Source organism: Aliagarivorans taiwanensis DSM 22990, from assembly GCF_000429505.1.
Taxonomy (GTDB): Bacteria; Pseudomonadota; Gammaproteobacteria; order Enterobacterales; family Celerinatantimonadaceae; genus Aliagarivorans; species Aliagarivorans taiwanensis.
Map to the genome: position 1 here is coordinate 57,672 of NZ_AUBZ01000013.1, position 53,962 is coordinate 111,633.

Below are 53,962 nucleotides of genomic sequence, written 5' to 3' on the forward strand. Positions count from 1 at the left end.
GCTGGGTGGCTACCAAGGCCAGGCGTCGGACATCGAGATCCACGCCAACGAAATTATCAAAACTCGTCAACGCATGAACGAGCTTCTGGCGTCACATACCGGGCAAAAACTGGATACCATCGCCAAAGATACCGACCGTGACAACTACATGACCGCCGAAGAAGCCAAGGCCTATGGTATAGTTGACGAAGTATTTCTGCGTCGCGAATAGGATTTAGTGTTGCGACGGTCTGCTGTGTTGAAATCTCGCGTAGCAATATTGAGCGCTTGGCGTAAACTTGAAAGTAAACACGGCACATAAAGCATATTGAGGTTAGCGAATGACAGATAAGCGCAAGGGTGATGGGGAGAGCAGTAAACTGCTCTATTGCTCATTCTGCGGTAAAAGCCAGCATGAAGTGAGAAAGCTGATTGCAGGTCCTTCCGTTTATATTTGCGATGAGTGTGTCGAACTGTGTAACGACATTATTCGTGAAGAAGTAAAGGAAATTTCTCCTAAGAAAGACGGCAACGCGCTACCAACACCGAAAGAGATCCGTGCCCACCTCGATGACTACGTCATCGGACAAGAGCACGCCAAGAAGGTGTTGGCAGTGGTTGTGTACAACCACTACAAGCGTCTGCGCAACGGCGATAAGGCCGATGGAATCGAGCTTGGCAAGAGTAACATCCTGCTGATTGGTCCAACTGGTAGCGGTAAAACCCTGCTGGCTGAAACCATGGCTCGTCTGTTGGACGTACCGTTCACCATGGCCGATGCGACCACCCTGACCGAAGCCGGTTATGTGGGCGAAGACGTAGAAAACATCATCCAGAAGCTGCTACAGAAATGCGACTACGACGTAGAGAAAGCCCAGCGAGGTATTGTCTACATCGATGAGATCGACAAGATTTCTCGCAAGTCTGATAACCCGTCTATCACTCGCGATGTAAGCGGTGAAGGTGTGCAGCAAGCGCTTCTCAAGCTGATCGAAGGTACCGTTGCTTCTGTACCGCCGCAAGGTGGACGTAAGCATCCTCAGCAAGAGTTCTTGCAGGTAGATACCTCTAAGATCCTGTTTATCTGTGGCGGTGCCTTTGCCGGCCTGGATAAAGTGATTGAGCAGCGCGCGGCAACCGGTACTGGTATTGGCTTTGGCGCTGAAGTGCGCAGCGAGTCAGACAAGAACAGCTTGAGCGAAACCTTTGCCAAGGTTGAGCCAGAAGATCTGGTGAAATACGGTCTTATCCCTGAGTTCATCGGTCGTCTGCCTGTTGTAGCTACCCTGACTGAGCTGGACGAAGACGCGCTGATTCAGATCTTGAGCGAGCCGAAGAACGCACTGACCAAGCAATACGGTGCATTATTCAAGCTGGAAGAGACTGAGTTGGAGTTCCGCGAAGACGCGCTACGTGCGATTGCTGCTAAAGCCATGGAACGTAAGACCGGTGCCCGTGGCCTGCGCTCTATCGTTGAAGCGGTACTGCTGGATACCATGTACGAGCTGCCATCGATGGACAACGTCAGCAAGATGGTTATCGACCAAGCGGTTATCCAAGGCGAGAGCGACCCAATCCTTATCTACACCAACGAAGATAAGGCGACCGGCTCTGAGTAAGTTCTAGTCGATCGTTGAGCATCAAGCAAAAACCTCAGCCAACTGGCTGAGGTTTTTTTATGTCTGAAGTTTGTGAGGGGAGGGGGGACTTCCCGCTGCTCTCGGCTAAGCTCTGCGCGCTCAGGTTCTAAAGCGCGATACTAAACCGGCCAGTGCTTGAGCCAGCTGATTGAGCTCTTCAGCCTTGGTCTCCAAATCCAGCGAGCCTTCGTTGCCTTGGTTAGCACCATCATGGATATCTGTGATGTTGCGGTTAATCTCTTCTGCCACCAAGTGCTGCTCCTCGGCAGACGCCGCAATCTGGGTGGTCATATCGCGGATAGTTAGCACCGATTGCATGATGGACTCAAACACGCTGCTGGTTTGGTCGGTGGCCTGTACCGACTGCTCTGAGTGTTTGATGCTGTCGTTCAGGCTCTGCGCAACCACATCGGTTTGACTGCGCAGCTTGGTCAGTAGCTTGTCGATTTCTTCGGTGGACTCGGCAGTGCGCCCAGCCAAGGTTCTCACCTCGTCGGCGACCACCGCAAAGCCGCGGCCTTGCTCGCCAGCGCGGGCTGCCTCAATGGCGGCGTTAAGCGCCAGCAGGTTGGTTTGCTCGGCGATGCCGCGAATGGTATCGAGGATAACCGTGATGTTTTGCGAGTCTTCAGAGAGCTCTCGCATCGCTTGGTTCGATTGATTGAGGGTGGTTTCCAGCTGGTTCACCGCGCTCACGGTTTGCTGAATTAACTGGTGACCTTGCTCGACTTGTCCCTGACTGTCGTCGGCGGCTGAGGCGGCTTGACTACAGTTGTTGGCGACTTCGTTGGAGGTGGCAACCATCTCGTGGAAGGCGGTGGAGACTTGCTCTACGGCCGCTAACTGGCTGGATGCGACCCCTTCCATCTGCTCGGATAGCTGGGCAGACGTATCGGCGGAGTCATTCAGCTGGCCGCTCTTTTCTTTGATACTGTCCACCAGCTCAGCGATGGTGCCAGCAAAGCGGTTGAAGGCGCGCGCCATCTGTCCTGATTCATCCTGGCTGTCGATATTCAGGCGCTTGCTCAGGTCACCGTCGCCCGAGGCAATGTTTTCCAGGCCATCGGTGATGGTTTGCATTGGGCGGCTAATCAGTTTCATTAGCACGAAGCCGATGCCCATAAAGATTGCGACCATAATCACCGACATCATGATGATGTTCCAGGTAATTGCATTAGCATTCTGATAAACCTCGTCGGTGGGGATCATCCCAACCATCTTCCAACCGGTTGCGGGTGAAAGGTAGACGTTGGCATACCAACTCTCGCCACCGATCTCGGTTTCAACCAGGCCTTGCGCCTGACTGGCTATGCGTTGGTAGTCGGTAATCTCACCGAATGATTTGAAGTTATTGTCGGGGTTTGATGGGTCGGCCAGCACCGCGCCAGTGTCTTCAATCATCATCACATAGCCGCTTTGGCCGAACTTAATGCTGGCGACGATCTCGGTGAACTTCTGCAAGGATACATCGACGCCAATGGTGCCCGTGATCCCTTGCTTGGCGCTAAAACTATGCATGTAATCTAGCAAGGGGTTACCGGTTGCCAAGTCGATGTAAGCCGGGATCCTCACCGCCCTGTTCTGGCCAATGGAAGTTTTGCACCAAGGGCGGGTGCGCGGATCGTAGTCGTCTGGCACATTGCTCTCAGGCCAGACGATATAGCCGCCATTGCTCATCCCTAGGTACACATAGGCCAAGTCGGGGCGGGCCTCACCAAATTGACGTAGCAGGTGGTATACCTCGGCTTCGATGCCGCCGTTTTGCGATGCCCGCATCATGCCACCGGGCTTGCCCATGTAGGTGGTCACCGTATCGTCTAACTGCTTAACCACGTCGGTGCTCGCCAAAAACGCGGCGTCTTCGGCCAAGCCATTTAGATAGATGCTAATGGCGCTATCGATATGGGTCAGCTCGGCATTACTGCGTTCTACAAAATTGGCTTGGGCTTCGTTACGAACCTTGATGACCACGGTGGTGGAAATGACCAAGATGGGAACGATGATGCTGGCGAGCAGTAGGAGGAAAAAGCGGGTGGTTATCTTCATGTAGTAATGTCCATGTGGAGACAATAACTTGATGTGTATCAATAAAATGCAATTGAAGATGAAAGGCTTGCAAGGTTGGGTGTGGAATAATCAGAGCCTCGTCGTCTCGGCATGGCTGAAGAGGGACGCTATTGGAAGGGTTAATGGAGGAACGATGAGCACTCGCTTATTTGTCTATGGGACTGTAGGGCGTGTATATCTTTGGTTTTTGATTTTGCAGCGCTATTAGTCCAAGCAGGCAAGGAAAAGGATGTGCAGTGTAGCAATCTACATAAACAGCCTTTGACGCAGAATGGTCGGACTAATAGCGCTGCCCTTTGGGTTCATTTAAACGGCACCTGCGCTGCGTCCTAAGTTCCTCACATAGACTCACTATGCCGCGTCACTTACTCCTTGCGCAGATACCGTTTAACTTGAACAAAATTAAACCCCAAAGATACACACGCCCTAACGCCGGGCCGGCCAAATCAACATGTATTGGCAAAGATAGAAGGCCATTGGCAGCCGGCCTGCGTCAAGGGAAGGCTCGAACATAGCGGCTGGGGGGCGGAGCTGGGTTACCCCGGTCTAGTGCTGGATGACGGCGCAGGCGAGGTTAGCGGATTGTTGTTTACCGCTGAGGGCCTAGCCGAGCAATGGCCAATGCTGGATGAGTTTGAAGGTAGCGGCTACAAGCGCTGCGTTACCCAAGCAACACTCGCCTGTGGAGAGGAGGTTGAGTGCTACGTGTATACACTCAGCCAGCCTTGAAGCACTTAACTTATAACAGCCTGACTACCCACATACTGTTGTTGTTTACACATCGCCGATGTCATTTAAACAACGCCTAACTTTTTCCCTAGTCGGTACAGGTTGCCCCGGTCCATCTGTAAGCTGCGTGCCGCTTGCGCCCATACACCGTCATGCTGGGCCAAGGCCTGTTCAATCAAGCGTTTTTGATAGTCCTCGATGGCACGCCGAAACCCCTGCTCAGGTACGCTCGCAATGCTGGCGGAAAGGCTCGGGTTTACCTGCTGCAGACCAAGGTGGCGCTGGGTGATCACCTGCTCGCCTTGCTGGATGGCACTCAGGGCTGCGCGCATTAGGCAGTGCTCTAACTCGCGCACATTGCCCGGCCAGCCCTGCTGCTCTAGAAGAGTAAGGCAGCGTGGCTGGATGTGTAGCTGCGGGGCATGGAATTGGGTGCGTACCTTGTCGAGTAGGTGACCTGCCAGCAGTGGAGTATCGCCATCTCGCTCGCGCAGCGGTGGGAGCTGAATGGGGAAGACATGCAAGCGGTGGTAGAGATCCGCGCGGAAGCGGCCCTGCTCAACCTCATGTTGTAGATCGCGGTTGGTGGCGGCGATAATCCGAACGTTAACGTGCTTGAGCTTGTCGGCGCCCACTCGCTGCACTTCCCCTTGCTGCAGCACCCTTAGCAGTTTGGCTTGCAGCAATAGCGGCAGTTCACCGATTTCATCGAGAAACAGGGTGCCTTCGTCTGCCAATTCAAACTTGCCCGGGCGATGGGAAGTCGCGCCAGTAAACGCGCCCTTCACGTGCCCGAACAGCTCACTTTCGGCCAGCGACGCGGGTAATGCCGCACAGTTGACTTGAATCATCGGTTTGTCGCTGCGATTAGATTGGGCATGCAGCAGATGGGCGACCAGCTCCTTGCCGGTGCCGGTCTCACCGCTAATCAGCACTGCAAAGTCTGAGGGGGCGACCGTGGCGATACTGCGCTGCAGCTGCTGCATCTGAGGGCTGTTCCCCACCAGCTCACCCTGTTGGGCGCGGGCTTGCTCTATCAGCAACTGGTTGATGCTGTGCTGATGGCGGTTGCTGCTGCGCAGGGCCTCAATCAGGGTGACATTGCGCACATTGGCCGCAGCAAGGGCGGCAATGGTCGAAATAGTCACTTCTGAGACCTGGCTAAACGCGCCCACTTCCATTGCATCGAGGGTGATCGCGCCAACCAGTTCATCTTCCACGTACAGGCTACAACCAAGACAGTCATGCACATCCAGCTCGCCATCGGGCATGCCTTCGACCAACCCATCGAAGGGGTCGGGCAGGGGAGAGTCGGCTTCAAAACGCACCGGCGCGCGACTCGCTAGGATTGCTGCCAGTCTTGGGTGGGCGGTCGGCTCAAAGCGCCGACCCAATATCGCGGGAGACAGGCCACTGATTGCCACGGGCACCAAGCTTTTGTGGGCATCCAAAATAAACAGGGCGCTGGCGTCGCTGGGTAAGACTTGATTGAGCGAATCGAGTAGGCGCTGATAGTGCTCGCCCTGTGGCAGTTGGGCACTGAGGTCAACGGCGAGCTGCAGTAAGAGGGTGTCAATGGAGTTCGCTGGCATGGCAATACTGTTGGAAAATGACATCAAGGTGCCGAGCATTATAGCTAGATGTTGTAAAAAACACATCGCTGTGTATTGGTTTATCGATGGTGTTTTATCTAAACCATTGAAATATTAGAGTTTAAAACTTGGCCTAGATCATGCTGTATCGAACATACTTTACACTTACTACGCTATCAGCGAGCGCGAACAAACGCATCGTTCAGGAGTCACCCTTGCTAAACATTGTTGATCGAAGCAACGAAGAACAGATCCCACCCTTTTTACGCCTAGGCTTTCGGCCCTTCTTTGCCCTTGCTGGCATCTACGCGGTGCTGGCTATCGGCTTATGGCTGCATATGTGGACTGGCGGGCCACTGCCGGGGCTGCAGGTCGACCCGCTATGGTGGCATGTGCATGAGATGATCTTTGGCTTTGCCATGGCGGTTGTGGTGGGCTTTGTGCTAACCGCCGTGCAAACCTGGACCGGACAGCCCGGCACTAAATCCTGGCGACTGTTACTATTGATTGGTCTTTGGCTCGCCCCACGCGTATTGCTGTGGCTGCCCGTGCCGCTTTGGCTGACGTCCTCCGTAGAGGGGCTGTTCTTATTGGTGGCCTGTTGGGAGGTAGGTAGCCGCGTTGTGAAGGCCAAAGGTTGGCGAAACCTGTTCTTTGTGCCGCTGTTTTTGCTGGCTATCGTGGCGAACTTTGCAAGCTATGCCGCATTGAAAGGCCTTCCACCCTTCAGTGTACAGGCGGTGTGGCAGGCAATGCTCTGGTGGTTTGCTATCCTGTTGTCGGTGATGGGAGGCCGGGTGATCCCCTTCTTCACTGCCCGGCGCTTTGATTTTGCCAAGCCTCCTGCGCTGTGGTGGTTGGAATGGGGAGCTACCCTCCCTCTTATCGCATTGCTACTGCTAAGCTTTTTTCCCTTGGTTTACCTCAATCTATCGGCCTGGCTAATGGTGGTTGCTGGCGTGTGTCAGCTGCTGCGCTGCCTGCGTTGGAAAAGTTGGCGCACCTTCTCGGAGTCTTTGGTGTGGTCGCTGCACATTGCTTACTGGTGTCTGCCACTGAGCCTGCTGGTACGGGGGCTGAGTAGCAATGCCTTTGTGGCCCATAGCTTTATCCACCTGTTTGCCATCGGCGCCTTGGGTGGGCTGATCCTAGCGATGATGGCGCGGGTGAGCATGGGGCATACCGGGCGTGAGATCTACAAGGGCCCCGTGATGTGGCCAGCCTATGCTGCCTTGTTTGCCGCGGCCGCGATTCGTACTGTAGGCGTTGCGCTAATGCCTGCTGCGCTGGTCACGCTGGTGCAAGTTGCAGGGGTTCTATGGATGTTTGCCTTTATCTGGTTTGTCTGGCGCTTTGTTCCGATGCTGGGTCAGCCGCGGGTGGATGGTCACCCGGGCTAGCGAGCCCTTGCTTGTTATCAAAGTGATAGCTCACGAAACAAATGTGACAATTAAGTAAATACTTGAAAGAGCGCAAACTTCTCCACTTTTGCTATCTACAGCGTTTATAGCCTTGATTAGACTGGCTTAGGTGTTCGTTATATCAGTAACGAATATCTCAGCCTTCCTCTTAGTGATTGTGCAGCCTTGCTGCGTTGTCTTTCTGATGTTTTGAAGCGGGCTAACTGGCTCCCCGGTAAGGAGCCTGGCAGCGCGTAACCCTTCATCTTTCAAATAATTAGAAGCGTGCCCGCATGCCTACTGGTGCCTAAGTTCACTTGGGCAACACTAACTATACAAACGGGAAAGGAAGACATGAGAAAAACAAGGCTGGCCGTCTTAACGATGGCCATGGTCGCTTGTGCCCATTCGCATGCACAAATCGCGGCGACCCATATCTACCATAATCACATGCCCAACTTCTGGCCTTACTACGACGTAGAGCAGTACCAGAACCTCAATGTGGGCGACCCCATCCGCTACACCTACGATGGCCAGGTCATCGAATTGAAAAACAACCCACCACCGGGCTACACCTTCTACATCCCGGGCAGCGGCCAACCGATGCCCCACGATGATTTGGTGGCGTACTACTCCCATCATGCCAAGACCGGCGCGTATCTGAGCTGGCCAATGGATACCGCCAGAAATAACAACGGTGCCCATCCGCTTAGCCAGACCCACGTGACCATGTCGGCGTCGGTGATTAACAATGTTCAGAGCTTCGCTGAGCTGGGGAATCTTAGTGGTTATAACCTTGGTTGGGGAAACTACTGGCGTGAGACCCAACAGGGCACCAAAACCACCAATGGTTATAACGCGCTGGATACCATCCACTTTAGCGGCCACCACACCATGGGCCCGCTGGTGGGCAATGATTACTTCCTCAAGGATTTGATCTACCAGAATGCCACTTTGGCGCAGGACTACTTCCTCGGTGACAGCTTCCGCTCTTCCAAAGGCTTTTTCCCCACCGAGCTGGGTTTCTCAGACCGGATAATCCCGGTGCTGAACAAGCTGGGCATCGAGTGGTCGGTGCTGGGGAACGTGCATTATTCGCGCACTCTGCGTGACTACCCCTATCTGAATCAGCCCGGGGTGGATACCATGATCTCCCCGCCAAACCGGGCCGATCTGCGTAACACCAGCGATATTGGTGAATGGGTATCGATCCCGATGTTCAATGAACAGCAGGTCACCCAGAACAAGTTCCCCTTTGCCTCCATTCCCCACTGGGTGCAGTACGTCGACCCAGACAGTGGTGAAGCGTTTCGGGTTGCCGGTATTCCGGTCGAGCAAGCCAGCTCGTGGGAAGAAGGCTATCAGGGCAGCGTAAGCGCCGATGTGCTGAAAAGCTTTGTGGGTGATGCCGACAGCCTGGGCCGTCGTCAGTACTTTGTGATTGCCCACGATGGCGATAACTCCTCTGGCCGCGCCGGCGATGGCGGCACCTGGGCCAACTCGGGCAATGTCACCTACGCCGATGGTGCAGTTACCGGTATGGGGGTTGAAGAGTACCTGCGTGCTTATCCCATCCCTGACGATGATGTGGTTCATGTGCAGGACGGCTCATGGATTGATACCCGTGACTCTTCGGCGGATCCCACTTGGTACCACTGGCATATTCCGATGGGGGTATGGGCCGGGCAGATGAGCGACTTCAATTCTGCCCACGCCAGTGACTATGTGGCCACGCGCCAGCATATGGTGTCGCTGGAGCTAGGCTATCACTACCTTGAACGTAACTTCGCGCTGCTACAGGCCGCCGAGAACTACGCGAAAACCGCCGAGCAGATCTGGCTGGATGACAATCCCAACCACTGGCAGCCCACCACCCAGATGGACCACGAGATCACCTATCCGGGTAACCAGCTCAACCCGTGGATGATGTCCTATCCGGTGAAAGGCGATGCCAACAACAACTACGCCGGTGGTGCCAACCCGGCAGAGCTTGGCTGGTACTTCCTGATTGCGGCCATCGACTCTGGCTTTGGCTACTACGACGAGAACGTTGATGATGGTGTTAAGCCCACCATCTCGTTTAATCAATCGCTGTACTTTAGCGAGCCCTATGTAGAGCAAAACAAAGGCAAGGACCGCACCGGACCATCGGTGTGGTGGCCACAGCGTTATCCCTACAACCCGGGCAGTGCCAACAAGAGCAAGGCCGAAGGTTGGGCGGAGATCTACGCCGACACCACCTTTGCCATCTACACCTATGCCTTTGATGCCAGCGGCATCAGCGATATTCAGGTGAAGATCCGCCCGCACACCAACAAGTGGGCCGATGCGACCGACAAAACCTACAAGCTTTACGATCCGGCCGCCCACGCCTCTGACCCTAACGTTGACCCATCCCGGGTGGGCGAGTGGAGCAGCTTCCCGCTAACCGAGCGTGATTTGACGCCGGATATCAATGGCGTTAGCTGGCAGGCCGCCAGTACCGAAACCTTTGAAGTAGTGCCTGCCGATAAGATTGGCAACATGTACTATGCCTACTTCGATCAGTACCAAGAGCAGCTGCTGGATTACTACATCGAGGCCACAGATGCTAAAGGCAACGTGACCCGCTCGGCGATTCAGCAGGTGTATGTGGGCGCTGGTCGCTATCGCAACGAAGGCGGCCTGACGGTTGAGGATGTAAACGGCAATATCGAAGGTGAGTACGTGTTCTTCACCGCCGATTACACCGGTAATCGTAAGCCAAGCGCGGTGATCACCCCGGGAAGCCAAGCGGTTGAGCGTGGGGCAGTTGTCACCTTAAGCGGCGCAGAGTCTTCAGATGTCGATGGCGAAATCGTCAGCTACCAGTGGAGCACCGGCGAGACCTCGCAATCGATTAGCATAACCGTAGATGAGCGCACCTCGGTGACCCTCACCGTGACCGACGATCAAGGCGCTACGAGCAGCTCGACCATAACCCTGAGCATCATTGGCGAAGCGATCCTATCGACCCTGTACTACGAGGACACCCAAGGTTGGGGCAAGGTCTGTTTGCACTACAGCACCGATGGGGCGCAAACCTGGACCACGGCTCCGGGCGTGCAGATGGAAGCCGCCGGCAGTGGCTGGTTCCGCTACACTGTAGAGCTGGAGCAAGGCCAGCCACTGGAGTTTGTTACCAATAACTGCAGCGGCAGTTGGGATAACAACGGCGGGCAAAACTATCAGGTCGATGAAGGCGACTGGCAGCTATCGGCCGGTGGTGTGGCTACAGGTATCCCGGATGAGCTAGGTAACCAAGCCCCCAACGCAGTGATAAGCCCACCGGGGCAAAGCGCTGCAGTGGGAACGGTGTTCAACCTAAGTGCTGCTCAATCCTCCGATAGTGACGGCGAGATTGTCAGCTATCTTTGGAGCACCGGTGAAACCTCCCAGAGCATCAGCTTTACCCTGCAACAAGATATCACCATTAGCCTGACTGTGACCGACAACGAAGGCGCTAGCCATAGCGTTAGCGAGCTCTATCAAGTGGCGGTCAACCAAGCGCCGGTGGCCGCTATCGAGGCCTCGGCAACCGCGGTTACGGCGGGAACCACGGTTACCTTAAGCGCAGCGTCGTCCTACGACCCTGAGGGCGAGGCCTTGAGCTACCTATGGAGCACTGGCGAGACCAGAGAATCCATCTCAGTGGTGGTTGAGCGGGATATGAGCGTTAGCGTCACGGTGAGCGATGTCGAGGGACTGAGTGCCCAAGCTCAGATTGAGCTGAAAGTGGTCAGCGAAGAGTTGGTCAGCAACTTCGAGCAGCTCTACTTCCGCGGCACTCCAAATGGCTGGAGTGCGGATGCGATGAGCTTGGTGGCCGATAACACCTGGCAGCTGGTGGTGGACTTTGATGGCCAGAGCCAGCAGCGCTTCAAGTTTGACGTGAATGGCGACTGGAGCCTTAACTACGGCGATAACAACGCCGATGGGGTACTCGAGCAGACCGGCGGCGATATCTTCACCGCGGTCACCGGCAGCTATCTGGTAGAGGTGAACGATCAGGCGATGACCTATCAGCTAAGCCCAGTGAGCGGCGACCAAAAGCCTAGCGCAGTGATTGATGTGAGCAGCACCCGCGTGGCGGTAGGCTCGGTGGTCAGCTTTAACGCTGCCAGCTCCAGCGATGCTGAAGGTGATATCGTTGCTTATCAGTGGAGTACCGGTGCCAGCTCAGTACTGCTTGATCTGACCTTCGATCAGGTGGGCCTGTTTGATATCAGCCTCACCGTTACCGACGAGGCCGGCCAGACCGATACTGCCACCGTGAGCATCGAGGTCTTCGACCCCAATGCCAATCTGCAAAGTAACTTCGAGCAGCTCTATTTTCGAGGTACACCGAACGGTTGGGCCAGTAGCGCCATGAACTTGGTTGGCGATAACACCTGGCAGCTGGTGGTCAGCTTCGATGGCAGCATCGAACAGCGCTTCAAGTTCGATGTACATGGCGATTGGAGCTACAACTTTGGCGATAACAACAGCGATGGTGTGTTAGAGCAAACCGGTGGGGATATCTATACCTCAGTGGTGGGCGACTACATCGTTGAGGTAAACGACCAAAGCATGAGCTATCGGATTGTGGCCGCGAACTAGTCGCGTTCGCAAATCAAGATAGGGTAACCAAGGCGCGACTGGCTTAGCTGGTCGCGCCTTTACGTTTGCGCGATAGCTGAATTTGCTCACATGAAAGGGGCCAGCGAGTGGCCATCAGACCGTTTTAGCTAAACCGTCCATCCTAGAGCGCAATGGCTGTTTGAGTATGGTGCCAAATCAATAAATGGACTATTTAGGTGCTAACGTCGCTTAAATTGCTCTGTAAATCGCAGAACTCACCGTTAGTCATGAACGCGTAATATTCTATGTTGGCGCTCACAAATCGCTCACAAAAAACACAGTAGTATGACGACTGCATTTTCTAAGGAAGCGTTTACTTACCTCTATCCGTACAGTAAGCGCCTGATAAGTAGCGTAAAGTTGTCACTACTGGAGTAGATATGGATATTGAGCAGTCCTTGCCACCCGTGCAGGCACTACCGGCCCAACAGGTGTCGCGTTGGCGACGTACCTTGCGTTGGACACAGTTACTCATGCTGCTATACCTGCTGCTGGTTGCCGTTTCTGCAGTGAGTAGTGGCTTCAAGATTGCGGCGGGTAACCATGCCGCCGAGCTGTTTGAGTTTGCCTCTCATCCGGTTGCCGGTTTGATGATTGGCTTAATTGCCACCTCGCTGATTCAATCGTCTAGCACCGTAACCTCGATCATCGTCGGGTTGGTGGCGGGCGGCTTGCCGGTGGGGATCGCTATTCCGATGGTGATGGGAGCGAACATCGGTACCACCTTGACCAATACCTTGGTCAGCCTTGGCCATGCCGGGGATAAGACCGAGTTTCGCCGCGCCTTTGCCAGTGCCACGGTGCATGACTTCTTCAACCTACTTGCGGTCGCTATCTTCCTGCCCTTGGAGATGGCCTTTGGCTTGTTGCAGCGCCTAAGCTCGGCCTTCGTGCCGCCGTTTCTTGATAGCGGCAATATGAGCATGAAGGGGCTTAACTTTATGAAGCCGCTGATATCGCCCGGCGTCGATCTAATGAAAGCGCCCTTCGCAGGGCTGGGCATGCTGGGCGGCGTACTGTTGGCGCTCACCGGCGTACTGGTGCTGATTGTATCCATCACCCTGATGGGCAAGCTGATGCGCAGCCTGATGGTGGGCAGGGCCAAGCGGATCTTGCAATCGGCCATCGGCCGGGGGCCGCTACATGGGGTGGCATCGGGCACGGTGGTTACCACGCTGGTGCAGTCGTCCTCGACCACCACCAGCTTGGTGGTGCCCTTGGTTGGCTCGGGCGTATTGAAGGTGCGCGATGTCTATCCGTTTAGCGTGGGGGCCAATATCGGCACCTGTATCACCGCCTTGCTGGCAGCCACCGCGATCACCGGCGATACCGCTGCCTTCGCCCTACAGATCGCCTTGGTGCACTTGCTATTTAATACCCTGGCAACACTGACGATCTTTGCGCTGCCGGTACTGCGTGAGCTGCCTTTAAAAGGCGCGAAGCTGCTGGCCGATATGGCCACCCACACCAAGTGGGCGATTGCCGCGTATATCGGTGTGGTGTTTTTGGCCTTACCGGGCGCAGTGTTGCTTTTTACTGTCTAGCCGCTCAAGGCTGTTTACCGTATAAAAGCTCAGGGCTGTTTACAGTTTAAGCCCGAAGCCCGAAGCCCACAACTCAAAGCTCAACCGTCACATCCGACTTCAAGGTACTGGAGCAGGCAAGCACATAGCCTTGCTCCACCTCTTCAGGCGAAAGCGGGCCATGGGTGCTGCTTTGTACCTCGCCACTGGTGACCTTGCACTTGCACGAACCGCAGATCCCGCTGCGACAGGCTAGAATAACCGGCACTTCGGCATCTTCCAGCGCTTCACTGAGCAAGCTGTCGGCATCTGCTGGTTGGCTGGCACCAAACTGCGGGATGACCACCTGCACGCTATCGTCTGTTGTTGAGGTGCTCGATGCTGTGGGCTCTGGCTTGGTCGGGGTAAAGCTCTCCTGATAGAAACGGCCCATATCCAGGCCGCCTTGCTCTAAATAGCTGCGCATATCCTGCATAAACAGCTCTGGCCCGCACAGGTAGACACTGCGCTCGGCAAAATCCGGCACTAACTTGTTCAGCCATGTGGCATCGAGAAAGCCCTCGGGATAGTGGCTGCCAGTAGCGTCATTTAGCAGCAACTTTAGCGAGAAGTTGTCGTGGCTTTGTGCCAACTGCTCGAGCGGCTGGTGGAAGATAATATTGGCCTGATCGCGGGCGGTGTGTAGGAACACGATATCGATATCGATATCGATATCGCTGTGCTGCTCCAGCCAGTGGCGAGCCATGGAATAAACCGGGGTAATGCCGCAGCCTGCGCTAAGCATCAGCACCTTGCTACGTCCTTGGCTTGCGGAGGGAGGGCATTGGTGCAGGTTAAATTCACCGGCAGGCGCAAGTACCGGCAGCTCGCTGCCCACCTCGATGTTGTCGACAATACGGTTCGACACCACACCGCCGGGCACCCGTTTCACCGTGATCTGCAGTTCATCGTCTCGTGGGGTAGAGCTGAGCGAGTAAGCGCGGTACTCGCTGCGTCCATCCACCTCGATACCCAAGGAGATAAACTGACCGGGATGAAAGCTGAAGGGCCGCACGCCATCATGGCTGCGCAGACGCAGCGATACCGTATCGGCGGTCTCTTGAATGCGGGCACTGCAGCGCAGGGTGATGCCTTGGGCTGAACAAGTCGCTTGTTGCATAGGGCTGCCTTTTTGTTTGAAAGTAGTGATTGCTTTGAAAATCGTTGATATTACGAGAGGGGAAGCGTGTGGCTTCCCCTCTGCCGGGTCGGCTTAACCTTGCAAGATGGCCTGAAGGTCTTCTTCAACCGTGCCAATCATCCGCATCTCAAACTTATCCTGGATGATGCTGATTAGGTTATCGGTGAGGAAAGCCGGTGCGCTTGGTCCGGTGTAGATCCCTTTTACCCCCAGCGCGAACAGGGTAAGCAGGATAACAATCGCTTTTTGCTCAAACCATGACAGCACCAAGGTCAGCGGTAGCTCGTTGATATCGCAATCGAACTCTTTGCTGAGTGCCAAGGCCAACTGGATGGCCGAGTAAGCATCGTTGCACTGACCCACATCGAGCAGACGAGGAATACCGTTGATATCGCCAAACTGGTTCTTGTTAAAGCGGAACTTACCGCAGGCCAGAGTCAGGATCAGGCTGTCATCGGGGGTGGCAGCGGTAAAGTCGCTGTAGTAGCTGCGCTCGGCCTTGTCGCCATCACAGCCGCCGACCAAGAAGAAGTGGCTGATATTGCCTTGTTTCACCTGATCGATAACCGCAGGTGCCGCTTCCATCAGCGCGTTACGGCCAAAACCTACGGTGATGTAGTGCTCAATCTCATCGTGCTGGAAGCCCGGCTGCGCTTCGGCGCAGGCAATCACTTCACTGAAATCGTCACCTTCAATATGTGCCACCCCCGGCCAGCCAACAATGCCGCGGGTAAACAGGCGATCGGCATACTGACCGACGTTAGGGTTAAGCAGGCAGTTAGAGGTCATCACAATGGCGCCGGGGAAGTTGGCGAACTCTTTCTGTTGATTCTGCCAAGCGCTGCCGTAGTTACCAACCAAGTGCGGGTACTTGTTCAGCTCTGGGTAGCCGTGAGCCGGCAGCATCTCACCGTTGGTGTAGACATTGATGCCAGTGCCAGCGGTTTGCTGGAGGATCTTCTCCAAATCGTGCAGGTCGTGTCCGGAGACCAGAATACATTTACCTTTAACTGGCTTAACGTTCACCTGAGTCGGTTGCGGGTGGCCGAAGGTGTCGGTTTCGCCGCGATCCAGCATCTCCATCACCTGATAGTTCATCAGGCCGATCTCCATCGAGCAATCCAACAGTGCATTCAGGTCGGTGGGGTCGCTGCCGAGCCAGCCCATAATCTTGTGATACTGGCTGTATAGCTCTTGGCTGGTTTGACCTAGTACCCGGGCATGCTCAAGGTAGGCGGCTGCACCCTTCAGGCCATAGAGGCACAGTAAGCGCAGGCCAATCACATCTTCGTGCAGCTCATGATGACCACGGTTCACCGCGACTTGCGGGGCGTAGGCTAGGATCTGTTCGGCGCTTTCTGGCAAGGCGAAGTTAGCCACTGCAGGATGAGTGGGCAGGGTATCAGCGGCCAGCAGGGCGGCTTGGCTAACCCGCTCCTGCAGGCGCTGTTGGAAGCGCGCTGCGGTGTGCGAGAGTTCGATGATGCGTTCGGGGTCGAAGTTTACATTGGTCAGCGTGGCAAAGAAGGCCTTAGGCGCCCATTGGTCGATTTCGGTATCAATGATGTTGTAGCTGCGACCGAGCGTAGCCCAGTACGAGACGCTTTGCAGGGTATACACCAGCACGTCTTGTAGGTCGGATACCTCTGAGGTTTTACCGCACATGCCTTGGGTATAGGCACAACCTTTCGCGACCGGGGTTTGAATCGTCTGTTCACATTGAATACAAAACATTGTTGTCTCCACATTGTTATTTTGCCGGGCGAGGGAAGGCCCGAACTTATCCAGTTGCAGAGGCTATTACAGACTTTGTGCCAGTTTTTAAGTTGCTGAATTTATTGGATAAATTGATAGGGTGGCATATTGAATGATGTTATTTATACATCGCGGCATGATGTATAAATAACATCGAAAGGCGGCCGTCGTTGGCAAGCGAGCGAGTCATTGCTGGTAAAGCGGACTAATTTGCCAGGGATGAGAGAGTAGAAAGTACACAAACTGTTTTCAAATCAATCATATATGCTGGAATGGCGCTATTTGAAAGCTAGTATGCCCAGCCGATGTTTTAATTACATCAACTGGACATGTAGCGGAGGGCTTAGCCTTGATAAGGGTGCTCTGCCATCCAGTGCTTGGCGATATCTATCCTGCGCGCCACCCACACCTGCTGGTGGGATTGGATATAATCGAGGAACTTCACCAGCGCCATAAAGCGGCTTGGTTTGCCAATGGTGCGGCAGTGCAGCCCCACAGACATCATCTTCGGCGCATCGGCACCTTCCTGATACAGGCAGTCAAAGTTGGCTTTCAGGTACTCGAAGAACTCATCGCCATGGCTAAAGCCGTAGGGCGAGGCGAAGCGCATATCGTTGCAATCGAGGGTATAGGGCACCACCAAGTGGGGCCGGGTTTGCTCGCTGTTGGGCTGCTTGACCTGAGTCCAAAACGGCAGGTCATCGCCGTAGTAATCGGAGTCGTAGAGCAAGCCTTCTTGCTCGGCCACCAATTGGCGGGTGTTGGGCGAGTCGCGCCCGGTGTACCAGCCCAGTGGGCGCTCGCCGGTGAGCTGTTCGATAATATCCAGCGCCTCGACCATCTGAGCGCGCTCTTGCTCGATGGGCATATCCTGATAGTGGATCCACTTCAGGCCGTGGCAGGCAATCTCGTGGCCGGCATCGACAATCGCCTTGGTGGCCTCGGGGTTGCGTTGCAAAGCGCTGGCCACCCCAAAGATGGTCAGTGGCAACTGGCGACGCTTGAACTCATTGAGTATGCGCCACACGCCCACCCGCGAGCCGTACTCGTACAGCGATTCCATGCTCATGTGCCGCTCTGGATAGGGGGCGGCGCCAAAGATTTCCGATAAGAAGGTTTCTGCGTGTGGGTCGCCGTGTAGCACGCAGTTCTCGCCGCCCTCTTCAAAGTTCAGTACAAATTGCACGGCAATCTGTGCCTTACCCGGCCAGTTGGCATGGGGCGGGTTAGGGCCATAGCCCTGATAATCACGTGGGGGGAAGTGGTTCATCCTTGCTCCTTTTCTCGTTATACCAATCCGGATAAGTAAGTGGTCAGAGATTGCGAAGGAAACATCATTGAGGGCGAGGAAGCGCTTGCCGTAACTAGTGGACTAATTACAAAAGCGTTGACGCTGTCATCAATGATGTTAACCAGCAAGAATGATCAGTTACTTATGTGGATTGGTATTGTTATTGCGACCAGTGCTGATAGCGCCCGATGTATTGCTTGGGCAGCGGCGCTGCGTAGTTGCCGGTTTTGGCGGTCTTTAGCCCCAGTTGAACCAATGACTCGGCCAACTTTACTGCCGCCGCTACCCCATCAATCACCGGCACTGACAGGTGCTGTTGCAGACGGCTCACCAGATCGCTCATCCCGGCGCAGCCAAGTACGATGGCCTCGGCGCCATCGTGCTCAACCGCTTGCTGGCATTCGCTTAGCAAACCTTGCAAGCTATCCTCGCTGACCGCTTCCAGATCCAATACTGCAATATCGCTGGCGCGCACACTTGCACAGACGTGTTGGTAGCCATAGCGTTGCAGCAGGTGATGGCTGGCGGGCAGGGTACGGCTTAGGGTGGTGACTACCGAAAAGCGCGATGCCACCAAGCTGGCCAGTTGAAAGGCAGCCCCGGCGATGCCTATTACCGGTGCGCTGGCGAGTTCGCGGCAGGCATCGATAGCCGGATCGCCGAAGCAGGCAATAATGTGGGCATCCACACCGATCTGTTCACCCTTGGCGATACAGTCGAGCACTGCCGCGCCTGCCAGCGCTTCATCGAAGGCACATTCAATGCTAAGCGGGCCGTGCTCAGGGCTTTGTGCGATGATCTCGCTGCCGGGCGCGCAAATTGCGGCCGCTGAGGTGGCGATCTTGTCAGTCATTCCCTGACAGGTGTTGGGGTTGATCAGGTTAATCTTCATGGCTGCTACATCTCCGAAAACAGGCGCTGAAAGTCGATCTGGGCACAGTCGTTCCCATCCAATGAGATGGACTGCTTCACTTTGATAAGGTGGTGCTCCATCCATTGTTGGGCTTGGACAGTTTTGCGAGCATCCAGCAGTGTCAGTAGCTCGGCATGGTCACCGCTGTCGCAGCTCACGCTTTTGCGTGAGCCATAGGCGGCGAGCACCAGGGAGGAGCGATAGCAGAGCTGCTCGACAAACTCCGCCAGGATGCTGTTGTTGCTAATGGCTGCCAGTTCGTAGTGAAACTGGGCGGTCAGCTGAATCGACTGCGACAGCCAGCCTTGCTCGTCGGCATGGTTCTCTTCATCGACCATGGCATAGAAATGCTTGGCGTGTTTAGCCGTCCAGTTGTTAACGATGTCTGGGATCAGTTGGGGCTCGATAAGGATGCGACTGTTGAGCACCTCTTCCGCTTCTTGTCGGCTGGGGCGATTAACATGGGCGCCTTTGTTCGCCTCTACGATAACAAAGCGCTCTAGAGCGAGGCGTTGAATCACCTTGCGGATGCCGGTGCGACTAATGCCGAAGGCCTCTGCCAGTTTATCTTCGGGCAGACGTTCGCCCGGTGGAAGTTTGTGCTCAACAATAGCCTTGAGCAGCTTTTGGTAGATCTGTTCGTCCTTTAACATGGCTCACCTATATTTTTGTATACGATTATTCTGCACAACGTATACCAATTTTCCAAGCCCCTTTAACGCCGCTCCCTCTCTTGATTGCACAGCCTTTGAGAGAAAAAATAGAGTGAATAATGCACCTTGCTGGGGATTTCTTGCGCTGATGTAGTGCAAAAAACACGCAGGCCTTGGCTTGCAAACCCACCAAGCTCTCAGGATGATCAGGCGGTATCGGGCCTGCTATTGATTGGCATGTTTATTGTTTAGTGCTGAGTATTGTATTTGAAATTGTATACAAAATAGGGAAAGCACTATGAACAAGGAATTTGCAGTCAGTGATCGCCTAAGCAATCACGATCTCAAGCCCGATGAAGAGCAGAAATGGGGATGGTACAGCATCTTTGCTTTCTGGATGTCGGATGTGCATAGCGTCGGCGGCTATGTGTTTGCAGCCAGCCTGTTTGCCTTGGGGCTAACCGGCATTCAGGTATTTATCGCTTTGTTGGTGGGGATCTCCATCGTACTGGTGTTTGCCAATCTTATGGGCAAGCCCGGGCAACAGGCCGGGGTGCCGTTTCCGGTGGTGGCGCGTATGTCGTTTGGGGTGTTTGGCGCTAACATACCGGCGGTGATCCGGGGACTCATCGCTGTAGTTTGGTACGGTATTCAAACCTATCTGGCCTCCAGCTCATTTATCATCTTGCTGCTATATATGTTCCCGTCTATGGAAAGCCTGGCTGAGCCGAGTTTCTTGGGGCTATCGTACTTGGGCTGGATTGGCTTTAGCTCGATGTGGTTGGTGCAAGGTGCGGTGTTTATGTTCGGTATGGACATGGTGCGCAAGCTGATTGACTGGTCAGGTCCGGCGATTTATCTGGCAATGTTCGCCATGTGTATCTACATGATTCAGCTAGCGGGCTGGGACAACATCAGCTTTAACCTCAGCAGCAAACAGCTAAGCGGCTGGGAGTCATGGGGCCAAACCATCGCCGCTACAGCGCTGGTAGCGGGCTACTTTGCCGGGCCAACCCTGAACTTCAGTGATTTCTCTCGCTATTGCAGCAGCTACCGCCAACTGAAACTGGGTAACTGGCTGGGACTGCCGATTAACTTCATGTTGTTTGCGGTGATCAGTGTGGTGATTGTGTCGGCCTCGATCCCGGTGTTTGGTGAGATGATCATGGATCCGGTGGAAACCGTGAAACGCCTCGATTCTGGGCTGATTACCATCTTCGGCGCGTTGACCTTTATCTGTGCCACGGTGGGGATCAACATTGTGGCGAACTTTGTGGCGCCAGCTTTTGACTTCTCCAACGTGTCGCCACAGAAGATCAGCTTTAAAACCGGTGGCCTCATTGCCGCCTTCGGCTCAATCCTGCTCACCCCGTGGAATCTGTTTAACAACCCTGAGGTAATCCACTACACCGTGGATGTGCTGGCCGCCATGATTGGCCCACTGTACGGCATCATCATCGTCGACTACTACCTGCTGAAGAAGGGGCAGATCGATGTGCCATCGCTCTACACCGAATCCCCTCAGGGTCCCTATTGGTACCAAAACGGCATTAACAAGCGCAGTGTGATGGCTCTGCTTATCGCCAGTGTGGCCGCTATCTTTGCCACCTTTGTGTTTACCCCCTTGGCCACTTACGCGCTGTTTATCGGAGGCTCGGTGGCGGCGTTGTCCTATTACTGGTTAATGAAACCATCGTTGGCTGTGAGCCCACAATTGAATATCGCAGAGGCCGATTCATAGTCAGTTCACTCTCGGCACAAAAAAGCAGCGTGTTAGCGCTGCTTTTTTGTGCCCGTATCGTTTTCTATCCCCTTGTATACAGGGCGCTTAGTTCAGCTTAAAGGCTTGTTTAAGGTGACCCATCGCGTTGCTCTCGACCGGGAGGCCGTGGGCCATAATGATGCTTTGCGGCTGCCAGCCCAAAATGGTGGTGAGGTGAGTGGCCAACTGTTTACGGCCGCGCCAAAAGCTCAGTCGCCAATCCAGTGGCATCTTGCCATCGGGCGCGAGGATCCCGGCAAGCTGAGCAATCGGTTGTTGCCAGCGCTTAAAGTGTTGGCGCGGAAAGTTCTCGATAAAATCGCTGACCACCAAGCATGCAGAGGCCCTATGGAAAAACACGCACTCCTGCATGGCTGGTGAGCCGGTCACCAAGCAGTGAGCTAGCGCGTCACCCCACGGATAGTCTTGTTGGTTATCCAGTACCTCATCAAAGTGCAGATCGCTGCGCTTTTTAACCAGCTCCGTTGTCGCGTAGCTGGTGGCGTCTGGGTAGCATTGCTGCCATGGCTGCAGGAACAGATGATGTAAATGATTGGGAGCAATCAGGTAGCGTACCTCGCCAAGTGCATCGACCTGTTGTTGTAAGCCGTCGTCCAAGGCTATCGGGCTGTGTACCCACAAGGTGCCGTCGCTAAGTTTGGCGATCACCATCCGGGTGGTAAAGGGAAAGCCGTAAAACGAGACAGTGCTACCCTCGACATACCAAAGTTTGTCATGCCAGGGGATAAGTCGCTGGCTGCTAGCGCTTGGTGTTCTTTGCGCTGTTTCTACATCCGTTACTTCTGCGTCCATTGCTTACACGTCCAATGTTTTTGCGTTCAAAGCTTTAGCGATGATGCGATTCGCTGAGTGTGCCGCCACTGTCGATGCTGTTGTTTGAAGGGGATTATTGGTTGGTCGCTAGCCTGCCCGCCAATAGCAGCAGTAGCCCACCCGAGGCACCTTCGATAATCCGGCTAAGCTTGTCGCGGTTGGCGCGGCTGAATAGCCAACTGCCCAGCAGGGCATAGCTGCTGTTAACCACCGTGGCCAGCAGGGTAAACACAAGCCCCAACGTTAGCAATTGCTGGGTGGTGTTGGCTTGCTCGAGATTAATAAACTGCGGTAAAAACGACAGGAAGAATAGGGCGACCTTGGGGTTTAAGATGCTAACGATCACCCCTTGGTGAAAGGCGTTGTGGCTAGCGGGGGCGCTTTGCTTAAGGCTGAGTGCGCCGCCGCCCTTATAGGCTCTGCGCAGGGCGCTAAGGCCCAAGTAGACCAGATAGACGGCCCCCAGTAATTTGACGACGGTGAAAGCAAATGCCGATTGCAGTAGCAATGCCGACAAGCCTAATACCGCTGCCGCGGTGTGCAACAAGTAGCCCACGCCGAGTCCCAGCGCGGCAGTGAGACCGCGGCTAAGCTTGCCATGCATGGAGTGGGAGACAATATAAACCACATCTGGCCCTGGGATCAGGTTCAGAGTGAGGCTGGCTAGTAAGAAAAAGCTAAGGGTGTTCCAATCCATGGTGGTTACGGCTTCGCAGGGTCATGCTTGCTACTGTAACACAGTGGCTGTGCAGGCGATGGGCTCGCGTAAGAGCTCTGCCAGCAATAGATCATGTAAAACAATGAAATAATGACGTCATTTTTCGCCATCTTAAGCAAAAATGGCTTTTTTGATGGAAAAAATAGGTAAAAACAGTCGAATATCCTTTACCCTTTGTAAAAAACTCTCAATGCATATATTTCTAGTAATTACAGTAGGTTAGTGAGCGCTTATGACCTTAGAGGTAGTTTAAACAAAAGCGAGCGGTTAAAATGCGCTCAGTGGTAAAGTGAGATACATAAAAGTGTAATATAAGCGTAATTTAAGCCCTCTACCATCGCGCCAAATTCAATTAACTGACACGTAAATGACATTCAATTGTCATCGAGACAGGTTATGACAACTCAAACGATTACGGCGCAATCTACTACAGTATCTCAGCGCTGGCTTAAATGGGGCCAACTGGCTCTAATGCTTTACTTTATGTTGGCCGCGGTATCTATGGTCAGCGACGGTTTTAAGTGGGCAGTGGGAAGCCAAGCAACGGTACTTTTCGACTTTGCGTCGCATCCGGTTGCGGGTTTGATGATTGGCCTTATCGCCACTTCACTTATCCAATCTTCCAGCACCGTGACCTCGATTATCGTAGGTCTGGTGGCGGGCGGTCTACCGGTATCTATCGCTATTCCAATGATCATGGGTGCCAACATCGGTACCACCCTGACCAACACGCTAGTGAGCCTTGGGCATGCCCGCTGTAAGGTGGAGTTCCAGCGCGCATTTGCCTGTGCCACCGTGCATGACTTTTTCAACCTACTGGCCGTGGCGATCTTCTTGCCGCTAGAGATGATGTTTGGTCTGATGGACAAACTGAGTGCTTGGATGGTAACCCCGCTGGTGGGTACCGGTAACATGAGCATGAAGGGCCTGGACTTTATGAAGCCGATCATCGGCCCGATGGTTAACACCGTTAAGGCGCCGCTGGAGAGCTTGGGCACCATGGGTGGCGTTGCATTGGCACTAATCGGTGTTGCGCTGATTGTGGTGTCGATTACCCGCATGGGTAAGCTGATGAAAAGCCTGATGGTGGGCCGTGCCCGTGAGATCCTCAAATCGGCGATTGGTCGTGGTCCGTTGCACGGTATCGCGTCTGGTTCAATCGTTACCGTGTTGGTTCAGTCTTCATCTACCACCACCAGCTTGGTTGTACCGTTGGTTGGCACAGGCGTGCTAAAGGTGCGTGATGTGTACCCATTCAATGTGGGCGCAAACATCGGTACCTGTATTACCGCGCTATTGGCTGCCACTGCTATTACCGGTGAGACGGCGGCCTTTGCCCTGCAAATCGCTTTGGTTCACCTGATCTTCAACGTGCTGGCGACCCTGTTTATCTTCGGTGTTCCAGCACTGCGTGAGCTGCCAATGAAGGGCGCTGAGTTCTTGGGCGATATGGCGGCTAAAACCAAGTGGGCCATCGCGGGCTACATTGGTTTGGTGTTCTTACTGCTACCTGGTTTGGTACTGCTGGTTACAATGTAAGACAGCGCTGCTGATACCCAAAAGCCGACCTGATGGTCGGCTTTTTTGCGTTTAGGCGGTGTGGATTATTGCTTTTCGTCTGAGTCTTGCTCGGGCCCTTGGTGCTGGTAGGCGCGCTCTGTAAGCTGTGGGTTTTGGGTGTGCTCAGCTAGTTTGGCTTTATAGTGTAAGCCCGCCTTGGCCAGCATATGGGCCGAGATGGGGGCGGTGATTAGCAAGAACAGGGTAATCAACATCTCAATCAGGCTTAACTCACCTTTTTGCACGCTAAAGTAGATGATCGATGCGACCAGAATACAGCCCACGCCCAAGGTCGATGCCTTAGTAGGCGCATGTAGGCGGGTGAAGAAGTCCGGCAGCTTTGCCAGGCCAATCGAGCCAATTAACATAAAGCCTGCGCCGATTATCAGCACGGCACTCACAATAAATTCGGTAATAGGTCCCATCATAATTACTCGATAATATCCCCACGAAGTAGGTACTTACAAAACGCTGCGGTGCTGACAAAACTCAGCAGGGCAATCAGTAACGCGCCTTCGAAATAGAGAGTAGAGTGGTGATAAAGCCCCAGCAGAATAATCAGGCCGATGCTGTTGATGTACATGGTGTCTACGGCGATGATCCGGTCCGGCGTGGTGGGGCCGATGATTAAGCGCCAGGCATTCAGCGCCAGGCCGATGCAGATCAGCCCACAGGCAATCAGGATTGCGAACTCTAACATTGGAATACCTCGCGAAGTGGGCGCTCATAGCGCTGCTTGATATGGGCGATCATCTCTTGCTCATCGTCCAGATGCAGCACATGTATGTACAGCCATTTACGGTCTTTAGACAGCTCCACACTCACTGTACCCGGGGTCAGGGAGATTGAGCTGGTCAAAATGGTCAGTGGTAGCGGCGGCTCCAGCTCCACCGGAAACGCGATAAAGGCCGGGCGCAGCTTGCGGTTGCTTTGCAGCACCCGCTTGGCCACATCGATGTTCGACACCACGATGTCGCCAAGCAGTACCAGCAGGTAGCGCAATGCCAGCAAAGGCTTTTTGGCGTAAACCTGCTGAACCCTTAGCGGCGCCACAATGATCGGGATGGCGATAGCCAACACCGTGCCCAGCAGAATATGGCCGGGGGTAAAGCCATGTAGCACTTGCCACACCGTCCAGAGCAGCAGGCTGTGGTAGGGCGTTGGCAGCAGTTTCGATTTAAGGGTCTTTACCATTGGCTGGCCTCCAACAGGGTCTCTACTTCTAGCGCGCGATGTAGGTGCTGAGCGGCTGTGTCGCTAAGTTCGGTAAGCACGCCGCCGAATACCACCATCAGGGGCAGGCTTATCACCAGCAGTAAGATGGCAGTGATTTGCAGTGGGTGGATGGTGCTCGCTTCTGGATGATCTCCACTGGTGTTCCAAAACAGCGTGGTGCCGGCGCGCGACAGGCCAATCAATGCCGCCAAACCACCAATGAGGATGGCCGACCACGCCCACAGCTGCAGCTCGGGCTGTTGAATGGATTGTAAGATTAGCGCCTTGCCCACAAAGCCCGACAGTGGCGGCATGCCAATCAAGGCAATCGCCAGTAGCGCAAACAAACTGCCGAGTAGTCCAGCGCGAGGCATCGGTTTAGCGCTCACCAAGCGGTCTTCTGCTTTGCCGCGCAGCGAGACAAACACCCCTGCCAGCAAGAACATCGCTGCGCAGCTTAGGGTGCTGTGGATCAGGTAGTAGACGCCGGCGCGAGTGGCATCGAGCTGATGAACGTAGATGGTGATCAGCAAGGTGCCCACAGAGACGATGACCAGGTTACTGATTAGCGTACGTAGGCTTTGGCTGGCCAAGGCGGCAATCACGCCCAACGCAATGGTGGCGAGACCTATCGGCCATAGCCACGGCTGGGCTACGTTGGCCAGCTCGCCAGCGTAGTCACCGAAGATTGCGCCATGCACTCGCCAGATACTGTACAAGCCCACCTTGGTCATAATCGCAAACAGGGCCGCAACGGGGGCGGTGGCACTGGCGTAGGTCTTCGGCAGCCAGAAGTGCACCGGCACCATCGCGGCTTTCAGGCCGAACACCGCTAACAGCAGCAGCGCACCTGCTTTCGCGATAAGCTGCTGTTCAGCATCGAGCAAGGCTACCCGCTGGGCCATATCGGCCATGTTGAGTGTGCCAGTCGCGCCATACAAGGTGCCCAAGGCGAACAGGAACAGCGCCGAGCCAATCAGATTCAGGAACACATAGTGGACGTTGGCCTGGATCTTCGCCTTGCCGCCGCCGTGAACCATTAAGGAGTAGGAGGCAATCAGCAGGATCTCGAAGAACACGAACAGGTTGAAGATATCGCCGGTCAGAAAGGCACCGTTGATCCCCATGATCTGAAACATAAACAGCGGGTGGAAGAACGGCCCGCGTTGGTCGTCGCCGGCGCAGGCGTAAAGGTGGACACAAAAGCCCAGCAGGCAGCTTAGGCATACCAATAGCGCTGACAAGCCATCGCCGTACAGCACGATGCCGAAGGGGGCTTTCCAGTCGCCCAGTGCGGTAGGCGATGATGCCGTCTTGCACCGCAATCAGCAGATATACGCAGGCTATTAAGCTTGCCAGGTTACCGAGGTTGGCGGTAACGCGCTGATAGCGCACGTTGTGGCGTAGCTGCGGCAATAGCAGCAACAGCCCGGTCAGCATCGGTAGCAGGATCGGAAGGGTGATTAAATGCTTGATCATCGTGGTTCCTTCCACTCCAAGTTAGGTTCTTTGCCATCGACGTGGTCGTTGCCCGAATCAGAGCGCCCACGCATCGCCAGAATTACCGCAAAGGCGGTCATGGCAAAGCCGATAACGATGGCGGTTAGCACCAGCGCTTGGGGCAGTGGATCGGCGTAGTCGTTGCTCGCGCCAAGCACATCGGGCGCGCCAATCTTCAGGCCGCCACTGGCAAATAAGAACAGGTTTACCGCATAGGAGAGTAGGGTGAGTCCGATCACCAGAGTAAAGGTGTGGCCGCGCAGCATCAAAAAGATGCCACAGGCACTCATAAAACCGACGCAGGCGGCGAATACAGCTTCCATTATTGGTCTCCATCGGTAAGGCGTTCGGCGGTGGTGAGCTTGCCGAGATTCGCCAAAATAAGCAGGGTGGCACCGATTACGGTGAGGTAAACCCCAAGGTCAAAGGCGATGGCACTGGCCAGCTCAAACTTGCCCACCCACGGCCAGTAGAAGTAATCAAACCACGACGTGAGAAACGGCCGATCAAACAGCCAGCTGCCCAAGCCGGTGAGCAGCGCAATTGCTAAACCCGAGGCGACTAGATACAGGTAGGTCAGCTTGAGGCGTTGCCCCATCCATTCCACGCCATTGGCCAGATACTGCAGAATCAGCGCAATCGAGGTAACCAGGCCGGCGATAAAGCCGCCGCCGGGTAGGTTGTGACCACGGATAAAGATATAGGCCGAAATCAGCAGCGACAGCGGCAACAGGCTCTGTGATACCACCGCCAGCAGCATCGGATAGCGCTCCTTGGCCCAGAGGCGGCCTGCGCCATCGCGGTTGCGCGCCGACAGGCGCATACCGGCAATCAGCTTGAAGATACCCAGCGCGGCAATCCCCAATACGGTGATCTCCCCTAAGGTATCGAAGCCGCGGAAGTCCACCAGAATCACGTTCACCACGTTGGTACCACCGCCGCCGCTCTTGGCATTCTCGATAAAGAAGTGGGAGATGCTATCGGTGGGGCGAGTAATCAGCGCATAGCAGATGCCGCCAATCACACAGCCAAGTAGCGAGGCGATGCCAAAATCGCGCACAAAGATAATCGGCCGGGTGCGGGTGGCGGGCGTTTCCTGCGGCAGGAAGTACAGCGCCAACAGCAGCAGTATCACCGTCACAATCTCCACCGAGAGCTGGGTAAGCGCCAGATCCGGTGCAGAGAAGTAGGCAAAGCTAATCGAGACCACCAAGCCCACCAAGGAGAGCATCAGCAGGGCGATCAGACGATAGTGGCTCCAGATCACCGTGGCCAGCGAACCTGCCAGCATCAGCACGGCACCGACAATGACCGCGCCATTGAGCTCACGTACGCCTTGGCTGCCAGTGGCATCGGCCAGCTTCAACAAGGGCGCACCAAACAGCACCAGGGCGAAGATGACCAACAAGAAGGCATAGCGCTGGAAGGAGCCGTTCTCCAAGCGTTGGTTAAGCGCACGTGCCTTCTCGGTTAAGCTCAAAATGGTGGTTTCGAAGTACTCTTTGGCATCCACTTCTTCGAACTGGCTTTGGAAGCGGAACAGCAAAGCGCGGTTGGCGTACACCACCAAGCCGCCGGCAATCGCTACCGCACTCATTAATAGTGGCACGTTAAAGCCATGCCAGATGGCCAAGCTAAAGTAAGGCAGTGGCTGCGCCAGCACCGCTAATGATGCGGCATCAAGGATGGGACCGACGGTGTAGCCGGGAACGATACCCACCAGCAGACACAGCGCCACCAGTACTTCCACTGGCACACGCATATAACGCGGCGGCTCGTGCGGTGTGCGACTCAGCCCTTTGGGCTCGCCGTTAAAGAACACATCGTGAATAAAGCGCGCCGAGTAGGCCACCGATAGCGCGCCGGCAATGGTCGCCAGTACCGGAATCAACCACGACAGCGAACCGAGGATGCTCTGCTCGAGGGTTTCGGCAAAGAACATCTCCTTGGATAAGAAGCCATTCAGTAGCGGCACGCCCGCCATCGACAGGGCTGCCACAATCGCCAAGGTGGCAGTGATCGGCATGTAGCGATAGAGGCCGTTGAGCTTACGCATATCCCGCGAGCCCGACTCGTGGTCGATAATCCCGGCGGCCATAAACAACGAGGCCTTAAAGATGGCGTGGTTCATGATGTGGAACACCGCCGCAATCGCCGCCAATCGAGTGTTGAGCCCGAGCAGCAAGGTAATCAGGCCTAAGTGGGAGATGGTCGAGTAGGCCAACAAGCCCTTTAGGTCGTGCTTGAACAGCGCCATATAGGCGCCCAGCAGCAGAGTGAACAGGCCAGTAAGTGATACGGTGATAAACCACAGCTCGGTGCCCGCAAACAGCGGATAAAAGCGTGCCAGCAAGAAGATGCCTGCTTTAACCATGGTGGCGGAGTGCAGATAGGCACTAACCGGGGTAGGTGCCGCCATGGCATGGGGCAGCCAGAAATGGAAAGGAAACTGGGCCGACTTGGTAAATGCGCCAAGCAGGAACAGACCGAGTATCCACGGGTACATCTGGTGCTGCTTAATCACATCGGCTTGAGCGAGCAGCTCATCGAACTGATAGCTGCCGCCAATTTGGCCCAGCAGCACGATCCCGGCCAATAGCGCCAAGCCGCCTGCGCCGGTGACGGTAAGCGCCATCCGAGCACCGCGTCGGGCATCGCTGCGGTGGGTCCAGAAGGCGATCAGCAAGAATGAGCTGATACTGGTTAGCTCCCAGAAAAACCATAGCTGTAACAGATTGTTAGACATCACGATGCCGAGCATGGCGCTCATAAACATCATCAGGAAACAATAGAAGCGGCTAAAGCTGTCGTTGGCTGAGAGGTAATAGCGGGCATACAAAATCACCAGCAATCCGATACCCAAGATCAGCATGGCGAACAGCGACGATAAGCCATCGAGGCGGAAGGAGAGCGATAGCTGCAGAGCAGGGATCCAATCATAGCTTTGGCTAAAGCTGTTGCCCTCTAACACCAACGGCAGGTCCAGCACCACCAGGATTAATGCCAACGCCGGAAGAACGGCGGTGGCCATGGCACTATGGCTGCGACTCAAGGATCGGGTCAATAGGGGGACAAAGATTCCTGCGAGCACCAGAAAAGGTACCCAAAAGTAGTACATCGTGGCCAGCTCCATTAGCTAATATACTGTCAATTAAGGAAAATCATAGCTAATAACGTATGCTCCACACAAGCGACACGTTACGTTAACGTCTTGTAAACGATACCAGTTTGAGCATTACTTTCGGAAGATTTATGGAACGACGACAATTCGCAGACGTTTTTGTTGTTTTTTGCAGTTTTTGCCTGATATGCGTATCAGTCCTTGTTCGCGCTGAATCCTCGGTCGACGAGGCTGCTTACCGCTGGCAGCAAGAGCTGAGCAAGATAGAGTTTTTACTTGCGGCGGTGGAGCAAAATCCCCATGGCTTTATTCGCAACGGCACGCAATATGACGGAGCAGAGGCTGCGGCCCATTTGCGTATGAAACTTAAGCGCGCGCAAAACTGGTGGTTTGCGCCGCCCAAAGAGCAATGGAGCGTAGAGCTGTTCATCGACAAAGTGGCTAGCGGCTCCAGCATCAGCGGCAAGCCTTATTTAGTGAAAAACGCCCAAGGCCAGGTCCATCCTTCGAACGAGTGGCTAAGACAGCGCTTAGCCGAGTACGAGCAATGCGCTGACAGCCTTGCTCGTGAGTGATGGCGGAAAAGAGGTGAGAGATTAGCCCTGTTTGGGCAGGACAAAACGCCAGATGCCCAGCACGGCGGTGATATAGCTTGCAGCGACCGCAAAGGCCAGCCAGTGATAGCCCGACACCATTGCCAGTGGCATCAGCGAGATCACGAAGATATCGGTGATTGAGCCGGGTACGTAGGCAATGGCGTAGTCATCCAGCACCTTGCTGCGCATTTTCGGGTCGACGATACGCAGTAATGCAATCCCCATCGCGACCGTACCAGTGAGCCAGCCCCAGCTAAAGATGCCTTTCTCGAACCAACCTTTGCCCAAGATCTTCGGGGCAACCCACAGGATCAGGAACAGGGTAAAGCTGATACCACCAAGCATCAGCACCACCATCGGCAGCAGGTAGTTTGCCAGTACCATCACCTGAATCGAGGAGATACCAAATACGATCAGGTAGTCGGTGCTGCAGCCACTGGCGTGATTAAACACCTTGTCGCACAGGTAGTTAGCACTGCCGGTGAGCTGAGCAACGCGGCGAACTAACATCCCTCCGATAAAGCCGGTCACGAAGGTGGGGATCTGCACCTTTGGATGAAACGATGATAAGTACTCGCCAGAGAGATAGGCAAACCCAGTCACCGCCGCCACCATTGCGAGGTGCACTGCAAAGCTGTCAACCGACAATGATGACATGGTTTCGGTCATCACTGCCTGTTGTTTTTCAGGCTCAATCAGGCCGCGGCGCTGGTAGCGGTCCATCTGCTCGAAGCTGGCGAAGTTGTCGATAAGCCCCAGCTTTAACGCTAATTGCAGTAGCAACATGCCCAGAATAATCGCGATAAAGATGCCGGCGGTGGCAAAGCTCAGGCATAGAGTCAGAGCATCTTCCCAGCCCAGATCGCCAAAGATCTCACCAACTACCACCGAGGTGCCGTGTCCACCCATAAAGCCGGACGACATGACCAGGCCAAAGCCCGAATTCAGCTCAGGCCAGATAAAGGTTGCCAAGAACAAACCGAACAGCGCGGCAAACATCCATTGGGAAACGGTGGCAATCTGATTGAAGGCCCACAAACTGCCAGCACGGTTTGCAACTTGGCTGGGAGAGGGGATATCAGTCGCCAGACCCAATGAGCAGAACAGTACCGTGGTTAGCAGGCCCGCGTTGCTGCCAAAGCTGCCACTCCAGGGCAGGATGTCCAGACTGGAAGGCCCTAAAGCCAGGCCGATGATCCCGGCAATCACGGCAGAAGGCAGATAGAAGCGCTGCAGTAAGCGGCTATGAACTCGTATAACTTTCCCTAGTAACAACAAGCATCCCGCAATGGCAAAGTCATTTAACATTAGCCAATTGGTCATGATAGTTACTCTTGTTTGTATTGGTGCGCGAGGAGTTAGCAGCAGAGTTAGGCAGAAATTACCGATACAAATACCGATAGTCGGAGCGCTGCTCTGGCGCAAAAAGGCGGCGATACTAGCACAAAGGATTAGGAATCAAAATAGCATCACGTCGAGTATCTAAATGCTCAACAGCATAAAACAAAAGCGCCACTTAGGCGCTTTTATCGTTTGAACTCGTTGTATGCTCGCGAAGCGAGTGAATACGTACGCTACTGGAAGCTAGGAGCCGCAAATACAAAGCCGCGACAGTCGCCGTCAGAGGCGGCTTGCTCTAGCTCTTCTGCGTCGTAGCTGGAGCGTTTATCTAGCCACGCGAGTACCGCTGAGTTATTACCGCTTTGGCAGGCGCTTACAAACACTTTCTCAACATTGGCGGTGTTCACCGCATCTACAACCAGTACCTTGTTTGGGTCGATGCCCCAGCGCTCTAAGCTTTGTTTGCTTGGCACAAAGTGCGGCGCAATCAGGGTGATCCAACGATGCTGACGGCTTAATACGGCTAAGCGGCAAAGCAACAGTTTCTTTTGTTTGTCGTCAGGTGAGTAGGGTAAGAACTGGACCTGGCTGCGGGAGAGTTGCCCGCTATGAGATGCTGGAGTAGCAATCTTGAATTCAGACCAGTAAGGGTTCAGTTTTACGGTGTTCAAGCTATATGCAGTTGCAGCCATGGTTCTATCTCCTTGCCAATCGTTGGCGAATGAAACGGTGCCTACCAGTTGTTACTCGATTAAGTGTTACTCGGTTAAGTTCTTGCTAGTTGCCAGTGCTGTATGCGACGCGTTGCTGGTTGTTCGCCGCGGTACGGTTTGGTTGCTGAATCTGCCGACGTTGAGATTGGCTGATTTCTGAACCTGTACAGTACCTGTATACATAAACACTGTATGGGTAAACAGTATACTGTGTGTTTATACAGGTCAAGACTAAAATAGGATTTTTTTTGAACAATTTCCGTTCTAGCATTAACCAATAAGGCAGTGCACAATGTCGTAAAGCCTGAAAAGGTTTTCATAAAACAAAATCATCAGTACTAGGGAAGGGGTATGATTACACTCGGCGAATACATCATCGAAAAACAACACCAATATCCAAATGCCACCGGCGAGCTCACTCAGCTACTGGGGGCGATCCGCTTAGCGTCAAAAGTCGTCAACAGGGAGATCAACAAGGCCGGTTTAGTCGATATTATCGGTACCACTGGGGTGGAAAACGTACAGGGAGAGACCCAGCAAAAACTCGACTTATACGCAAATGAAGTATTTAAACAGGCCTTGGAAGCACGCGGTGAAGTATGCGGTGTGGCCTCCGAAGAAGAAGACTGTTTTGTTAGCTTCGACAGCCAGCGCGCGATCAACAGTAAATATGTGGTGCTGATGGACCCGCTTGATGGCTCATCCAACATCGACGTGAATGTGTCAGTGGGAACGATTTTCTCCATCTATCGCCGTCTTAGCCCGCCGGGAACGCCAGCCATTGCAGAGGACTTTCTTCAGCCCGGCGTGAAGCAGGTTGCTGCCGGTTACGTGGTGTATGGCTCCTCCACCATGTTGGTTTATACCACCGGACATGGCGTGCATGGGTTTACCTGTGACCCTTCACTGGGTGTGTTCTACCTTTCCCACGAGAAGATGAAGATCCCCCAAGAAGGCAACATCTTGTCGATTAACGAAGGCAACTATCTTAAATTCCCCGATGGTGTAAAAAAGTATCTGAAGTTCTGCCAGGAGATTGACCCGGATACGTCCCGCCCTTATACCTCGCGCTATATCGGCTCGCTGGTATCGGATTTTCACCGCAACCTGATTAAAGGTGGCATCTACATCTACCCCTCTACCGCTTCGGCCCCCAAAGGTAAGCTGCGTTTACTCTATGAGTGCAACCCCATGGCATTCTTGATTGAGCAAGCGGGCGGTAAGGCGAGTGATGGCTTCCGTCGAATCTTGGAAATTCAGCCTAGCGAGCTGCATCAACGGGTGCCGTTCTTCTGCGGTAGTACTTCGATGGTGGATAAGGTTGAAAGCCTGATGGAGCAGTACTCTGCCGATCATCGTGACTTTAGCTAGCTTAATGGCCCTTGGCGGCTGCTAGCCAGCCGTCGGGGCAGACAAACAGGCGCGCTTGGGTTTGCTTATGCACTAACTGTATTGGCCGGCTTAGTGCGTCACCTACCAGCTCTTCAGTATTTTTCTCAACACGCCCCTTAGCTGATAACCAATCTTGCTTGCTTATCGCCTGCCACTGGGTGGTGTCAAATCGCGCTTGCCAATCGGCGTATTCACACCATTGGTGCTTGCTTGATTGCGCTTGCCATGGCGAGAACAGGTAGCCGCATAGCAGCATTCTTTGCTTGAACTGGTAGTGCCGATAGGGGGCAATCTCAGCTTGCAGCTGCGGGTGTCGGATCAGCGGCAGTTGCTTGACGAGTAACTTGCTGAGCTTGTTGCTCAGCCTGTCTTGTTGGTTGGGGCCCAGGTAGTCATCGATACGAGCATTCGGGCAGGTTGCCAAGTAGAACTTCACCGCCAGCTCCCAATGCTCAAGGCATTGCTGCTGATGATTAATCACCACAAAATCGATGGCGCCAATCGTACGGCCACCCTCAACGATGGCCCGATTATCGATAAGCAGTTCCCACTCAGGGTGCAGGGCAATCAGCTGTCGCCAACACGCCTCAAAGTAGAGGCCCAAGCGCTTGATCTGCGGGCGCGACGTATTGTGCAAAGTGGATATATCCAGCTCTTCACGCCAGCGCTGATAAAACGCGCTGTCGGCCAAGTAGGGGGCTGGATGGGGCAGTAGTCGAGGTGGCTCAAGACACCAACTCAAATCCCGGGTGAAGCAATCAACCATGTTTCTCTAATGTTAATAAATTTACAAAAACACAAACTTAACAAGCGGTCTTGGTGATTATTTCGCTAATTTTGTAGTTAAGTTACGTACCTTGGGGTAATATCTTCTGGTCAAACCAGTAGGAGTTACCCTAATGACTAAATCATTTTCTGCTCTTTCGATCGTGTCACGCCGCGTTGGACTGGTATCACTAGGGATTGTCTCGTTTCCATTCGTTGCAATGGCAGGTCTGCGCAAGCCGTTTTACAGCTTTATCCACCGTCAATGGATTAAGCGTAACGACAAGCCAAGCTGGCTGCAGCAAGCTGAAAAATCGGTAGAACACATCCTATTCTAAGCCCTTTGCGGCACAGTGGCCGTTATCCAACGGCCACCTTTGATCTTAGCCCGTCATACTAGCTATTCGACCCCTAAGGGTTACAATACGGCAAAATTTACAGTGAGTTTGCCGTATGAAGAACACCCGCCTAGAAAACATTCTCAATCAGCATCTTGAAAGCTTCAAGTTCAAAGACTATTGCCCCAACGGCTTGCAAGTTGAAGGACGCGACAAGCTACAACATATCGTCACTGGTGTGACTGCCTGTCAGGCCTTGATTGATAAGGCGATCGAACTCGATGCCGATGGCATTTTGGTGCATCACGGCTTTTTCTGGAAGAACGAGGCCGAGGTGATTACTGGCATGAAGCGTCGCCGGATCCAGGCCCTGCTTAAGCACGATATCAACCTCTATGCCTATCATCTGCCTTTGGATGTGCACCCAGAGCTCGGTAACAATGCCCAGCTAGCTAAGCGATTAGGCCTTAGCCTAACCCGTGGCTTGGAAGCGTGGGATCCGCGCTCTGTGGCGATGGTGGGTAAGTTAGATGAGCCTGTGTCAGGCAGTGAGTTTGCTGCGCGCATTGAGAAGGTACTGGGTCGCCAACCGCTGCATATCGCCGGGCACAGTGGCGAGCTTAAAAAGGTGGGGATCTGCACCGGCGGCGGTCAAAGTTATCTTGGCCTGGCCGCAGAGCAGGGGCTTGATGCCTTTATCAGCGGCGAGATTTCCGAGAACACGGTACACACCGCGCGTGAGATGGGTATCGACTATTTTGCTGCAGGTCACCATGCTACCGAACGTTATGGCGTGCAGGCACTGGGCGAGTGGTTGGCGAGCGAGCACAAGCTGCAAGTGACCTATGTGGATATCGATAACCCCGTTTAATGATCTTAAGCATTGAAAATGAGAATGGGTCGCATTAAACTTATTCCTGCTTTGAGTAAAAGCGCTGAGTCACATCATTTAGTGACACGGTTTTTGGTAACAAAAAGTTTAATGCGAGGTTGAGCATGTACGTTTGTCTTTGTAAGGCAATCACCGACAAACAGATCCGCGAAGCGGTGATGGAAGGGCACGATACCCTAACGAAGGTACGCGAGAAGTTGGGCGTGGCATCCGGGTGTGGCAAATGTGCGCGTACTGCTCAGCAAGTGATTAACCAAGAGCTGCAGAATCAGCCAAGTTACTACGAAGTTGCTTAAGTTTTTCTCAAGATGAAACGGTCGCTCGGCCGTTTAGCTGTGCTTCTCGGCGATCAGCCAATCAAATCCCTTATCGAACCACTCCTGATTCAAACTTTGCACGCCCACTAGGGCCAACTGCTGCGATAAGCCAGCGGCTTTCTCCACCCACTGTTGCCAATGGCTATTGAACTCTGGGATCTGCTGGATTTGCAGCCATACATCGAAGGGCAAGGCCACCATATCGAACAGTTCGCTGTTCTCAAAGCTTCGTTCCAGCTGTTTAAAGCCCTGTGGCTCCCACACCAATCGAAAACCAAACTGCTTAAGGCGGATCAGCTCGCCGATGCGCTTCAGGTCGTTTTCCCCTTGGATGATCAGCAACAGGTTAGCATTATGCGCTGCCAAGGCTTGCTCTGGGTGGGCGTTGTCGCGAAATGCCCGGCGCACATGCTGCCACGAGCAGGCCGCCGTCATCTCCGGCCGCAACTCTTCCAGTGGCCAATCCCAATACAGTTGTAGTCCTTTGGCTGGAGGGCCGTAGGCGAAGTAGCGCAGGTAGCCTTTCGGCTTGGCTTGGTGGCGCAAACGATATCGATAGAGTCGAAACGCTGAGACCGCTACGTGGTTAAGGTGGGTGCCAATCTGCTGCTTGGGCAGATGGTCATAGACCAAGATCCCTAGCTGGCGGCATAAGGTCAGATAGCTGGTAAGCAGCGGTGATTGGTAGCCATGATAGATAAGTAGCGGAGGGCGCGGGTGGATCTGGGCGAAGGCCTCAAACCAATCCACCAAATAGCTATCGTCATCTTCGGCCAGTAACACCATCAGCTGAGATTGCGCCAACATGGTGTTGAACTGTGGCGAAGGCGCCTGCCAAGGAAAGGCTTTAACATTGCTACGGCCGCGCAGGGTTTGTGCGAGATCGGGTTGGCTTTGCCTTGGCTGGTAGTAGCAGATGGACTTGCTGTTAGCCCAGCTCTGAAACTGTAGCTCGAGGCGCTGCAGCCAGTTGTGAAGCTCTTCTATCAGCTTGTCGGGCTTGGGGCAGTATATAAAATCGGATACGGCAAAACGCATGGCAGGCATCGCCGTTAAGAAGATAGAGACTTGGCTGTGCTCGTTAAGACGCCGGGCGAGCTGGGTTTGCTCGGTAGCACTAACGGCGTCGGGGTTGATAATAATCCCATCGACACTGGCCAGCAGGTCAGACTGACGGTCTAGGCTGGGCCAGTCATCAAATTGGTGTTCGATTACCTGACGATTAAGAGGCTGAGGCGCGAGCCCCAGCCAGATAAGTTGAGTACGCTCAACTTGCCGTAGTGAGCTGTCCGGCGTTGCTGTCAGCAACGCCAGCTCTTCACTACTTAGCAAATTGGCATAATCATTCATCGATATGTAATGTCCACCTTACTGGCAACGGTTTTCGCCTTCTCAACCGCTTGCTCGATGCTCTCACCCAAGCTTAATGCTACACCCAGACGGCGTTGGCCGTCGATCTCGGGCTTGCTGAACAAACGCAGTTGGCTATCATCGATCTGCAAAGCCTGTTCCAAGTTAGCAAAGCCAATATCTTGACTGCTGCCGTTACCCAAGATTACCGCTGATGCAGCAGGGCCAAACTGGCGGATTTGGCGAATCGGCAAACCCAGTACCGCTTTGGCGTGCAGGGCAAACTCAGACAAGTCCTGAGAAATCAGGGTGACCATGCCGGTATCATGTGGGCGCGGCGATACTTCACTGAAGTAGACCGAATCACCTTTGATAAACAGTTCAACGCCGAACAGGCCATAACCGCCCAGCGCATTAACTACTTTCTCTGCCACTTGTTGTGAGGCGGCTAGCGCTGCGTCAGACATTGCTTGAGGCTGCCAAGATTCGCGGTAGTCGCCATCTTCCTGACGATGACCGATAGGCGCGCAGAAGTGGATACCATCAACCGCGCTTACTGTCAGCAGGGTTATCTCATAATCGAAGTCGACAAAGCCTTCAACGATCACGCGGCCAGCACCAGTGCGCCCGCCTTCTTGTGAGTATTCCCAAGCAGCATCGGCTTGTTCGGCCTGCTTAATCACGCTCTGGCCTTTGCCCGATGAGCTCATTACTGGCTTCACCACACACGGCATACCTACTGCATCGATTGCGGCGAGGAACTCTTCTTTAGTATCGGCAAAGCGATAGTTAGAGGTGGGCACCTCCAGTTCTTCGGCGGCCAGGCGGCGAATGCCTTCGCGGTCCATGGTCAGGTGGGTGGCACGCGCAGTAGGGGTCACGCCGTAGCCTTTGGCTTCAAGCTCTAGCAAGGCACTGGTAGCAATGGCTTCAATCTCAGGCACGATGTGCTGAGGGCGCTCTTTTTCAACCAGCGCGGTCAGGGCATCGCCATCGAGCATATCGATAACATAGCTACGATGGGCGACATGCATCGCCGGTGCGTTGGGGTAGCGGTCAACGGCAATCACTTCAACGCCGTAGCGCTGTAGTTCGATAGCAACTTCCTTGCCCAGCTCACCAGAGCCGAGAAGCATGACTTTAGTAGCTGAAGCGCAAAGCGCGGTACCTAGCATAGGTGGAACTCCAAAGTTTAGTCGTAGTGGTGGATCTCAAGGCTAATGCCTTGTTGGTGTTGGCAGAATTGCTCTAACTCTGCCTGATAAGAAAACATTTGCTCGGCCGGCTCCCACAACTCAATGGTATCAACTTCAGACAAATCGTAGTCCTGAAGGCGCAGCTGAGAGAGCAGGCTCAGTAGCGGAGACAATGAGGGGTTATAGGCCGCATTCTCCATGTAATAGCTCAAGGCTAGCTGTTTGTCGCCGATTCGAGCGGTAAGTGCACTTTTTACCCCGGTGTAAGGCGAGTAGCTGGCTTTTGCCGCTTGCTCTCCGCTAATTGGGGTTGGGCTGGCCGGGCATAATCCATCTTCGATACCCAGATCGCGCGGGCCGAAAGCTTGCGGTAGTACCTCGCCAAACGGGAACTGCTGCTGGGAAAAAATCAGGGTTAGATCTGGCGCGCAGCCTAGCTCTTGGATGAACTGACGACACAGCCCGCAGGGGGCGGCATTGATCACCAAGCAGCGCAGTGGCTTATCTTGGTGGCTGTAGGCATTGAAAATCGCCGACTGCTCGGCATGCAGCGAACCATTTAGCGAGCCGTAATCCAGCTCATAGTTGGCGCCAAAGTAAAGTTCATCGCCTTCAGTGACGGCGATCGCGCCAACATGAAAATTCGAACGGGGAGCAACCGAGAACTGGGCAACCAGCGGAAGCATGGCTTCCGCTAACTGTTCGAGGGTATAGCTTAACTGTTGGCAGAGCTGCTCACCTTGTTGTTTGCTGAGGAAGGCCGGCAACTTAACCTGCGAAGCTTCGCAGTTCAGGATCTGGCGTAATGCACCTTCCATGGCACTTTTTTCTGGAAGCGTATTTGACATAGCGTGGTTCCTTGATGTGACTTCACTCAACGATGCCTTGGTATATTTGATTGGTCGCAGCGGCTACAGCCCACGGTAACCGGCAAGATTAACTGCTTGATGATGGCATCTTGGCGGGAAGTATACCTATTTTCGCACCAGTTTTTACTTGGAATTTGCACGCTTACATACGATGCTAGCGCTATCCAAATATCCTGAGTTTCTACCTGTATATGTACACCCAACCCAAGGCCTTGGCCGAAGTGCGTAGCTGGCGCCAGCATCATCCTGACTATTTGCTTACACATCAATGGGTTGATAACAGCTGCCAGGTTCGGATCGACAATCTTGCTGATACTGCTCGCCACCCCGGTGAGCTGATTTTGTTCAAAGGCCTTCTGCCCGAGCACCGCAATCTGTATATGGAAGGCTGGCAGATGCTCGCGCAGACCTTGGGCAACTCGGCGACTTTAGAGGATGTCGGCCGCTGCCCCGATCACCAAAGCTATCGCTTGGCTAGCGGCGCTGGTGCCAAACGTGGCTATAACCTGCTGCTGCTTGAGGGTGATGAGGGCTACTGCCTGATTGGTTTTGCCTCCTGCCAGCGCTTTGCCGGATTCTTCGATGTCTACCCGGATGGAACAGTTGCTATCGGTATGGACGCGGAGCAATTGGCGCTTGCCCCACGCAGCCACTGGCTGAGCGAGGTTATAGTGGTGCTGGCCGGCCCTGAGCGCGAAGCCTTACTTAGCGAGTTTGCCCAGCAAATCCAGCTGCATCACCCGCAACTGCCAGTCGCCAAGTCGCCTACAGGCTGGTGCTCGTGGTATCACTACTATGCCGATGTGAGTGAGCTAGATGTGCGCGAGAACCTGCAGCAGATGCAACAGAGCGATATGGACTATCTACTTATCGACGACGGCTACCAAGCCTTTATGGGTGATTGGTTGAGCCCGTCCGATAAGTTTGCGGCGGGCGGCAAAGCCCTCTGTCAGCAGATCGCCTTACAAGGTAAGCAGCCTGCTATTTGGCTAGCGCCGTTTATTGCCCAGCCAGAATCGAAGTTATTCCGCGACCACCCCGATTGGTTTGTTAAAGGCGATGACGCTCAGCCATTGGCAGCCGAGCAGGTGACCTACGGTGGTTGGCGCTGTACGCCGTGGTATGTGTTGGATACCACCCAAGCCGGGCCCCGCGACTATCTGCGCTCGGTGTTTCGCGAGATGCGCGAGCAGTGGGGCGTGCGCTACTTTAAGCTCGATGCGCTCTACTGGGGCGTACTGCCGGGTGGATATCGTGCCGATGCAAGCAAAAGCCGTATCGAAGCCTTTCGACTGGGCATGCAAGCCATCTTGGAAGGCGCGGGTGAAGACAGCTTTATCCTTGGTTGTAACGCCGCATTTTGGCCAAGCCTAGGTCTGGTGCACGGCATGCGCATTGGTGATGACGTGGAGCGCAATCCCGGTCGCTTTGCTCAGATCGCCAAGGAGTGTTTCCTGCGTAACTGGCAGCATCAACAGCTGTGGCAGAACGATCCTGATTGCATCACCTTGAGCGATATTCCCGGTCAAAGCTCCGACAGTCGTGCCTACAACTGGCACCGCGTCAGCCTGATGGCCAGTAGCGGCCTGATGTTCTCCGGCGATCGCTTAGCCAACCTGCAGCCCGCGCAGTGGGATACCTTGAATACACTGATAAAGGCGCAGCTCGCTCCAGCCCAGTTCCACGACTTAAGTTTGACCACCGCGGTGCAGTATCAGCTTGGTGAAGCGCAGGGAGTGCCCCAACATTCGCATAGCCAACCAGAGTACGCCTATTTCTTTAACTGGCACGGCGATACCCAAGAGCTTAGCCAGCGTTTAGATGGGCAATGGCAGGTGTTGTGGGGCGATGATGATGCGCTATTCACGCAAGGAAATGGTGAGGTTCGGGCTACGCTTGCCGGGCACAGTGCGTTGCTTATACAAAGAAAGAGTTAATGCAAACGAGTTGTAGAGAGTGGGTTAGCGTTGAGCGTTGGCGCAGCTAGCCTAAAACTTCATATCCAAGCCTAGTACGAAACGGCTGTCGCCGTAACCGGGAATATCGTGGCTGGAGATCATCGAGCGCAGATTAACGCTGGGGCTAAGCGGTGTCATAAAGCCTAGCCCGACACCGATATCGGTTTTGTCCATCTTATAGGCCAATTGGCGCTCGGCGATGTCGTAGTAAACCGAATCGCGTCCCATGGCGCGATAGGCGCTATAGCGCGGGTCATGAAGCTGGGCGAACAGCTCCAGCTGGTAACCTTCCAGCGGAGTTTGAGCAACCGGGATCCCCACCACATCGTAGAGCTCGGTGTCATCGAAAAAGCTGTTGGTTAGGGTGGGAGTGAAATCGGTTTTTTCGTAGGCTTTTTGGAAGGCTTCGTAAAAGGTTCGGAAGGATTTGTCGCCCATGCGCAGGAATGTAGATTGCCAGATATGGAAGTAGGGCTTGTCGACCTCTTGTTGGTCAACGTCTGTTGCTTCAGCGGCGCTTAGTGAGAGACTCAGCGGGCTGGTGATTAATACCAGTAGGCTAAGCCAGAGTTTGCTGTTCATTGTGTTAACCGTTGTTCCTTGCTGTCCCTTCCATGGACTCATCAACCAGTGTATGGACTACAGAGCCGGTTAACGAGGAATTTTTGTTAAATTACGTCATTTACTGTAGGAATTTTGTGCTTGCTCACGATCTTCAGGTACTACTGAGCTTTCTAATCACTTATTTGCGGTGGATCAACGAGCGGGGAAGGAGGCTTTAGAATGAGTCAGTTAGCGAAGTGAACGGGTGATCAAGGCTAGCTGCTCGCCCCAACAATTGGCTGAGTAGCGCCAATTGCGGGACTGCGAAAATGTGATTTATAACTGCTGAATGTACTGGTAGACCTGCTTGAGGATGGTCATCTTCTTTTGGTCGTTGGCGTGCTCAAGGCTGAGTTGCTCCAGCTCAGGCAACACCTTGCTCGCCTGTTGCTGCAGGCTGTGTTCGCGGTGGCTTTGCCATTCACGCAGCTCGCTTTCGTTCAACAGCTCGGGGTAGTTGCGCCCCTTGTAGCGCAGCAATAACCGGTTAAGTCGGGCATCGTCAAACTGGAACTGCTTGCGGGTGATCAACTGCGGATCGCTGCTGCGCACCAACTCCATCAGTTTTTTATCAGCATTACCCACAAAGCCGCGGTAGAGGGCGGTATCCGGATTGTCATCATCGTTAAACTCGCGCTCAATCGCATACATGGCGATCAGCTTCTCGCGTACTTCGGCTGCATGGGGCGTTAGCAGGTTCAAGCTTTGGCGACACTGCTGCGCTGATACACCGAGCGCTTCGGCGCGCTCTGGTGTCAGGCTCTTGGCCGGGGCGACAAATGGGCTTTTGTTACTGTGAATGAGCTTAACCGGCACCCGACTTTGGCCTTCTTCCAGCTCGGCGCGCGGGGTGTAGAGCCGTTCATGCAACTGCTCGGGGCTGAGATCTAGCAGCACTTGGGCATCTTGGTTGAGGTCGACTGCCATCATCGCGTTGCTATTTTGCGGATGCCAGGCCAGCGGCAGCATCCAGCTCACACAGCCCTGGGCTGCGCCAAACATGCCCGATACATGCACAATCGGCTTGAGGTTAATCAGGTCAAACTGCTCGGCCACCTTGCGCTTGTTGCGCAGCTCTAAGTAAAAGTCGAACAGGCGCGGCTGGGCTTTCTTCAGCAGCTTGGCCAAATCGATGGTTGCCTGCACATCAGACAAGGCATCGTGGGCGTTGGCATGGCCAAGTTCGTTAGCTGCGGTAAGCAGCTCTAAGCGAAAGCTCGGCAGACCATCTTCATTCTCTGGCCACTCAATGCCCTCGGGGCGCAGGGCGTAACAGGCACGCACCAAATCAATCAGGTCCCAGCGTGAGTTGCCTTGTTGCCATTCGCGGGCATAGGGATCGAAGAAGTTGCGGTACAAGGTGTAGCGGGTCACCTCGTCATCGAAGCGAATACTGTTGTAGCCAACACCACAGGTGCCCGGTTCGGAAAAGGCTTGGTTCACCTTGTTGATAAACTCGGCTTCCACCAAGCCCTTGCTCATGGCGATTTGCGGGCTGATCCCGGTCACCAGACAGGCGCCGGGGTGGGGCATGTAGTCGTTCGGTGGCTGGCAGAACCACTCCATCGGCTTGCCGATGGGGTTGAGATCGGCATCGGTGCGAATAGCGGCAAATTGGCAGGGGCGATCCAGGCCCGGATGGGTTCCAAAGGTTTCGTAGTCGTGAAACAGGAAGCTCTGTAGTGTCATTGTTATTGGCTAGCCAGAATTAATTGCTGCAACCCTATCATAAAACATGGATTTTCGCTGCGCTGGCAGGCTTTAACATTTCGGCGAAAATCGTGAGTGTGACCCATACTAACAATGGTTTAAATCGTAAGCTGTTATTGAGTAAGGGATAAAACAACGCATGGACACCAGCAAGGCCAACATTCTGATTGTTGACGACACCCCCGAGAACATCGACGTCATGCTCGGCATTCTAAAGCAAGACTACAACTGTAGGGTCGCTCGCGACGGCGAGATGGCATTAAAGATCTGCGCCAAGGTCAACAGCCTCGACTTGATCCTGCTCGATATTATGATGCCGGGGCTCGACGGTTATCAGGTGTGTGAACGGCTAAAAAGCGACCCCATGACCAAGCATATCCCAGTGATTTTTGTCACCGCAAAGATCTCCCCCGAAGACGAAATCCGCGGCTTTGAGCTAGGGGCGGTGGACTACATTGCTAAGCCGGTTAGCCCGCCGTTAGTCAAAGCGCGGGTGAAAACCCATGTGGCGCTGTTCGACCAAAAGCGCGAGCTATCGCGCTTGGTGGACGAGCAAACCCAAACCATTGAAGAAACCCGGATGAAGATCATCCAACGACTGGGCCGCGCCGCCGAGTACAAAGACGATGATACCGGTATGCACGTTGTTCGCATGGCTCACTACTCCTACATTCTGGCCAAAGCGGCCGGCATGCCGGAAGATCAGGCGCGCACCCTGCGCGACGCTGCCCCAATGCACGATATCGGCAAGATTGGTATCCCCGACGCCATCTTACAAAAGCCCGGCAAGCTCGATAGCGACGAATGGGGCACTATGCAGTTGCACGTGGAGATCGGTGGCGAAATCCTCGGTGATGACCCATCAGACTTGCTGCAGATGGCGCGCGTCGTTGCGCTTACCCACCATGAAAAATGGAATGGTAAAGGTTACCCCAAAGGCTTAGCAGGCGAAGATATCCCGCTGGTCGGCCGGATTGTCGCCATCGCCGACGTGTTCGACGCACTGACCTCACCGCGCCCCTACAAGCAAGCTTGGACGGTGGAGCGTGCCATTGATATGTTCAAAGAGGAAGCGGGCGGGCACTTCGACCCAGAGCTGATTAAGCTGTTCTTGGAGTGCTTGCCTGAGGTGCTAGAAGTTAAAGAGCGCTTTGCCGATGAGGCTAAGCACGATTAATCAATGTAGCGCTGACATTCTGTTGGCGCGATAGCACAGTTATCACCGCGTTTCATTTGGTATAACGCCCTGAATCCGCTAGAATCCGCCTGCCTGTAAAACACATTACCTAGGGGAAGCGCGGTGACCGACACTCTTACCATTACTCGTCCTGACGATTGGCATTTACATCTACGTGATGGAGCGATGCTCGAAGTAGCAGCTGAAGCGACCTCGCGGCACTTTGCCCGAGCCATTGTGATGCCGAATCTGGTTCCCCCGGTGACTGAGTTAGAGCACGCTCAGGCTTACGCCGAACGCATCAATGCAGCCGTACCTGCAGGGCGTAACTTCGAGCCGCTGATGACCCTGTATCTGACCGATAACACCACCCCAGAGCTGATTGCCCGCGCAGCAGCCAGCGGCTTGGTGAAGGCCTGTAAGCTTTATCCGGCCAACGCGACCACCAACTCGGCTCACGGCGTGACCGATGTTGAAGCGCTATATCCAACCTTTGAAGCGATGGCCGAGCACGGCTTGTTGCTGTTGGTACACGGTGAAGTGACCCACAACCATGTCGATATCTTCGACCGCGAAGCGCAGTTTATCGAAAGTAAGATGGCCAAGCTGGTGGCTGATATGCCACAGCTGAAGATTGTCTGTGAGCACATTACCACCAAAGAAGCGGCTGAATTTGTGATGGCATCTGGCGACAACGTTGCTGCCACCATCACCCCGCAGCACCTGATGTACAACCGTAACCACCTGTTGGCTGGCGGCCTGCGCCCACATAACTACTGCCTGCCAGTACTTAAGCGCGCCACCCACCAAGAGGCGTTGCAAGCGGCGGTTGCCACCGGTACCAACAAGATCTTCCTGGGCACCGACTCGGCGCCTCACCTAAAAGGCGCTAAAGAGAGTTCATGCGGCTGCGCCGGTTGTTACAGCGCGCCAGCGGCGATTGAGCTGTACGCACAGATTTTTGATGAGCTGGGTATTTTGGATAAACTGGAAGCCTTCGCCAGCTTCAATGGCCCAGATTTTTACGGCCTGCCACGTAACACCGACACCATTACCTTGGTGCGCAAAGCCTGGAACATGCCAGAGCAGGTGATGGTAGGCGACGAGCCACTGGTACCGTTTATGGCCGGTGAGCCACTGACCTGGCAGGTTGCCTAAGGTCACTGTATGTTTCGTTAGCCAAGGCTAGCGGTACATCGAACTACCCAAGTTGGTCGCTAAGGCGTGGCTAACTTGGGTTTTGTTGTAATTAGCCGTTCGAAAAATTTCCGAACGCAGCTCCAAGCAACACGTAATACAGCAACAACAGTAAGCAACAACAGCAAGCAAGAGCAAAGAGGTAGATGGTGTCACAGCAGCTTCGTCAGCAGATCAAGCAGTGTATGTCCAAGGATCAATTCCGTCTGGGGCGCGAGTACAATCGCATTAAATCCTTAGATGCGCAGGACGAAGCTGCCGTTAAGTGGCAGCAAAAGCTCGAGCGCTCGCTGGAGCAGGCCCAAGCGCGCCGCGACAGCATCCCCACCATTGATTATCCCGCGCTGCCGGTTGCCGAGCAAAAGCAGGCGATTGCCGATGCCATCCGCGACAACCAAGTAGTGATTGTCGCCGGTGAAACCGGCTCGGGTAAGACCACTCAGTTACCGAAGATTTGCTTGGAGCTAGGCCTTGGCGCACAGGGCTTTATTGGCCACACTCAGCCACGACGTTTGGCGGCGCGCAGCGTTGCAGCGAGGATTGCCGAAGAGCTAGACACTCCAATCGGTGAGCTGGTGGGTTATAAAATTCGCTTTAACGACCAAATCAAGCAAGACAGCCTAGTTAAGCTGATGACCGATGGTATGCTGCTGGCCGAGATGCAGCAAGACCGCTTCCTAAGCCAGTATGAAGTGATCATCATCGATGAAGCGCACGAGCGCAGCCTGAACATCGACTTCCTGCTGGGCCTATTAAAACAGCTACTGCCAAAGCGACCCGATCTAAAACTGATTATCACCTCGGCCACCATCGACCCGCAGCGCTTCTCCAAGCACTTCGGCGATGCGCCAATGATTGAAGTGGCCGGTCGCACCTATCCGGTGGAGACCCGCTATCGCCCAGTCGAAGAGTATGCCAATGGCGATATGCTGGAAGGGATTAGCCTGGCGGTGGATGAGCTGTATCGTGAAAAGTCCGGCGATATCCTGATCTTTATGAACGGCGAGCGGGAAATTCGCGATGCGGCGGATTTTCTGAACCGACGCCAGCTACCAAATACCGATATCCTGCCGCTGTTCTCGCGCCTCTCCAACGCCGAGCAAAACCGTATCTTCGCCTCACACCGCGGGCGGCGTATCGTGCTGGCCACCAACGTTGCCGAAACCAGTTTGACCGTGCCCGGGATTCGCTACGTGATTGACCCGGGTACCGCGCGCATCAGCCGCTACAGCGTGCGCTCCAAGGTGCAGCGCCTGCCGATTGAGGCCATCTCGCAAGCCAGCGCCAACCAGCGTAAGGGCCGTTGTGGCCGTGTCGCCGAAGGTATCTGTATTCGTCTGTACAGCGAGGATGATTTTAACGGCCGCCCCGAGTTTACCGACCCAGAGATCCTGCGCACCAACTTGGCCTCGGTAGTGTTACAAATGCTGTCGCTGCGCCTTGGCGACATCGAAGCCTTCCCATTTATCGATGCCCCCGACCAGCGCAACATTAAAGACGGCCTGAACCTGCTCGAAGAGCTGGGCGCGCTGCAAATCAAAGGCAAGCAGCGCCAGCTTACCCGCTTGGGCCGCCAGTTGGCCGCCTTCCCGGTGGACCCGCGTTTGGCGCGCATGCTTATTGCTGCCCAGCAGTTTGGCTGTGTCCGTGAGGTGATGGTGATCTGTGCCGCGCTGTCGATTCAAGACCCGCGCGAGCGCCCGCTGGAGAAACAGCAAGCTGCCGATCAGGCCCATGCCGAGTTTAAAGATCCAGATTCCGACTTTATCGCCTTCCTCAAGCTGTGGGACTACCTGCAAGAACAGCAAAAAGCGCTCAGTAACTCGCAGTTCCGCAAGCTGTGTAAGCAGCGCTTCTTGGCCTATATGCGCTTGCGTGAGTGGCAGGATATCTATAGCCAACTGCGGTTAGTAGTGCGTGAACTGGGCTTTGCGATTAACGACCAAGCCGCCGACTACGAAGCAATTCATATGTCGATTACCTCTGGCTTGCTGAGTCACTTTGGCTTTAAAGACAAAGAACGTGAGTTCTTGGGGGCGCGTAACACCCGCTTCTTGGTGTTCCCCGGCTCGGGCCAAGCCAAGAAACCGCCTAAGTGGGTGGTGGCCTCGGAGTTGGTGGAAACCTCGCGCCTGTTCGCCCGAAATGTCGCCAAGATCCAACCGGCCTGGCTGGAGAAGCTGGCACCGCACTTGGTCAATATCAGCCATAGTGAGCCGCATTGGTCGGTCAAGCAAAACGCGGTAATGGCCTATCAGAGCCAGCGCCTGTATGGCGTGACCATCGTCAATCGTCGCTTGGTGAACTTTGGCAATATCGACCCGGTGATGGCACGCGAGGTGTTTATCCGCAGCGCCTTGGTGGAAGGGGTGTGGCAATGCAAACAGGACTTCTTCAAGCACAACCAAGGCTTGCTGGGCGAGATTGAAGACTTGGAAGAGCGTCAGCGTCGCCGCGATATCCGGGTGGACGATCAGATCCTGTTCGACTTCTACGCCGAGCGCATCCCTGAAGATATCGTCTCGGTGGCGCATTTTAATCGTTGGTGGAACAAGGCCAAGGTTAAGCAGCCCAAGATGCTGCACTTTCAGCGCGAGATGCTCACCAAGCACGATGCTGAGCATGTCACCGAGAAGGATTACCCAAGCAGCTGGCAGCACGGCAAGATTGCCCTCAAGCTCAGCTACGTATTTGAGCCGAGCGCCGAAGACGACGGGGTGAGTGTGCATGTGCCACTGGCGCTGCTAAACCAGCTCGATTACAACGTGTTCGAGTGGCAAATTCCCGCTATGCGCGAAGAGCTGCTGATCGAACTAATCCGCGCTTTGCCTAAGAGCCTGCGCCGTAACTTTGTGCCTGCGCCCAACTATGCTCGCGCCGCGCTCGAATCCATGGGACTGCCAGAAGGGCGCCTGTTGGAGCAGTTTTCCCGCCAGCTACTGCGCATGACCGGTGTGCGGGTCGAGATGGGTGAGTGGAACTGGCAGGGCGTGCCCAAGCACCTGCGGGTGAACTTCAAAGTTATCAACGAGAAGGGCAAGGTACTGGCCGAGAGCCGCGAGCCAGAGCAGCTACAAGCGAAGCTGCAAAAACAGGTGGAGCAGACCTTGGCTGAGATGAAGCCCGATGTCAGCTTCGAGCAGCAAGCGCTGGAAGACTGGAGCTTTGGCGAGCTGCCCGAGCAGATCACCGAGCAGCGCCAAGGCTACGAAGTCACCGCTTATCCCGCGTTAGTCGACGAAGGTAAGCAGGTATCACTCAAGCTGTTCGACAAGGCCGACGAGGCCCAATGGCAGCAGGCGCGCGGCCTAAGTAAGCTGATCCAGCTTAAAGTGCCATCGCCGATGAAGTACTTGCAGCAGCACCTACCGAACAAGGCCAAGCTGGGGCTGTACTTTAACCCCTTCGGCAAGGTGGAAACGCTGATCGAAGACTGCTCGCTGGCAGTGATTGATGACTTCGCTAAAGGCCAGGATGTGCGCGACCCTAAGGCCTTTGATGCCTTGGTGGAAACGGTGCGTGGCGAGCTGGCCGAGCGCTCACTGGGCGTGGCCAAAGACGTGGAAACCGTGCTGAGCATGCACCACAAGCTGGCCAAGCAGATGAAAGGCAAGGTCGGCTTTGATCAGGTATTGGCCCACGCCGATATTAAAGCCCAACTAGGGCAGTTGGTGTTCCGCGGTTTTGTACGCCAAACCGGCGTGGCCGGGCTCAATCATCTGCAGCGTTATATGCGCGCTATTGAGCGCCGCCTTGAGAAGCTGGCGATTGATGCCCATAAAGACCGCCTGATGCTGCAACAGATCCAACAGGCTGACGAGGCCTTTGCCGCACTAAAGCTGGTGGATTACGATCCGGCCCGTAAAGAGATCAACACCATGATCCAAGAGCTGCGAGTATCGCTATTCGCCCAGCAGCTAGGCACCCAATACCCGATCTCTCTCAAGCGGGTGCTCAACCATATCGAACAAGTCAGGAAAGAACGAAGCTAATGAGTGAACTCAAGGATGACCAACAGCTAAGCGCGGGGGTGAAAGCGCCCGGCGTGGAGAGGCCCCGCGTAGAAATCCACTACTGCACACTGTGCCGCTGGCTACTACGTGCCAGCTGGCTCAGCCAAGAGCTGCTTTCTACCTTTAGCGATGAGCTAGGGGAGGTGGCCCTTGTTCCTGCCAGCAAAGGCCGCTTTCAGATATTTGTTGAAGGGCAGCTTATATGGTGCCGAGTTCAAGATCAGGGCTTTCCTGAGGCCAAGATCCTGAAGCAACGTGTGCGGGACGTGATTGCACCTGAACGGGATCTTGGGCATAGCGATAGCTAGAGCTTGTCGAATATGCTTGGTTTATATGGTTCAGAGTCAGCTGATAGAGACTCGTTTGTGGACATAAACGAGTTAGGTAAGTGGGGAGTAACGCCTTGTTAAGGGGTGAGCAACGCAATACCAAGCCACCGTATACCACCTTAAACACTAAAACCAACGCATAGTAAAAATGCCACGCGTTGCGAATTCCTCTTGAACAATTTGTTAGGTGAATTAACAGCTTGTAGATAAAGAACACCAGATTTTCTCTAGAAAAAAGTCTTGATTCTTTGCTAGTTTCTCTGCCTTCTTTGTTTCTTGAGCTAATAGCAAACAACAATATCCATGTAAAGAAGACCACACATAATTTGCTTGCAGGTTAAGGTCTTCATTTTTAGTCATGCCTTCCTGCTGAAGCTTTTCTAACAACGTCTCGAGTTTATGAAATGACTTGTTGGCAGAAGTGGATAATTCTGTTGTTTGATTTTTTAATAGCTCTTCATTACTAAACATCAAGTGATAAAATGCTGGGTAAGATAAGCAAAAATCGATGTACTTCTTTGTCAACTCATGAAACTCATCTTTTGGTGGAGTACCTATTTGGCTAAAGTTTAACATTGATGCATTCAACAATTCAAAACTATGCTGAGCCACTGAACACAACAAATCATGCTTATCTACAAAATGCCTATAAGGCGCCCCCCTAGAAACACCTAACTTGGAAGCAATAGCTCTCATCGTGATTGCTTCAATCCCATCGCTAATAAGTAACTTGGATGCAACGTCTATTATTGAAGCCTTTAAATCACTTGCGTGATAATTTTCGTATTTTTTAGTATTCATTTATGAATACTATCATTACTGTTGACATCGTCAACAGTAAACTGCTAATGTTGACGATGTCAACAATCGAGGAGAACGTATGACGGGAAGCAAATTAAGAAAAATATTGAGGTGGACTCATTTGTTATGTGCAGTTATTGCAGGTACCTATTTCTACTCACCTTTTAGTGATAATACAGTATTCCACTTGATTACACTTTGGGTTGCTGTTCCACTATTGGGACTGACTGGGCTTGGAATGTGGAAACAAGGTACATTAATGAGCTGGATGAATAGCCCAAAAACTATATCAGCTAAGTAATCGATCAAGGTAAGGAGCTTTGATATCCGCTCCTTCACCTACCCCCCGCTTAAGTGGTGAGCAACGCAATACGATGTTTCCGCATTCCACCTAAATCACTAAAATCAACGCATGATAAAAGTGCCACGCGTTGCGAATCCTTATGTGTATTGGCTTAAGTGATTCTCTATAAATTCGATATCAGCTCGATAAAAATCACCAAGTGGAATAGCACTTGGCTCAAGCCAAAAGAAAGTTTGCTGCCTAACTTCATCAATCATCTGAGGCTCAGTATCATTACCCGCACGTAAAAAAACATAATGAATTTCACCACCAAAATCATTTTAAGCTTGATGACTACCGAGTCGCTTTAAACCTTGCAGTCCCGTTTCTTCCCACAGCTCTCTAACTGCTGCTTGATTACCTGACTCACCAGAGTCAATAGAACCGCCTGGGAATTCAAATACCATTCCTTGCCCTCGTCTGAAGCGCTTTTGGATAAGAACTTTTCCATCTCTTACGACCACGCCCATCGCAATATTTTTCATGTGAACTTTCCTTGTTCTTCTAAATACACATAGACATCATGATTCCCTGTGGTGGTGCCGACCTCCCGCGTTAGTCGTGGGTTAGTCAAACCAGAGCCACACTGTTAAGTGCATCCTTAACAATCACAGGAGGTCGACATGGTTCACTCTCACACCCTGTACTTAGGGCTCGATGTTCACAAGGAAACCACTGATGTTGCGTATTCTTCAACAGGCGATGGCAGCATTCACTTTCATGGCACCATCCCTACCAATGTTCGTTCTGTAAACAAACTTATCAAAAAATTTGGTAGTAAGGCCAGTGACTTAGTGGTGGTTTATGAAGCAGGACCTTGTGGCTATTGGTTACAGCGGCATTTGGTGAAGTACGGCGTACAGTGTTGGGTAGTCGCGCCCGCGCTGATACCTAAAGCGCCTAGTGATAAGGTTAAAACCGACCGCCGTGATGCCATGGCCTTAGCTCGGTTGGCTCAGGCTGGACTGATTGAATCAATTCACATCCCGGATGCTGACGATGAAGCTATCCGCGACTTAATCCGCTGCCGCGAAGATGCCATGATAGACCTGCGTCAAGCCCGTCAGCGACTCAAGTCTTTTCTGTTGCGCAACGGGCACCCTTGCTCAGGACGCACTAACTGGAGTGATGCCTACAAGCGTCATCTGGCGGATATCCACTTTCTAGAACCCGCTAAGAAGCTCACGTTCCAGCACTACATTGCGATTACCGAAGAGCGTTATCAGCGCTTGCAACACCTAGAGCGAGAGTTACAGGAAGTGGCAGACAAATGGCGTTGGTATCCGTTGGTTCAGTTCCTGTGTGCGCTGCGCGGTATTCGCTTCCTTTCAGCCATGACAATTGTGGCTGAGCTGGGTGATATGCGCCGCTTTACCAATCCCCGAGCACTGATGAACTTCGTCGGTCTTACACCCAGTGAGCACTCTAGCGGGCAACGCCAGCGGCAAGGCGGCATTACCAAGTGTGGGAACACCCATGCCAGGCGAATACTAATTGAAGCAGCCTAGTCCTATCGCTTCAGCCCCAAGGTCTCCAGAGAGCTACAAATCAGGCAACAAGACCTGTCCATCAATCTTCAGAAGCGCTCATGGGAGGCGCAGCAGCGTTTGTGCCGGCGCTTTCGACAACTTCAGGCCCGAGGTAAAGAGTTCAACAAAATCGTTCCGGCTATCGCCCGTGAGTTACTGGGGTTTATCTGGGATATCGCTCAGCGTTTTAATCCAGAGTCTGAACATGTTGGCTAGTCGATAAGGTAGAAGACTGTTTGAAATAACTTGAGTGAGCAAGACCGGCGGCAGCGGTGAGAGCAACCCTCGACGGCGTTAGGCGAAACAACACGTTTATTACTCGCGCTCCTAGACTGAGGCTCGGCTCCAACGGCGCAAACAAGCCATGCGCTGAGGGATCCCCTCATAATTCTGTGAAAACATAGCTGTTTTTTCTCAGCTGCCGGATAAATGCCAGTATCGCCCATTTTATGTCTCGAACTTT

Annotated in this window: 42 protein-coding genes and 2 pseudogenes (1 of these 44 running past the window's edge); 19 read left to right on the forward strand and 25 right to left on the reverse strand. The window is 53.9% G+C overall.

Going from position 1 to position 53,962, the window contains the following annotated elements:
* Positions 1–211, forward strand: partial view of an ATP-dependent Clp endopeptidase proteolytic subunit ClpP gene (gene clpP, locus G462_RS0108885; RefSeq protein ID WP_026958688.1) — the final stretch only. Its footprint begins 407 nt before the window's first position; 211 of the gene's 618 nt are visible here — the last part of the coding sequence; the start codon falls outside the window, past its left edge; the stop codon is at positions 209–211.
* A gap of 109 nt (positions 212–320) precedes the next feature.
* Complete coding sequence (gene clpX / locus G462_RS0108890) at positions 321–1,598, forward strand: ATP-dependent protease ATP-binding subunit ClpX (RefSeq protein ID WP_026958689.1); 1,278 nt, start codon at positions 321–323, stop codon at positions 1,596–1,598.
* A 120-nt stretch (positions 1,599–1,718) separates the two neighbouring features.
* On the opposite strand, the gene G462_RS0108895 is transcribed toward clpX, so the two are convergent.
* On the reverse strand, positions 1,719–3,665 hold the full coding sequence (locus G462_RS0108895; protein ID WP_051326634.1) for a methyl-accepting chemotaxis protein: 1,947 nt from the start codon (positions 3,663–3,665) through the stop codon (positions 1,719–1,721).
* A 459-nt stretch (positions 3,666–4,124) separates the two neighbouring features.
* On the opposite strand from G462_RS0108895, the pseudogene G462_RS22240 reads away from it, so the two are divergent.
* Positions 4,125–4,415, forward strand: a pseudogene (locus G462_RS22240) (gamma-glutamylcyclotransferase family protein); the annotation flags it as partial.
* Positions 4,416–4,480: 65 nt separating this feature from the next.
* On the opposite strand, the gene norR reads toward G462_RS22240, so the two are convergent.
* Positions 4,481–6,031 (reverse strand): nitric oxide reductase transcriptional regulator NorR, encoded by a 1,551-nt coding sequence (gene norR / locus G462_RS0108910; protein WP_084404997.1) that lies wholly within the window; start codon positions 6,029–6,031, stop codon positions 4,481–4,483.
* Positions 6,032–6,222: 191 nt separating this feature from the next.
* Between norR and G462_RS0108915 the strand changes: the two genes are divergently transcribed.
* From G462_RS0108915 to G462_RS0108925, 3 genes are all read left to right on the forward strand, one after another.
* The gene (locus tag G462_RS0108915) at positions 6,223–7,407 is read left to right on the forward strand and encodes an NnrS family protein (RefSeq protein WP_026958693.1); all 1,185 of its coding nucleotides are present in this window, start codon (positions 6,223–6,225) and stop codon (positions 7,405–7,407) included.
* Between the two features lie 354 nt (positions 7,408–7,761).
* Entirely contained in the window at positions 7,762–12,024 is a 4,263-nt protein-coding gene (locus tag G462_RS22245) for a PKD domain-containing protein (RefSeq protein ID WP_035477345.1), read from the forward strand.
* A gap of 401 nt (positions 12,025–12,425) precedes the next feature.
* Positions 12,426–13,589 carry a Na/Pi symporter gene (locus G462_RS0108925; protein ID WP_035477347.1) on the forward strand — a complete coding sequence of 388 codons (1,164 nt, stop codon included), beginning with the start codon at positions 12,426–12,428 and terminating at the stop codon, positions 13,587–13,589.
* A 73-nt stretch (positions 13,590–13,662) separates the two neighbouring features.
* On the opposite strand, the gene G462_RS0108930 is transcribed toward G462_RS0108925, so the two are convergent.
* The 5 genes from G462_RS0108930 to G462_RS0108950 form a co-directional block, all read right to left on the reverse strand.
* Positions 13,663–14,727: an FAD-binding oxidoreductase gene (locus G462_RS0108930; protein ID WP_035477349.1), complete on the reverse strand. Its 1,065-nt coding sequence runs from the start codon at positions 14,725–14,727 to the stop codon at positions 13,663–13,665.
* 93 nt (positions 14,728–14,820) lie between these two features.
* Complete coding sequence (hcp, locus tag G462_RS0108935) at positions 14,821–16,482, reverse strand: hydroxylamine reductase (RefSeq protein ID WP_026958696.1); 1,662 nt, start codon at positions 16,480–16,482, stop codon at positions 14,821–14,823.
* A 364-nt stretch (positions 16,483–16,846) separates the two neighbouring features.
* Positions 16,847–17,773 (reverse strand): allantoinase PuuE, encoded by a 927-nt coding sequence (puuE, locus tag G462_RS0108940; protein ID WP_026958697.1) that lies wholly within the window; start codon positions 17,771–17,773, stop codon positions 16,847–16,849.
* Positions 17,774–17,954: 181 nt separating this feature from the next.
* Positions 17,955–18,686: an aspartate/glutamate racemase family protein gene (locus G462_RS0108945; RefSeq protein ID WP_026958698.1), complete on the reverse strand. Its 732-nt coding sequence runs from the start codon at positions 18,684–18,686 to the stop codon at positions 17,955–17,957.
* A gap of 5 nt (positions 18,687–18,691) precedes the next feature.
* Entirely contained in the window at positions 18,692–19,360 is a 669-nt protein-coding gene (locus G462_RS0108950) for a GntR family transcriptional regulator (protein ID WP_026958699.1), read from the reverse strand.
* 298 nt (positions 19,361–19,658) lie between these two features.
* Here G462_RS0108950 and G462_RS0108955 point away from each other — a divergent pair, with 298 nt between their 5' ends.
* Positions 19,659–21,101 carry an NCS1 family nucleobase:cation symporter-1 gene (locus G462_RS0108955; protein WP_026958700.1) on the forward strand — a complete coding sequence of 481 codons (1,443 nt, stop codon included), beginning with the start codon at positions 19,659–19,661 and terminating at the stop codon, positions 21,099–21,101.
* Positions 21,102–21,188: 87 nt separating this feature from the next.
* On the opposite strand, the gene G462_RS0108960 is transcribed toward G462_RS0108955, so the two are convergent.
* Complete coding sequence (locus G462_RS0108960; protein ID WP_084404995.1) at positions 21,189–21,935, reverse strand: DUF4336 domain-containing protein; 747 nt, start codon at positions 21,933–21,935, stop codon at positions 21,189–21,191.
* 94 nt (positions 21,936–22,029) lie between these two features.
* Positions 22,030–22,653 (reverse strand): LysE family translocator, encoded by a 624-nt coding sequence (locus tag G462_RS0108965; RefSeq protein ID WP_026958702.1) that lies wholly within the window; start codon positions 22,651–22,653, stop codon positions 22,030–22,032.
* A 417-nt stretch (positions 22,654–23,070) separates the two neighbouring features.
* Here G462_RS0108965 and G462_RS0108970 point away from each other — a divergent pair, with 417 nt between their 5' ends.
* Positions 23,071–24,213 (forward strand): Na/Pi symporter, encoded by a 1,143-nt coding sequence (locus G462_RS0108970; RefSeq protein ID WP_026958703.1) that lies wholly within the window; start codon positions 23,071–23,073, stop codon positions 24,211–24,213.
* Between the two features lie 65 nt (positions 24,214–24,278).
* On the opposite strand, the gene G462_RS0108975 is transcribed toward G462_RS0108970, so the two are convergent.
* From G462_RS0108975 to G462_RS0109000, 6 genes and pseudogenes are all read right to left on the reverse strand, one after another.
* Positions 24,279–24,662, reverse strand: a complete 384-nt coding sequence (locus G462_RS0108975; protein ID WP_245579544.1) for a Na+/H+ antiporter subunit G — start codon at positions 24,660–24,662, stop codon at positions 24,279–24,281.
* Positions 24,663–24,664: 2 nt separating this feature from the next.
* Positions 24,665–24,934 carry a K+/H+ antiporter subunit F gene (locus tag G462_RS0108980; protein WP_026958705.1) on the reverse strand — a complete coding sequence of 90 codons (270 nt, stop codon included), beginning with the start codon at positions 24,932–24,934 and terminating at the stop codon, positions 24,665–24,667.
* Positions 24,928–25,428: a Na+/H+ antiporter subunit E gene (locus tag G462_RS0108985; RefSeq protein WP_026958706.1), complete on the reverse strand. Its 501-nt coding sequence runs from the start codon at positions 25,426–25,428 to the stop codon at positions 24,928–24,930. The genes G462_RS0108980 and G462_RS0108985 overlap by 7 nt, the downstream gene beginning before the upstream one ends.
* Positions 25,422–26,928 (reverse strand): annotated as a pseudogene (locus G462_RS22250) (monovalent cation/H+ antiporter subunit D). The gene G462_RS0108985 and the pseudogene G462_RS22250 overlap by 7 nt, the downstream one beginning before the upstream one ends.
* Positions 26,925–27,272 (reverse strand): Na+/H+ antiporter subunit C, encoded by a 348-nt coding sequence (locus G462_RS0108995; protein ID WP_026958707.1) that lies wholly within the window; start codon positions 27,270–27,272, stop codon positions 26,925–26,927. The pseudogene G462_RS22250 and the gene G462_RS0108995 overlap by 4 nt, the downstream one beginning before the upstream one ends.
* A complete protein-coding gene (locus G462_RS0109000; protein ID WP_026958708.1) occupies positions 27,272–30,067 on the reverse strand; it encodes a monovalent cation/H+ antiporter subunit A in 2,796 nt (931 codons plus the stop codon). The genes G462_RS0108995 and G462_RS0109000 overlap by 1 nt, the downstream gene beginning before the upstream one ends.
* 134 nt (positions 30,068–30,201) lie before the next feature.
* Here G462_RS0109000 and G462_RS0109005 point away from each other — a divergent pair, with 134 nt between their 5' ends.
* Positions 30,202–30,645, forward strand: coding sequence for a DUF5329 family protein (locus G462_RS0109005; RefSeq protein WP_051326635.1), 444 nt, complete (start codon positions 30,202–30,204; stop codon positions 30,643–30,645).
* A gap of 21 nt (positions 30,646–30,666) precedes the next feature.
* Here G462_RS0109005 and G462_RS0109010 read toward each other — a convergent pair whose 3' ends face one another.
* Together G462_RS0109010 and G462_RS0109015 are read right to left on the reverse strand one after the other, a co-directional pair.
* The gene (locus tag G462_RS0109010) at positions 30,667–31,989 is read right to left on the reverse strand and encodes a sodium/glutamate symporter (RefSeq protein WP_026958710.1); all 1,323 of its coding nucleotides are present in this window, start codon (positions 31,987–31,989) and stop codon (positions 30,667–30,669) included.
* 251 nt (positions 31,990–32,240) lie between these two features.
* Positions 32,241–32,699 (reverse strand): SulA-like leucine-rich domain-containing protein, encoded by a 459-nt coding sequence (locus tag G462_RS0109015; protein WP_026958711.1) that lies wholly within the window; start codon positions 32,697–32,699, stop codon positions 32,241–32,243.
* A 372-nt stretch (positions 32,700–33,071) separates the two neighbouring features.
* On the opposite strand from G462_RS0109015, the gene fbp reads away from it, so the two are divergent.
* A complete protein-coding gene (gene fbp / locus G462_RS0109020) occupies positions 33,072–34,091 on the forward strand; it encodes a class 1 fructose-bisphosphatase (RefSeq protein ID WP_026958712.1) in 1,020 nt (339 codons plus the stop codon).
* Between the two features lies 1 nt (position 34,092).
* On the opposite strand, the gene G462_RS23895 is transcribed toward fbp, so the two are convergent.
* Positions 34,093–34,878 (reverse strand): DUF1853 family protein, encoded by a 786-nt coding sequence (locus G462_RS23895; protein WP_026958713.1) that lies wholly within the window; start codon positions 34,876–34,878, stop codon positions 34,093–34,095.
* Between the two features lie 133 nt (positions 34,879–35,011).
* Here G462_RS23895 and G462_RS24205 point away from each other — a divergent pair, with 133 nt between their 5' ends.
* From G462_RS24205 to G462_RS0109040, 3 genes are all read left to right on the forward strand, one after another.
* Entirely contained in the window at positions 35,012–35,215 is a 204-nt protein-coding gene (locus G462_RS24205) for a DUF2517 family protein (protein ID WP_035477353.1), read from the forward strand.
* A gap of 115 nt (positions 35,216–35,330) precedes the next feature.
* Positions 35,331–36,086 (forward strand): Nif3-like dinuclear metal center hexameric protein, encoded by a 756-nt coding sequence (locus tag G462_RS0109035; protein WP_026958714.1) that lies wholly within the window; start codon positions 35,331–35,333, stop codon positions 36,084–36,086.
* Between the two features lie 125 nt (positions 36,087–36,211).
* A complete protein-coding gene (locus G462_RS0109040) occupies positions 36,212–36,403 on the forward strand; it encodes a bacterioferritin-associated ferredoxin (protein ID WP_026958715.1) in 192 nt (63 codons plus the stop codon).
* A gap of 33 nt (positions 36,404–36,436) precedes the next feature.
* Here G462_RS0109040 and G462_RS0109045 read toward each other — a convergent pair whose 3' ends face one another.
* From G462_RS0109045 to cdd, 3 genes are read right to left on the reverse strand one after another with little or no spacing between them, the layout of a single operon-like run.
* Positions 36,437–37,774, reverse strand: a complete 1,338-nt coding sequence (locus tag G462_RS0109045; RefSeq protein WP_026958716.1) for a hypothetical protein — start codon at positions 37,772–37,774, stop codon at positions 36,437–36,439.
* Positions 37,771–38,949 carry a formate-dependent phosphoribosylglycinamide formyltransferase gene (gene purT / locus G462_RS0109050; RefSeq protein WP_026958717.1) on the reverse strand — a complete coding sequence of 393 codons (1,179 nt, stop codon included), beginning with the start codon at positions 38,947–38,949 and terminating at the stop codon, positions 37,771–37,773. The genes G462_RS0109045 and purT overlap by 4 nt, the downstream gene beginning before the upstream one ends.
* Before the next feature lie 17 nt (positions 38,950–38,966).
* Positions 38,967–39,818, reverse strand: a complete 852-nt coding sequence (gene cdd / locus G462_RS22265) for a cytidine deaminase (RefSeq protein ID WP_051326636.1) — start codon at positions 39,816–39,818, stop codon at positions 38,967–38,969.
* Positions 39,819–40,030: 212 nt separating this feature from the next.
* Here cdd and G462_RS22270 point away from each other — a divergent pair, with 212 nt between their 5' ends.
* Positions 40,031–41,776, forward strand: a complete 1,746-nt coding sequence (locus tag G462_RS22270) for a glycoside hydrolase family 36 protein (RefSeq protein WP_051326637.1) — start codon at positions 40,031–40,033, stop codon at positions 41,774–41,776.
* 51 nt (positions 41,777–41,827) lie between these two features.
* Here the strand turns inward: G462_RS22270 and G462_RS0109065 are convergent, their stop codons facing one another.
* Positions 41,828–42,379 (reverse strand): hypothetical protein, encoded by a 552-nt coding sequence (locus G462_RS0109065; protein WP_026958718.1) that lies wholly within the window; start codon positions 42,377–42,379, stop codon positions 41,828–41,830.
* Positions 42,380–42,676: 297 nt separating this feature from the next.
* Complete coding sequence (gene sbcB / locus G462_RS0109070; RefSeq protein WP_035477355.1) at positions 42,677–44,089, reverse strand: exodeoxyribonuclease I; 1,413 nt, start codon at positions 44,087–44,089, stop codon at positions 42,677–42,679.
* A gap of 160 nt (positions 44,090–44,249) precedes the next feature.
* Between sbcB and G462_RS0109075 the strand changes: the two genes are divergently transcribed.
* The 4 genes from G462_RS0109075 (at position 44,250) to G462_RS0109090 (ending at position 50,805) form a co-directional block, all read left to right on the forward strand.
* The gene (locus tag G462_RS0109075; protein WP_026958720.1) at positions 44,250–45,287 is read left to right on the forward strand and encodes an HD domain-containing phosphohydrolase; all 1,038 of its coding nucleotides are present in this window, start codon (positions 44,250–44,252) and stop codon (positions 45,285–45,287) included.
* A gap of 123 nt (positions 45,288–45,410) precedes the next feature.
* A complete protein-coding gene (gene pyrC / locus G462_RS0109080) occupies positions 45,411–46,445 on the forward strand; it encodes a dihydroorotase (protein ID WP_026958721.1) in 1,035 nt (344 codons plus the stop codon).
* A gap of 188 nt (positions 46,446–46,633) precedes the next feature.
* On the forward strand, positions 46,634–50,476 hold the full coding sequence (gene hrpA, locus G462_RS0109085) for an ATP-dependent RNA helicase HrpA (protein ID WP_245579545.1): 3,843 nt from the start codon (positions 46,634–46,636) through the stop codon (positions 50,474–50,476).
* Positions 50,476–50,805 carry a SelT/SelW/SelH family protein gene (locus G462_RS0109090; RefSeq protein ID WP_051326639.1) on the forward strand — a complete coding sequence of 110 codons (330 nt, stop codon included), beginning with the start codon at positions 50,476–50,478 and terminating at the stop codon, positions 50,803–50,805. Before hrpA ends, G462_RS0109090 begins: the two co-directional genes overlap by 1 nt.
* A gap of 213 nt (positions 50,806–51,018) precedes the next feature.
* Here G462_RS0109090 and G462_RS0109095 read toward each other — a convergent pair whose 3' ends face one another.
* Together G462_RS0109095 and G462_RS24760 are read right to left on the reverse strand one after the other, a co-directional pair.
* The gene (locus G462_RS0109095) at positions 51,019–51,627 is read right to left on the reverse strand and encodes a TetR/AcrR family transcriptional regulator (RefSeq protein WP_026958724.1); all 609 of its coding nucleotides are present in this window, start codon (positions 51,625–51,627) and stop codon (positions 51,019–51,021) included.
* A 624-nt stretch (positions 51,628–52,251) separates the two neighbouring features.
* Positions 52,252–52,455 carry an NUDIX hydrolase gene (locus tag G462_RS24760; protein ID WP_211234201.1) on the reverse strand — a complete coding sequence of 68 codons (204 nt, stop codon included), beginning with the start codon at positions 52,453–52,455 and terminating at the stop codon, positions 52,252–52,254.
* A 138-nt stretch (positions 52,456–52,593) separates the two neighbouring features.
* Here G462_RS24760 and G462_RS22280 point away from each other — a divergent pair, with 138 nt between their 5' ends.
* Positions 52,594–53,478 carry an IS110 family RNA-guided transposase gene (locus tag G462_RS22280; RefSeq protein WP_051326640.1) on the forward strand — a complete coding sequence of 295 codons (885 nt, stop codon included), beginning with the start codon at positions 52,594–52,596 and terminating at the stop codon, positions 53,476–53,478.
* Positions 53,479–53,962: the final 484 nt, after the last annotated feature.

What these genes read in the sequence shown, in the direction of transcription:
- clpX (WP_026958689.1), top strand. Translation starts at nt 321, where the DNA reads ATGACAGATAAGCGCAAGGGTGATGGGGAGAGCAGTAAACTGCTCTAT.
- G462_RS0108895 (WP_051326634.1), bottom strand. Translation starts at nt 3,665, where the DNA reads ATGAAGATAACCACCCGCTTTTTCCTCCTACTGCTCGCCAGCATCATC.
- norR (WP_084404997.1), bottom strand. Translation starts at nt 6,031, where the DNA reads ATGTCATTTTCCAACAGTATTGCCATGCCAGCGAACTCCATTGACACC.
- G462_RS22245 (WP_035477345.1), top strand. Translation starts at nt 7,762, where the DNA reads ATGAGAAAAACAAGGCTGGCCGTCTTAACGATGGCCATGGTCGCTTGT.
- G462_RS0108925 (WP_035477347.1), top strand. Translation starts at nt 12,426, where the DNA reads ATGGATATTGAGCAGTCCTTGCCACCCGTGCAGGCACTACCGGCCCAA.
- G462_RS0108930 (WP_035477349.1), bottom strand. Translation starts at nt 14,727, where the DNA reads ATGCAACAAGCGACTTGTTCAGCCCAAGGCATCACCCTGCGCTGCAGT.
- hcp (WP_026958696.1), bottom strand. Translation starts at nt 16,482, where the DNA reads ATGTTTTGTATTCAATGTGAACAGACGATTCAAACCCCGGTCGCGAAA.
- puuE (WP_026958697.1), bottom strand. Translation starts at nt 17,773, where the DNA reads ATGAACCACTTCCCCCCACGTGATTATCAGGGCTATGGCCCTAACCCG.
- G462_RS0108945 (WP_026958698.1), bottom strand. Translation starts at nt 18,686, where the DNA reads ATGAAGATTAACCTGATCAACCCCAACACCTGTCAGGGAATGACTGAC.
- G462_RS0108950 (WP_026958699.1), bottom strand. Translation starts at nt 19,360, where the DNA reads ATGTTAAAGGACGAACAGATCTACCAAAAGCTGCTCAAGGCTATTGTT.
- G462_RS0108955 (WP_026958700.1), top strand. Translation starts at nt 19,659, where the DNA reads ATGAACAAGGAATTTGCAGTCAGTGATCGCCTAAGCAATCACGATCTC.
- G462_RS0108960 (WP_084404995.1), bottom strand. Translation starts at nt 21,935, where the DNA reads ATGGACGCAGAAGTAACGGATGTAGAAACAGCGCAAAGAACACCAAGC.
- G462_RS0108965 (WP_026958702.1), bottom strand. Translation starts at nt 22,653, where the DNA reads ATGGATTGGAACACCCTTAGCTTTTTCTTACTAGCCAGCCTCACTCTG.
- G462_RS0108970 (WP_026958703.1), top strand. Translation starts at nt 23,071, where the DNA reads ATGACAACTCAAACGATTACGGCGCAATCTACTACAGTATCTCAGCGC.
- G462_RS0108975 (WP_245579544.1), bottom strand. Translation starts at nt 24,662, where the DNA reads ATGATGGGACCTATTACCGAATTTATTGTGAGTGCCGTGCTGATAATC.
- G462_RS0108980 (WP_026958705.1), bottom strand. Translation starts at nt 24,934, where the DNA reads ATGTTAGAGTTCGCAATCCTGATTGCCTGTGGGCTGATCTGCATCGGC.
- G462_RS0108985 (WP_026958706.1), bottom strand. Translation starts at nt 25,428, where the DNA reads ATGGTAAAGACCCTTAAATCGAAACTGCTGCCAACGCCCTACCACAGC.
- G462_RS0108995 (WP_026958707.1), bottom strand. Translation starts at nt 27,272, where the DNA reads ATGGAAGCTGTATTCGCCGCCTGCGTCGGTTTTATGAGTGCCTGTGGC.
- G462_RS0109000 (WP_026958708.1), bottom strand. Translation starts at nt 30,067, where the DNA reads ATGTACTACTTTTGGGTACCTTTTCTGGTGCTCGCAGGAATCTTTGTC.
- G462_RS0109005 (WP_051326635.1), top strand. Translation starts at nt 30,202, where the DNA reads ATGGAACGACGACAATTCGCAGACGTTTTTGTTGTTTTTTGCAGTTTT.
- G462_RS0109010 (WP_026958710.1), bottom strand. Translation starts at nt 31,989, where the DNA reads ATGACCAATTGGCTAATGTTAAATGACTTTGCCATTGCGGGATGCTTG.
- G462_RS0109015 (WP_026958711.1), bottom strand. Translation starts at nt 32,699, where the DNA reads ATGGCTGCAACTGCATATAGCTTGAACACCGTAAAACTGAACCCTTAC.
- fbp (WP_026958712.1), top strand. Translation starts at nt 33,072, where the DNA reads ATGATTACACTCGGCGAATACATCATCGAAAAACAACACCAATATCCA.
- G462_RS23895 (WP_026958713.1), bottom strand. Translation starts at nt 34,878, where the DNA reads ATGGTTGATTGCTTCACCCGGGATTTGAGTTGGTGTCTTGAGCCACCT.
- G462_RS24205 (WP_035477353.1), top strand. Translation starts at nt 35,012, where the DNA reads ATGACTAAATCATTTTCTGCTCTTTCGATCGTGTCACGCCGCGTTGGA.
- G462_RS0109035 (WP_026958714.1), top strand. Translation starts at nt 35,331, where the DNA reads ATGAAGAACACCCGCCTAGAAAACATTCTCAATCAGCATCTTGAAAGC.
- G462_RS0109040 (WP_026958715.1), top strand. Translation starts at nt 36,212, where the DNA reads ATGTACGTTTGTCTTTGTAAGGCAATCACCGACAAACAGATCCGCGAA.
- G462_RS0109045 (WP_026958716.1), bottom strand. Translation starts at nt 37,774, where the DNA reads ATGAATGATTATGCCAATTTGCTAAGTAGTGAAGAGCTGGCGTTGCTG.
- purT (WP_026958717.1), bottom strand. Translation starts at nt 38,949, where the DNA reads ATGCTAGGTACCGCGCTTTGCGCTTCAGCTACTAAAGTCATGCTTCTC.
- cdd (WP_051326636.1), bottom strand. Translation starts at nt 39,818, where the DNA reads ATGTCAAATACGCTTCCAGAAAAAAGTGCCATGGAAGGTGCATTACGC.
- G462_RS22270 (WP_051326637.1), top strand. Translation starts at nt 40,031, where the DNA reads ATGTACACCCAACCCAAGGCCTTGGCCGAAGTGCGTAGCTGGCGCCAG.
- G462_RS0109065 (WP_026958718.1), bottom strand. Translation starts at nt 42,379, where the DNA reads ATGAACAGCAAACTCTGGCTTAGCCTACTGGTATTAATCACCAGCCCG.
- sbcB (WP_035477355.1), bottom strand. Translation starts at nt 44,089, where the DNA reads ATGACACTACAGAGCTTCCTGTTTCACGACTACGAAACCTTTGGAACC.
- G462_RS0109075 (WP_026958720.1), top strand. Translation starts at nt 44,250, where the DNA reads ATGGACACCAGCAAGGCCAACATTCTGATTGTTGACGACACCCCCGAG.
- G462_RS0109090 (WP_051326639.1), top strand. Translation starts at nt 50,476, where the DNA reads ATGAGTGAACTCAAGGATGACCAACAGCTAAGCGCGGGGGTGAAAGCG.
- G462_RS0109095 (WP_026958724.1), bottom strand. Translation starts at nt 51,627, where the DNA reads ATGAATACTAAAAAATACGAAAATTATCACGCAAGTGATTTAAAGGCT.
- G462_RS24760 (WP_211234201.1), bottom strand. Translation starts at nt 52,455, where the DNA reads ATGAAAAATATTGCGATGGGCGTGGTCGTAAGAGATGGAAAAGTTCTT.
- G462_RS22280 (WP_051326640.1), top strand. Translation starts at nt 52,594, where the DNA reads ATGGTTCACTCTCACACCCTGTACTTAGGGCTCGATGTTCACAAGGAA.